Below are 55,952 nucleotides of genomic sequence, written 5' to 3'. Positions count from 1 at the left end.
AGGCCAGCACGATCAGCCAAACAACCCCCAGCGCCCCGGCCACGGCCATCCCCACCGCCGCCATGTCATGAGGTTTCGACGACCAGAACTGTTCCGCCTTCGTCGCACAGCTGCCGGTAATCCCCCCGGTCAGCCCGCAATCCTCCAGCGTGCCCATCCAGATCACCACCGCCAGCACCGCCACCGTCGCCCAGAACCCCCAGAACACCGGATGCCCCGCCGCCCGCAGCAGCGGAAACGGCTCCTCGAACCGTGGTCTCTCAGATGTCTCGCTCATGCCTCGTCCCTTTCGTAGGGTGGGTTTTCAACCCACCATCCCGACGCAACAGCCTACCCCTTACGTTTCGGTTTCTCGCCAAGCCTTGGCGAACGCCGCGCCCATACCGACCAGCAACCCCGCAACCAACGCCACAAAGCCAACCAACACTGCCCCCACGGCGGCACTGACCACCCCGTCTATATTTGAGCCTGAAGCCGCATCAAGGTTTTGAAAGATCAGATCATCGGCCAGCAGAACAGCTGTCAAGATAACAAACCCTCCGAGTATGGGTGTTGCTAGAACCGCCGCCAGCTTGCTTCGCGAGAAAAACCCAATCGCAAACCCGGCCGCGATAACGACCAAAAGCGCCGCAATCGCAAGGCCCACGTTGACCTCTATCGGCATGGGTTCCGTCACCCCTTGCTCTCCAAATACCGCCGCTTGGCCTCTTCGCTCCGGCCAAACTCCCGCACCATCTGCTCAATCGCCACCTCGTCGGATTTATCCGCATAGCGGAACTCGCTATCCGCGTAACGGTTGATCTCCTGGATCACCATTTCCACCGTAATCGGCTTCCTCAACTCCTCGATCATCCCACGCTTCTCATCATACCCCTTCAACAGGAACAGCGCCGGGTCCTCCATCCACTCATCCGGCAGCTCAAAGTCCATCGCCCGAACCTTGACGGCATCGGTGATGTTCTTGATCGAGCGACCGGTAAAGCGTTCGTCCGCCTCCTGAATCCCCTTGAGGTACGTCCCCAGCTTTGCAATCGTATCCAGCCGCCCAATGTCCTTTTCAACCCGCTCATAAACCCGCAGCAACCCATCCTCATGCGGCTGATTGTGCGATTCAAACGAACGGGCAACAGCCGTTTTAATCTCCTGCGCCGCATAAAGCTCATGCGCGCCCAGCGGGATGTCATGGTTCTTGCCCATCAACAGATGCAGGATGTCGATATAATCGTCCCGCGTCTGCGGCCCATCCACCAGGAACCGCGCCCCGGCGCGTTGACGCAAGGCATCGTCCACATTCTCCGGATAGTTCGAGAACATCCCGAAGGTGCAATTGCCGCGCACCACCGTATTCGCGCCCGCGAACGACTCCATCAGAACAGCCGTAATCTCCAACTGCCCCGCGCTCGACTGCCGATCACCACGCTTGCCCGCCAACTGGTCGATGTCATCAATCGTGCCAAACCCGATGACACTCGGATCAATCACGTTGTTGATAAACGCCTTGGCATTCTGCGCCGACTTGCCCTGATAGCTATCAATGCTTTCGGTCGACAGGTTCTGATACCGAAACGGATAGCCCGCATTGTCGCAATAGCCCTTGATCAGCCCCGCCATCATCTGGATCAGTGTTGTCTTACCGGTCCCCGGCATACCATCGCCCATGAAGGTAAAGATGAACCCGCCCAGTTCCGCAAACGGGTTCAAACGCAGCTCGAAGTCATAGGCCATCAGCATCTTGGAAAGCCGCAGCGCCTGGTACTTGGCGATATGGTTGCCCACCACTTCGTGCGGCTGCTTGAACGTCATGGTCAGGGTCGACCCCTTGGCCGAGCGCGCCGGCGTGAACCCGCGAATGGCGAAATCATCCGCCTCGACCTTCCAGCTCGCACCCGTAAACGGCCCCAACCGCCCGGCGTTCTGGGCCCGTAACGTCACCTTCTCCATCAACTGCTCAGCGTAAGCAGACACCGTCGCCACGAGCCGCGCATCATCGCCAGCAAAGGCGGCGATATCCTGGTCCAATTCCCACAGCGCACCATGCAAGGCCAACTGCCCATTATCGGTCAGAACCTCCTGCACCTCACCCACTTCGACCGACACCTCGGTCAAATGCGGCCCCAGCAGAAACGCGCTGGCATTGCCGAACACATGCAGCGTGATCAGCGCCTCGGCGGTCAACAGCTCTGAAAATTCGTTCTTCCGGTCCGCCGCCAGCGCCCCCTCAAGGTTGGCCCGCTTCAGATCGGCAAGCCCCGTCGCGTCACCGTAATTCTCGGCCACCGCCAGCGCGATCGCCACCGCGCGCCGCACGGACGCCATCACCGTCGCCTGCGCCGGGGACACCAGTGGGTCCTCGCCATCCGCCGCCTCGATCGTCGCCAGCAATTGCACACCCTCCGGCCTTGCCGTCGAGCGTGTCACCAGCCCGGGCGTCGTGGCCCTGAACCGCCGCCGTGTGCCAATCCCTGCGGACTTCTCTTCCGCCGGTTTCTCCTTGCCCTTGCCAATCCGCGGCGTGTGGTCAAACCCCTCCAACATCGCGGCGGCCGCATCGTAGTGCTTGCGAATATCCTCCTCGCGGAGCTCCATCTGATCCGAGGTTAAACTCATGTCTCAAATCCCATTTCTATTTGTCAAAACCACTCATCGCGCCAATCGTGCATCATGCCACCTAAACCAAATGCACCATCACCGCTTCTACCGGCGCATCGCCCAACACACGCGCGCTGTGGCCTTTACCGGTCGTATCCTCCATCAACACGACATCACCCGGATACAAATCATAGGTCGTCCCATCGCTCAGACCGCCTTGAAAAACCCCAGACAACATCATGAACATCTGCTTGCGCGGAGACGGGTGCAGTTCGCTGTCCCACCCGTTTTCGAACTGAACAAAAACCAGACCCGCTGCAGGGCTCACATCGGACATCCCAAGAGCCGGGGCCGGTGGAGCATAAACAAGCGGCTCGTAAGACATCGGCATGGTCTCAAGCCGGCTTTCACCGCTCTCATCCGCATACATTCTCAGATAGGCCATTCGGGCTCCCTTCGGTTTCGTTTCAACGATAACTCAACACCCGCCCCTCAGGACTCACGACAAACTTGCGCACGTTCGAAAATCCCGCAGGCTGGCGCTCTTCCAACACCTGATAAGGCCGCTGCGGCAAGATGATCGCACGTTCGGTCCGCGTTGCCCCGGTCTCCACCCCGCGCCCCGAAAACGGGTCCAGCGCAAACACCTGCCGCTCGACGGTCGAGAACCAGCCCGAGCGTACCTCGGTCACCCGCTCGCTCTCCAGCTCTTCCAACGTCCAGGCCAGCGCCCAGTCCTGCCCCTCGGGCGCCCGCGCATCGCGCAGCACCTCGCGCAAGGGACCGGATTGCGAGGTAAAGGCAGAAGAATACATCGGCCCCAGGTGATAGCGCTTTAATCGCTTGGGATGCAGGTCATCGAAATCCTCGTCAAATCCGCGCGCGATGGTCACCAGTTTCAGATCGCCCGCCGATTGCGCCATCAGATGCGCCTGCACCTCGGGCCAGCGCCGCTCGTCCAGCGGCAAGGCATTCCGGCCAGTATCTTCGACTTCCATCATATAGACCGTCGGCAGGTTGATCTGGCTGTCATAAACTGCCCAGTGGATCAGGAACCGTGTCCTCGGCTTTTCCCCGGCCAGCCAGATGATATCCGGATCGTTGCGCGCCCAGAACAGCTCACCTTTCATCAGCTCCTGGTAATACAGCCGCTGGCTTAGCGCATATTGCAGCTTGGTCGGCAATTCCCGGTCGCCCAGAATCTTGCGTACCATCTGGTCCTTCAGCGCGCTTTCGCTCGGCATGCGCTCCAGATGCTTAGCCGCCTGCGCCGCGTCATTGGCCATGACCAGCAATTCGGTGAAGACCGGAAACCCACTCTCGACCACGTCCATTTCCAGCGTGCCCAGCCGCCGCCCGGCATCACGGCCCGCCAGCAGGTATTTCATGCTCAGCGCCTTGAAGGTATAGCCGATGGCGATCACATAGCGTGTCAGCACCTCGGTCTCGCGCTCGCTCATTTCGCCTTCGGCCTGCATCTGCGCCGCCACGCGGGTCAGATGCCCAGTGATCGCCTCGAACTTCTTGAAGTAACGACGGCTGGCAAAGGTATCCTTCAGCCCCACATGATCGCGGTCCATGGTGATATCATCGCGGCGGTCGGTGATGTCAGTCACGGTTCCAGACTCCAACGGTTCTGGCAAGTCGATCAGGGCAGTGCCTGCCTGGGCGGGCGCTGAAAGCGCCTGCCGGGGGGCAGGCAGGCGCTGCCCGGCGTTTCACACCGGGAGGAACCTCAAATCCGTGCCGCATCACGACCCATACAGGTTCTTGTCATGCTTCTCGACGATCTGGGCGAACCGCCGGGCAAAGCGTTCATCCGCCTTGGCCTTGGCCTCCAGCACGTCACGGGCAAACACCATGTGTTCTTCGTGGGCTTCCATCATGTCGGCCATCTTCTGGTTGGTCGCCGTGCCAATCGCGGCCATCGCCGATTGCGCCTCCTGATCCGTCTGCACCCCAATCTCGTTGATCTGGTGCGCCACGTCCTGCTGTTGCGCCGTTTTTAACGACTTCGACAGCGCGTCATACAGCACAACCCGCTGCTTCGTATCCGTCTGCAGCTTGTTGATCAGAACCATCTGCGTCGCCGCCTGGTTCTGCAATGAATCGATCCAGGTCTTGCCCTTCTCGATATAGCGCTCCAGCGTCTGCGACTTGGCCAGCTTGACCTGCTCTTGCTGGACCAACTCGTTATATTTCGCATTCAACTCGGCCAGCTCGGTTTCCAGCTTGGTGCGCGCCGCCGCGTCCTGTTCGACCGAAATCTTGTTTTCAAGCTCGATGATCTTCGGGTCCATACCCTGAATCTCGGCCTTGGTGCTTTCCAACTCGCCCACCGTCAACTCGCGCTCATCCAGCGTCTCGCTCAGATTGCCCTCCACTTGGGTCTTCTGGGTGCTCAGCACATCCAACTGCCCCTGCAGCAGCTTGGTGATCACGTCCGATTTCGAAATCAGATCCTGCAGCTTGTCATCAATGCTGGCCGTGCGCATCCGCTCTTGGCGCATGCTGTCGGACTTGCCCTTCGAGAAAACCCCGACAAACGTCTCCCACCCGGTCTTGGTCCGCATCTCGTCAAAATCACGGCTGAACCCGGCGGTCACATCATCCAGCCCCATGATCAGCTCGGCAATATTGGCATTCATCAGCTCGGTATGCGCGTGCACCTCATCGAGCGTGGCATTCTCGATGTCGATGGCGATATCATCCCCCGATTTCATCTTTTGCCGCGCGGTCTCGATCCGGCTGGTCAGCTCGGCAATCTTGGCCTGCGCATCGGCCACCTGTTTCTGCGATTCCTGCATCTGAGCTTCGAAATTTGCCATCAGGGCTCCCTCTTTCATCAATCACTTGAGGTCGATATGGGCAGTGTTAATCCCATTTACATCGACCCACCATTCCATTTGTCGAAAGTGTTGCAAATGCGCACGATAAAGGGAAGGGGAAAGGGTCAAATGGTCCGGAAATCCGGACCTAAGAGATTGGCCGTGCATCGTCGACCCGCGGGGTTGCGACCCAGCCTTTCAACATGGCGCTTTATCCCTGCCAAACCCGAATACCCTCCCTGTTCCGCATGACCTCACCAAATCGCCGCCCCAGGGAGCGGGTCCCCTCCCGGCAGATTTTGCCAAGACAAAATCGCCTGCCGGGTCAATGCAGCGATGCACGGCGCGCTACGCGCTTGAATCCGTGCGGTGCGTTTCGCTTAAGTGTTTCACGCGGCCAGAAGATTTTGCACTTCCGCCCCATGAGGAACGCGTCTAGCCTTTACGCATGGTCGAAGAACACCAGTTCCCCCCTTTTCCAAGTTCGGCGTTGCGCGCCCGCTGGCTCAAAAAGTCCCTCACCCTGTGGATCGCGCTTTCCCTGATTGGCGCATTCTACCTCGCACCAACTATAGCCACCGCGCGACCCGCCTACTTTCTGACACCAACAGCAGGTTGGATGCCGTTCTTGATGGTACTACCCGCCGCCACCATCGGGCTGCTTGCCGCGATCTATTCACTCAGCTCCCTTCCCAATCGAGTACTCTTTCAGCCGACCCGGTGTCGGGTTCTGACGACACTTTTTCTTTGGCCACTTCTTCCCGCCTATGCTGTGTTGGGCTTTGTGCTCCCGGCGTTCTGGGTTGCAATAGGTGCCGTCTTCAATGGCATTGACGCGGAAACCGCGCTTGCCACCATTTTCGCGGCATTGCTCTTGCCCATGACCTACATTGTATCCTGCCTGTTTTGCTCTGCGTTCCCCAATTCAAAACGCCGTGCTTTCTTGCTGGTTATGTATTGGTTTGCCTGCCTCTCGACGATGATCGCGCTCGGCTTGGCGCAAACTGAGATTTGACCGGTCCCTCGCAACATACTCAGCCTAAAACCATCTTCCCCGACCCAACCCGCAATGCTATATCCCCCGCAGGCACACGGGCGATGGCGTCGCCGGGGTCACTCCCTGCCCACCGATCTGCTCCTGTACGCCGGGACTTTCAATCGAGAGGTTGGAGGCCCCCGCCCCGCCTCCCCCGTAAAACTGGAGGCATCCCATGGCCTGGTCACCGAACAAAACCCAAGTCAAAAGCTGGAACGAGTGGGACACCCTGCGCCACGTCATCGTCGGGCGCGCCGATGATTGCCACATCCCGCCCGAAGAACCCGCATTGGACGCCAAGGTGCCCGAAGACAGCGACATGCGCGGCCAATGGGGCAAGCGCCCGCAGGAAACGATTGATCGCGCCAACGAACTGCTGGACACTTTCGCCAACCAGCTCGCCAAACGCGGCATCCGCGTCGACCGTCCCAATTCGATCGACCATAGCCAGCCCGTCACCACCCCGGATTTCCATACCGACAGCCAATTCGGCTGCATGCCGCCCCGCGACGTGCTGCTCACCGTCGGCCATGAAATCCTCGAGGCGACGATGTCCTATCGCTGCCGCTGGTTCGAATACCTCAACTACCGCCCGCTGATGCAGCAGTATTGGGAAGAAGACCCCAATTTCCGCCACGAGGCCGCCCCGAAACCCCGCCTGACGGATGCCGATTACCACCCCGACTACCTCAGCGAGAAAATCGGCGACGCCAAGCGGCTGGAATGGGCCGCCAAGAAGTTCTTTGTCACCACCGAGGAAGAACCCCTGTTCGACGCCGCCGACGTTCTGCGGTTTGGCAAGGATCTGGTGGTGCAACACGGCTTCACCACCAACCTCAAGGGCATCGAATGGCTGCGCCGGCACTTCCCTGATCACCGGGTGCACACGGTCAACTTCCCCGGCGATCCCTACCCGATCCATATCGACGCCACCTTCACGCCGCTGCGCCCGGGGTTGATCCTCAACAACCCGCAACGCCGCCTGCCCGATGAACAACGCGGTATGTTCGAGAAGAACGGCTGGGAGATTGTCGACGCCGTGCGCCCGGCCCACAACACCCCGCCACCGCTCTGCTATTCCTCGACCTGGCTCAGCATGAACGTCCTCGTCCTCGACCCGAAAACCGTCTGCGTCGAGAAATCCGAGGTCTACCAGGCTGAACAGATGGACAAACTCGGCATGGAAGTGGTCGAGGTCGACCTGCGCGACGCCTACGCCTTCGGCGGCGGTCTGCACTGCTGCACCGCGGACGTCTACCGCGATGGCGACTGCGAGGATTACTTCCCTAACCAGTAAGGCGGTCCGCGAAAAGGTCAAAGCCCACCCGCGCTCTTCCTTTTGCAATAAATATCCCGGGGGGTCCGGGGGGCCGGCCCCCCGGCCGGTCGGATTGTGCAAGCAATCCGAAACCCGAAAAGCAACCCCAACCTGCGCCCGAATCACGACCTGTGCTACCCTCCCCGGACTAAAACAACCAATAGGGAGCAAACCAATGTGTGATATCTGCGTCATGAACGCCGTGAAAACCAAGATGCTGTCGCGGCGTGACCTGTTCAAGGGCGCCGCTATGGCCGGGGCCGCCGCCGCCCTCGGCACCACCGCCGCCACCCCGGCCAGCGCTGGCAGCCACGGCGGCGGGCCCGTCGATATGAGCCACACGCTCAGCGCCGATTTCCCCACCTATTTCGGCGAACCAGGCTACAGCCAGGAGCAACTGTTCAAATTCGCCGACAGCGGCTTCAACCTGTTCAAGCAGACCATCAATGAACATACCGGCACCCATATCGACGCGCCTTTGCACTTCTCTGCCGATGGCGCTTCGGTTGATGAGATTCCGATCGAACAACTCGTCGCACCGCTTTGCGTGATCGACATCGCCGCTCGTGCCGCCGAAGACCCGGATGCCCAGGTCACACCCGACGACATCAAAGCCTGGATGGCCGCCCATGGCGACATTCCACAGAACGCCTGCGTCGCGATGCATTCCGGTTGGGGTGGCAAAACCGACACCGACGCGTTCCGCGGCTTCGACGGCAAAGGCATGCATTTCCCCGGCTTCCATCTCGAGGCCACAAAGATGCTGATGGAAGAAACCGGCGCCACCTCGATGGCGGTCGACACCCTGTCGCTCGATCACGGTCCCTCGGGTGATTTCGCCACGCATTATGCCTGGCTGCCCACCGGCCGCTTCGGGATCGAGAACATGGCAAATCTCGACAAGGTTCCCGCGGCTGGCGCCACCCTCGTCATCGGCGCCCCCAAACACAAAGGTGGCTCTGGCGGCCCAGCCCGGATCATCGCGCTGGTCTGAGACGCCGTAGGCCGGGCTTCAGCCCGGCCTACCTCCTACAAGACTTGCATTGCCGCCATCACCCGCCCGATCACGACCATGTCGGTATCGTTCAGATCTACAAGGATCGGTGGGTATTCCGCATTGGCACTGACCAGCTGCACATGCGCCTGTGGTAGCATTTGAACCTGCTTGACGTTCATCTCGTCTCCGAACCGCAGCACGAAAACCAATCCATCCTTCAACTCACACTCGGCACAGTTGACCAGCACCTGATTGCCGTCCGACAGTTTCGGCTCCATGCTGTTGCCGACAACTGTCACGATCAGCAGATCGTCTTCCGAAACACCCTGCTCTGCCAGAAATCCGCGGCTGACCCCGAACCAGTCCCTGTCGCCCGCTTCGCTCCGGTCGATCGGTGCCCAATCTCTACCTGCCCGAACCGTTCCAAACCCGGGCTTGTCGGGCTCGGCAAACCCGAGCTGTTCCGACAAAAGCCAGTTTGCATCGACCCCAAGGACGCGCACGATGCTCATCAGGAATTCATGGTCCGCCCGTTGCTTGCCGATCTCGACCGCCTGCACCTTGGCCTCGGGCACGCCGGTCCGTTCCCCGAATGCCTTGCGGGACAACCCCCGATCCTCGCGCAGCGATCTGATTTTTCCGCCGATCTCTGACATTTTTCTAAGTTTAGGCCCAGTTTGAAAACGTTTGGTTAACTAGTAATATTGCATAAATTCCATCAGTCCACGCCGCTTAACGAGGGAAGAGAGAGTATTATGACTGAAAAAAGTAACATAATTCACCTGTTTGAACAAACTGGTCAGACCCGCCCGCCGCATTGGTCACGACCCGCGCGCCGGACCGAAATACCCCCCCGTTTCAGGACCCGCGACACCGGCCTTGTCCCGCTTCTCAGCCGCAACCGCGCCCACATGCGGGCCGCGCGCATGCTCACGCCTCTTCCGCCACGCGACCGCGCCTTGATCGGGTTGCGACTCATCCTCGACAATGCAAATTCACCCGAGATGGCGGCGCTGTTGCGCTTTGCCGAACAACGTCTGGCGCAGGCCCGCAGCGCCCTGCCCGCTCCGCCCCGCGTGCCCTCCGACGAAAGGTAGCAAGGGCAAATGCCGGTGCGCATTCATTGCACACCTTGCCCACGTCACACGTTCCTCTAAACTCGCCCCTATGTCCGAGTTCCCCCCGTTTCCACGTCACAGGCTGCGCCGCCGCTGGCTCATCATGTCCCTGATCTTCTGGGTGGCTGCGTCGCTGCTCTATGGCCTTGCCCTCGGCCCTTGGATCGAAACCTTGCCGCAGGCGCGCAACGCAGTCTTCCTTCCTACCGGCTGGCGCGCCCCGCTCGGCATGGTCTTGCCCAGCTTTGCGCTTGGACTTCTCACAGCCATCTGGTCGCTCTCACCCCTGCCCGCCCGTGTCCTGTTTCACCCGACCCGCGCCCGTGTTCTCGGCGCGTTGGGCTTTTGGCTGATTTTTCCTATCGGCGTGTTTTTCTACGATGCTCCCATCCATTTTCTACTACCGATGATAACGGCACTACCCGTCAGTGCCGGGTTTTGGTTTTTCTTTGAATTCGGTGATTTTGGCTTCCTGCAATGGAACCTTGTACTTCTTGCCCCATGCCACCTCGCGGCATGCCTGCTGTCCTCGGCCATTCCCAACTGGAAGCCGCGCACATTCGCCTATCTTATGGTGTGGTGCGGTTGCCTCGCCTCCGCCTTCGGTGCCGCAACCGCCCAGTGGTTTGTTGTCTGACCTGACACTTCTGACATTCCCAGTAGGGTTCGCATTTTACGCACCTTAACCACCCCGAAACCATCCTTAACGCCACAAACCCCGCCGTTCGCGGGACGGATACCCGACGGGTGCCAGACGGAAACCAGACATCGGGTTCGGGGCCAAAGGTTAATCCCTAACGCCCCGAACTATTCCATTTCCTCATAGCTGTGGGCGATCACCCCACCACGTTGAACCCCGGCCCGTAAGGGTAGCCGGTAATGTTCTCGTTGCCATCCTCGGTGATCACCAGGATATCATGCTCGCGATACCCCCCGGCGCCCGGCTGCCCCTCGCCAATGGTCAGCATCGGCTCCATCGAGATCACCATCCCCGGCTGCAACACCGTGTCGACATCCTCGCGCAGCTCCAGCCCCGCTTCGCGCCCGTAATAATGGCTCAGCACCCCGAAGGAGTGCCCATAGCCAAAGGTCCGGAATTGCAGCAGGTCGCGCTCCTCGAAAAACCCGTTGATCGCGTGGGTCACCTCGGCGCAACTTGCCCCTGGCTTCAGCAGGCCCATCCCGTATTCATGGGCCGCCACATTGGCCTCCCATACGCGCAGCGAGGCATCGTCGACCTCGCCCACGAACATGGTCCGCTCCAGCGCCGTGTAGTAACCGCTGATCATCGGGAAAGTGTTGAGCGACAGGATATCCCCCCGCTCCAGAACCCGCCCCGTCACCGGGTTATGCGCCCCATCGGTATTGATGCCGCTCTGGAACCACACCCAGGTGTCGCGGTACTCGGCATCCGGGAACGATTTGGCGATCTCCAGCTCCATCGCATCGCGCCCGGCCATGGCCACGTCGATCTCGCGCACCCCTGCCTTGACAGCGTCCCGAATGGCAAAGCCGCCCACATCGGCCACCCGTGCCCCTTCACGGATCAGGGCAATCTCGGCCGGCGATTTCATCATCCGCTGCCGCATGCTCGCAGGCGCAATGTCCACCATCGCAGCCGGTTTCAAAAACCCCTCCAGCTTGTCCCGCAAGGCCAGCGTCAGGTGATCCGCCTCGTATCCGATCACCATGCCCTCACCAGCGACGGACACCACAGCCCGCCAGAAATTGTCGCGCTGCCAGTCGGTATAGGTGATGTTGTCGCCATAGCACCGCCGCCACGGCTGCCCGGCATCGATCCCGGCACTGATCGTGACACATTCCTCCGCCGTCACCACAAGGCCGTAAGTCCGGCCAAAGGCGCAATAGGTGAACCCAGAGTAGTAAGAAATGCAGTGCATCGAGGTAAAGACAGCGGCATGAACCCCCAACTCCTCCATGCTCTGCCTAAGAAGTTTGATCCGTTCGGCATACTCGGCCTCTGCGAATTGCAGCTTGGCCTTTTCGCCATTGTGGAAACGATACATTTCTGGACGTGCAGTCATATTGACCTCCTTCGTCAAAAGAAGATCCCGGCGTTCAGGACTGTTTGGAAAGCCCGCTATTCGGGTCGACGCCATCGACCGCGGGCATGGCGTATCTCTTGCCGATCCTGCACATTCTGGCAAGATAATTTTCATCACTTCAGGGGAATATCATGACACAAGCCAAACCGGGCCGCCGAAATCTCATAACCGACGTCGCCGGGTTAACCGTCGGCAACGCACAAGACGATGCCATCAAAACCGGCTGCACCGTACTTTTGGGCAACGAACCGTTTACCTGTGGCGTCTCGGTCATGGGCGGTGCCCCTGGTACCCGCGAAACTGATCTTTTGGCCCCGGACAAGACGGTCGAACAGGTCGATGCGCTGGTCCTCTCAGGTGGCTCCGCCTTCGGCCTCGATGCCGCCTCCGGCGTGGCTGACGCCCTGCGCACCCAGGGCCGCGGCTTCCCGGTCGGCGACCAACTCGTCCCCATCGTTCCCGGTGCCATTCTATTCGACCTCCTGAATGGCGGCGATAAACGCTGGAGCGATAACCCCTACAAAGCCCTCGGCACCAAAGCCCTCGAAAACGCCGCCGCGGGCTTCGCTCTCGGCACCACCGGTGCCGGCACGGGTGCGACCAGCGGCAATCTCAAGGGCGGCCTCGGCTCGGCCTCAGTCACCTTGCCCTCTGGCCACACAGTTGGCGCCCTTGTCGCTGTTAACGCGCTGGGCACTGCCACCGTTGCCGACAGCCCTCACTTTTGGGCCGCCCCGTTTGAACAAGACGACGAGTTCGGCGGCCTCGGCCCGGCAGGCGCCTACCCCGGCGACCCCCACCTGCCCGAAACCAAGCTCAGCCAGCACGCCAACACCACCATCGGCGTCGTCGCCACCGACGCGCAGCTGACACAGGCGCAATGCACCCGCCTCGCCACTGCGGCGCATGACGGCTTTGCGCGCGCGCTGTTCCCGTCTCACACCCCAATGGACGGCGACCTGATCTTCGCCGCCGCCACCGGTGCGAAACCGATGGAAAACCCAATCGCCGACACGTTCTATCTCGGCCATGCCGCCGCCACCGCCATGGCCCGCGCCATCGCCCGCGCCGTGTTCCATGCCACGCCCGCCAAGAACGACCAACTCCCCTGCTGGTCGTCTCTCTAGCTGCTCTTTCTTGGTGAAAACACTCCGGGGGTGTGGGGGCTGGCCCCCACTCCTGCCCTATCCGATCAAAGCCTCAACCAGACCACTATCGCCAATCTCCAGCGGCTCGATGACATCGAAATGATGCCGCCCTTCGGCTTCCACGTGGCCCGCTTCCCAGGCCTCGGCCAGCCACCGTGCCTGGTCCAGGAATGCAGGCCGTTCATCTGCACCCACCCAGACCGTCACAGGCACCTCGAGCCGCGCCGCCATCAACACAGGACTGTCCACCACAGCTGACTCTTCGCTCAACCGCAAGTCATCTCGCATCGAGGTCCGCATCAGCGGCCGCAGATCCGTCACCGGTGAAATCGGCACAACCTTGCGCAGCCGTGCCGCCACATCCTTGTCCAGCAGCCCCGGTTCCAGCATCCGCGACACCAGATGCCCTCCTGCCGAGTGGCCGGCCAGGACCAGAGGCCCGTCGACTACTCCCGCCGCCACGTCTATGGCCCGGGCGATCTGCGCCGTGATCTCGCCGATCGTCACTCTCGGGCACAAATCATAGCTCGGCATCGCCACGGCCCAGCCGCGCGCCACTGGCCCTGCGGCCAGATGCGACCAGTAGGATCGGTCGAACTTCATCCAGTATCCGCCGTGTACGAACACCACCAATCCTTCCGGTGCCCCTTCGGGCAAGAACAGGTCGAACCGTTCACGCTCCCCTTGCCCATACGGTAGATCCAGCCGCGCATGATCGTCATGCGCCTCGCGCGTGCGCCACATCTGTGCCGCCTGCGCCCAGCGATCAGGGTAGTCGTCACCGCCCGGAATATAGGCCGCGTTGGTATAGGCATCGTCCAGTTCCGTGATCAGCTCCATGACTTTCCTCCCTTGCGACACCTAAAACGACTCGGATCGAGCCGTTCCAACATCGTGCCGAAAACCAGCGCAATTTGAAAGCCTTCCACTGGACAGCTATGCCCCGGTCCAACTGCGCGCTGGAAATTTGATCAAAAACTGTTTTGACATTCTTTCGCGCGGGTGCTTTGGCTATTGCAACCATAGATTCCAATCGCGAGGGCCGTCCCATGCTCGATACCGTTACAAACCTGAAATCCCTGCTCAAGGATCCAACCCTTCTGTGCGAGAAAGCCTATATCGCCGGGGCATGGGTCGATGGCGACAACGGCACCTTCGACGTCACCAACCCCGCCCGCGGCGACGTGATCGCCAACGTGGCCGATCTGTCCCGCGCGCAGGTTGCCGGGGCCATCGCCCGCGCCGAAGCCGCGCAAAAGGACTGGGCCACATGGACCGGCAAGGAACGCGCTATTGTTCTGCGCCGCTGGTTCGACCTGATGATGGAACATCAGGAAGACCTGGCCACCATCCTCACCGCAGAGATGGGCAAACCCATGGCCGAAAGCCGCGGCGAGATCGCCTATGGCGCGTCATTCATCGAGTTCTTCGCCGAAGAGGCCAAGCGGATGTATGGCGACATCATCCCCGGCCATCAACGTGACAAGCGCATCATGGTGATGAAACAGCCCATCGGCGTTGTCGCCTCGATCACGCCGTGGAACTTCCCCAATGCGATGATCACCCGCAAAGTCGGTCCGGCGCTGGCTGCTGGTTGTGCCGTTGTCGCCCGCCCGGCCAAGGAAACGCCGCTTTCCGCACTGGTGCTGGGTGAATTGGCTACCCGCGCCGGTATCCCCGAAGGCGTCTTGTCGATCGTCACCTCCTCCTCCGCCTCGCAGATCGGTCAGGAGTTCTGCGAAAACCCTGCGATCCGCAAGCTGACCTTCACCGGCTCGACCGAGGTTGGCCGCATCCTTCTGCGTCAGGCCGCCGACCAAGTTCTGAAATGCTCGATGGAACTGGGCGGTAACGCGCCGTTCATCGTATTCGACGACGCTGATCTTGATGACGCCGTCGAAGGCGCGATCATGTGCAAATTCCGCAACAACGGCCAAACCTGCGTATGCGCCAACCGCATCTATGTGCAGGCCAGGGTTTACGACGCCTTCGCAGAAAAACTCGGTACCCGTCTGGCGGCGATGAAAGTCGGAGACGGCTTGGAAGACGACACCGCCTTCGGCCCGTTGATCAACGATGATGCGGTCGAAAAGGTGCGTGAGCACATCGAAGACGCCGTTTCAAAGGGCGGTGAGGTTGCCTTTGGCGGCAGCCAGCACAATCTTGGTGGCACCTTCTTCCAGCCCACCATCGTCACTAACGTGACCCAGGACATGGCCGTTGCCACCGAAGAGACCTTCGGCCCCATGGCCCCGCTCTTCAAATTCGAGGACGAGGACGAGGTCATCGCAATGGCCAATGACACCATTTTCGGCCTGGCCAGCTATTTCTATGCCAAGGACCTAAGCCGCGTCTACAAGGTGGCCGAGGCGCTGGAATATGGTATCGTCGGCGTCAACACCGGCATCATCTCGACCGAGGTCGCGCCCTTCGGCGGCGTCAAGCAATCGGGCCTAGGCCGCGAAGGCAGCCACTATGGTCTCGATGAATTCTGCGAGCTGAAATACGTTTGCATGTCGGTCTGATCCGACCGCCACAAAAGCATGAAAAGGCCCCCGCATCCGGGGGCTTTTTCTATTCTACTGGCGTCAGTCGCGTGATCGCTGCCGCCTCGGCGCGAAGGGTCTCCACGTCCATCACCATCGGCAGGTATTTCCCTTCCAGCCACAAGCCTGCCTGATCGCGGTAATGCCGCGACATCGGGTGCCCCGACTGCCCCGTCGACACCACGAAGACCGACGTCTCGGGCGCGGCCATGTCATAGACCCCACGATAGAGCGCCCCGTGCAGATTGCGCAGCGGGGCCTCGCCCTTGCCATGGGTCAGACCGCGCAACAGGGTCGCATCACCGCCGCTCGTCTCTTGCCGGATATTCACCAGCGCACCGATGACGGGCAAACCGCCCAGCACCTGGTGATCATGGGTGGCCACATGAATCTCGCCCCAACGGATCGTGGTCAGGTCATCGCCGAACCGCGCCTGCAACCCGTCAAGCGCCTGATCCAGCGCCCGGCCAACGGTTACCGCGCAGCTTTCCAGCGCCGCGCTCTGCACGTCATCGCACCAAACCCCGGCACCATTGGTATTGCGCAGCACACGCCCGATGAACACCGCGTCGGGATAGCGGAACCCGCTCACGACGTCGCCCAATTCGTCCTCGGACAGTGCCACCTGAAGCGCCCGCATCAGAGCGGCATAGAACGCAGGCTCGGGTCGGTTCGCGTCCATCGCCCCGTCCCAGTCCAACAGCATCGCCACAGCCTCAGCCCGGCGCCCCTCCTGCGCGCCAAGTACCTCGGCCACCAGCGGCACGATCACCTGTGCCGGATGGCTGACCGGGTCCATTTGCATCGCCTGGAACCCCTGAAGGCTATGCTTGTCCGTGGTCGCTAGAAGCGACTGCAGCCGCATGATCCGCTGGCTGTCACCCCACTCGAATGAAACATGTCTTGGGAACACTCCATCCGCCGTCTTGTTGTTCGTATTCCCCAACACGCCCACCCCGGGGTCAACGAATCTCGGGTTGTCCGCATAGGGCAAATACCCATACCAACGGTTCCCGGCGATCCACCCGCGTGACGGCAGGCGCGCCTTGGTTTCATGCTCCGTCGTCCGCTTCGGCATCTTGCCAATCATCTGCAAAGCAATGCTGTCCGCATCGACGACTGACAGGTTCTGCGCAGGGGTCACGAACCCCTCCATCGCCGCCAGCGCCTCGCCGACATTGCGGGCCTTCAGCATTTCCAGCGCCGCGCTCATCGAAGTGTCGGCCGGATTAAACAGCGTCCGGGCAATCGCGATGACATGACCTTCGGGCCTGATCTGATCGAAATTGTAGTATTTCGCCGGGATCACCGGACCGTTTTCCGACCAGCGCAGGGTGATCTCGATGGCATCCTGCCCCCGCACCGGGATTGTTGCCTGGCGCGTGACCAACGGCGTGTAGCCCTCTGGAGTCAGCACCTCACCGGCATTTTCGGGGTTCAGTTTTTCGACAAAGACATCCTGGTCGTCCATGTTCGCCGCCGTCAGTCCCCAAGCCAGCACATCGCTGCGCCCCGACAGGACCATCGGAATCCCCGGGATCGTCCCGCCGATCACACCCCCGGCCTCCAGTTCGATCCGCGCCAGGTACCAGATCGACGGCGCGGCAAAGTTCAGATGCGGATCGTTGGCCAGAATCGAGGCCCCGGTCACGCTGCGGGCCGGCCCTGCCGCCCATGCATTCGACGACAGCTCGCCATTCCAGAACGACGCGGGATAAAGCACCGCTTGCTCGACCGGCTCATCACCACCGCCGGTGATGGCAGCATCAAATGTCGCAAATCCCGGCACATCGGGCAGAATATCCACCAACCGCTCCGGCGGAACCAGCTGCGCCACCCGTGCACGGGTTACTTCCTTGTCGATCTGCGATGCCAACTGCAATGCGATCAGCTTGAGAATGGCAAGGCTGTCGGTTGGCGTCCACGGCTCAATCTCAACCGGGAACAACAAGAACTCGGGCGCCAGCGCGCCCGGCCCCGAAACCTCGTCAATGCGGGTATTGATCCCGTTGGCATAGGCCTCGAGAACTTTCCGCGCATAGGGCGTCTGCACCTCCAGAGACGATTGCGCCGCCGTGTAAAGATCAAGCCGCAACAACAGCTCATCCGTCGCAATGGTCGGCGTGCCCACAAGCTCGGACAACCGACCCCGCGCGGTACGTCGCAACATTTCCATCTGCCAGAACCGATCCTGCGCATGAGCATAGCCAAGACCAAAGAACACATCCTGATCGGTGCCGCCCAGAACATGCGGAACAGCATGATCGGTCCGGATGATCTCGACCGGGCCGTCCAGACCGGTGACCTCAAGGCTCTGACCATAATCCGGGACCGAGCGGTTCAACACGGCCCAGGATGCCACTGCGGTCACCACGACAACCAGTGCCAAACTAATTGCAATTCGTCTTATCCAACGCATGGCACCCTCCCGCGGTTTCAACCCGAAACGATGGGACTTCGCGCGCCTCCGAACTGTCTTGTGATTAATCGCCATTGTCGCACCTCGGCGCATGGTCGCGCCATGACGTGCCTCAACTTCCCACTTTCCCGGAATCCGGCAAGCAGGGTAGAGCCTAGCAATGGGAATGCACGCGATCGCCATCAACCTTGGCCTAGGCCGCATAACCCGCCACCATAACACTGTTGAACGTACCGAGTCGTAAAGGACCCGCTCCATGACTAGCCAGGCAGACCACGCCAACACCTTTCGCGCCCTGCACATCAAGGGCGATCCGGTCACCCTCTACAATGTCTGGGACGCCGGAAGCGCCAAGGCCGTCGGCGATGCCGGGGCAAAGGCCATCGCCACGGGCAGCGCCCCTGTCGCAATGGCCAACGGCGCAGCGGACGGACAGCAGTTCCCACTCGATCTGGCGCTCGCTAACATTGGGCGAATTTCTTCCGCCGTCGACCTGCCCGTCACCATGGACCTTGAAGGCGGCTACAGCACCGACCCCATCGAGGCGGGTGAAAACTTTGCCCGAGGCATCGCCGCAGGACCCATCGGCTTCAACTTCGAGGATCAGGTGGTCGGCGGCGAAGGTCTGCACGACATCGCCACGCAATCCACGCGCATCAAGGCCGCCCGCGCCGCCTGTGATTCCACTGGCGTGCCCGCTTTCATCAACGCCCGCTCGGATATCTTCCTCAAGGCGCTGAAAGCCCAGATCGCCCCAACGCCAGCTATGCTGGACGAGGCCGTGACCCGCGCGCGGGCTTATGCCGAGGCCGGGGCCGATGGCTTCTTTGCCGTGGGCCTGATGGACATCGCCATGATTGCCGAACAGGCCAAATCCGCCCTGAACTGGCGTGACTAGGCAACCTCCGAAAAAAACTCGTTCCGCCGCCAAGGATTGACCCCCGGCCCGCGTCATACAATCGTGATGCGCATGGAAGTCAGTGACGAAACCTTGGCCCAAGCTGCCGCCGATGGCGATGCGGCAGCCTTTTCGCTGTTGCTTGAACGCCATTACGACACGCTCTTCCGGCTGGCCTTTCGTCTGACCGGTGCGCGTGATCAGGCTGAGGATCTGACCCAGGACATCTGCGCCGCGCTTCCGGCCAAGCTGGCGTCCTTCCGCGGCACCGCGCGCTTTACCACATGGCTCTGGCGCGTGGTGGTCAACGCCAACCATGACCGCCGCCGCCGTCAGGCCACACGCTCCCGCCACGCCGACGGCTGGGGCGATTGGGAGAAAAACCGCCGCGCCGCCAATGACGAGCAGGCCGAGGCGGTCGATTGGCTCACCCAGGCGATGCGCGCCCTGCCGGACGATCTGCGCGACACGCTGGCGCTGGTGCTGGATGATGCCACCCATGCCCAGGCCGCCGACATATTGAACATCTCCGAGGGCACCGTCAGCTGGCGCATCTCGGAAGCCAAGAAACACCTACGCACCCTGCACGCGCAGGAGGATCAGATATGACCGACGATCTTGACGACCTGAAGGCCCTGATGGAACAGGCCACCCCTTCGCCCGATCCGGCGAAAAAGGCCGCGCATATCACGCTGGCCCGGGAAAATTTCGCGCGCCACCAAGAAACGGCGGCCAAGGCGCGTCAAACCTCTGAACGCCCCAAACCGGGGCTCATCAGAGGAGCTAAAACAATGTTCGCCCATCTCACCTCCCGCGCCGCCCTGACCGCCTCGACCGCACTGGTCGCGGTCGGCCTCGTGGTGGCCCTGCCGCAATTGACCAAAGCACCCCTGCCCGATCTTCTGCCCGCTGCCGTTGGCACAGAACCCGAACCCACACAATCGGGGCTCGAGTATTCCGAGACTGCGCGCAGCGGGGCCATGTCACCACAACAGGCGAGCAAACCGGCAGAACCTCAGACCGAAACAACTGCGCCACCGCTCCCACCGGTCGCAGATCAAGCCATGCCAGCGCCCAGTTCAATCACGCCCAACCTGGCGTTCTCGGAAGCCGAAGGCGATGTCTTCTCCGACGATGCCCCATTGGGCCGTATCGCCCCGGCACAGGCCAAGCCGAAATCCCTGCCCAATCGCGAACGCCGCGCCATGTCCGACGGCGTGATCAGCGGCTTTGGCGGCATGCTGGCCGAGCAGGTCGCGCCGGGAGCCGTCCCCATGCCCGCGCCCGACGCACGCATCATGCCCCCGCTGGAACCCAACACCGAAGCCTTCCCCGAGGCCGAGAAAAACCCACTTAAAGTCACCGCCGAAGAGCCGGTCTCAACCTTCTCGATCGACGTCGACACCGCATCCTACGCCGTGGTCCGCTCATCGATCACCCGGGGTCAGCTTCCGCCGCAAAGCGCCGTGCGGATCGAGGAAATGATCAACTATTTCCCCTATGACTACCCCGCCCCGGATGCGGGCGAGGCCCCGTTCAAACCCACTGTTACCGTTACCCCGACCCCGTGGAACGACGGCACGAACCTCGTCCATATCGCCATCCAGGGCCGCGAAGCCGCAACCGAAAACCGCCCGCCGCTGAACCTCGTCTTCCTGATCGACACCTCGGGGTCGATGAACCAGCCCAACAAGCTGCCGCTCCTCAAGCAAAGCCTGTCGCTGATGCTGCCGCAGCTTGACGAGCAGGATCAGATTTCCATCGTCACCTATGCCGGGTCCGCCGGGCAGGTTCTTTCCCCCACCCCGGCCACCGATCGCGCCACCATCATGGCCGCGCTCGACAACCTGCGTGCCGGTGGCTCCACCGCCGGGCAAGCCGGGCTGCAACAGGCCTATTCCGTTGCCGAAACCATGGCCACCGAAGGCGAAGTCACCCGCGTGATCCTTGCCACCGATGGTGATTTCAACGTCGGTCTAAGCGACCCGGACCAACTCAAGGATTTCATCGCCGACAAGCGCGAAACCGGAACCTACCTCTCGGTCATGGGCTTTGGTCGTGGCAATCTCGACGACGCCACGATGCAGGCGCTGGCCCAGAACGGCAACGGACAGGCGTCCTACATCGACACGCTCTCCGAAGCGCAGAAAGTACTGGTTGATCAATTCACCGGTGCCCTCTTTCCCATCGCCAATGACGTCAAGATCCAGGTCGAGTTCAACCCCGCCCAGATCGCCGAATACCGGCTGATCGGCTATGAAACACGGGCGTTGAAACGCGAGGATTTCAACAATGACAAGGTCGATGCCGGCGACATCGGCGCGGGCCATTCGGTCACCGCTATATACGAGGTAACGCCAGTCGGTTCTCCCGCCCGCCTGTCAGACCCATTGCGCTATGGAGCAACCGAACCGTCGACCAACATCACCACCGAGCTGGGCTTCCTGAAACTGCGCTACAAACAGCCGGGCGCCGCCACCAGCCAGCTGATCGAGATCCCGATCCGCCCTGACATGGGCCAGCCCACCGACGATATCCGTTTCGCCACCGCCATCGCCGGGTTTGGCGAGCTGCTCAAAGGGTCGAAATTCACCTCCGACTGGCAGTTTTCCGACGCCATCGCCCTGGCCACGGCAGCGCGCGGCAATGACCCATTCGGTTACCGCGCCGAAGCAATCAAACTGATGCGTCTGGCCGACAGCCTCACCCCGTAGGGTGCGCATTCTGCGCACCGCCCAACAAAAAAGGCCCGGGCAAAACACCCGGGCCTTTCGCATGACTGTCACGAGGGATCAGTTGACGGCTTCGGCCTCAACCACATCCTTTTCAACCGCTTCACCGGTCGCAATCGCAATCCGGCGCGGTTTCAGCGCCTCGGGAATTTCCTTCACAAGGTCGATGTGAAGCATCCCGTCGAAATGGGCCGCGCCGGTGACACGCACGTGATCGGCCAGCTGGAAGCGGCGTTCGAATGCGCGGGTGGCGATGCCACGATGCAGGAAGGTCCGGCCCTCATCTTCTTCGGCCTTGCGGGCCGACACGATCAGAGCGCCTTCCTTCACTTCGACGGCCAGATCAACCTCGGAAAATCCGGCAACCGCGATCGAGATACGATAGGCGTCATCGGCGGTTTTCTCGATGTTGTAAGGGGGGTAGCTGTTGTGCGTGTTGTCGCCGGTCAGAACCCGGTCGAACATGTCGGCGATCTGGTCAAAACCGACGGTGGCACGGTGCAGCGGTGCAAAATCAAAATTACGCATGGGTCATCCTCCATTGAGCGATGTTGATGGGTGCCTTCCCTTCGGGACAGGCAAAAACGGTGTCAGGGCCCTTTCAGGCACCCCGACACAGAGAGATGTGGGAATGGTCGCGCCGGGTTTCAAGGATTTCCGAAAATCCTTGCTCCGCAACTCGGGCAATCTCGCCCAGCCATCAATTCTTGATGAATTTCGCACCTGCTGTGCTGCGCTTGCCGACCGTAATGCGGTTCGCGCGCGGGGCCGGATTGCTGCCAAAGACACCGCGGCCCGCCGCCAGTTCCGCTTTGAGCAGCGCCAGCGGCCCTTCAAGCTGGGTACCCAGCGACACGCGACGTTCCCCGAAGGCCGCCATCGCCGACACCACGGATACGATCCGCGGCTCTCCACTATCAAAGCTGAACACCGGTGCACCGCTGGATCCGAAATTGACATCGCAACTCATCACCAGCATCCCTTCCTGCCGCGCCTGGACAAGACAGACCTCTTGCAGCGACGGTGCCTCGGAGCGATCACGGGCATAGGACACAACGCCGACCCGGTCACTTTTGACCGGGCGCCGACCAGTCTTAAACGGGAAGATGGTGGTGTTGCGGATCGGGTGATGCAGCTGCAACAGGGCCACGTCATTGCGCACGCGTTTTGCCGTCAGCCGTTCGCCATAATCGTATTCGGGATGAATGACCGCCCGCTTGACCCAGCGATCCGCCGAGGCCCGGCCATTGCGCCAGCCGGCCAGGAATTTGATCTTCTGGTGCTCGATCTCGGCACCGCTATGCTTGTCAAAAAGACAATGTGCCGCCGTCAGCACCAGGTCCGGCGCAATCAGCGCCCCGGTGCAAAACCCCTTGCCGTTGATATCCAGCCGCCCCACAGCCTCCCAGCCGCGGCTGTCATCGCCTGTGTCCATGCGCTGCAACCGCGTGTCTTCGGCCAGGGCCGGTACGGTGAACAAAGCGACCAAAAGAACAACAAAAGAACGCAGCATAGGGGCTCCACTAAAGCGTTTCGAGAAAAACCTGAATCAAGGGGTTTCTCGAAACGCGCGAAACCTCTCGACGTCGTGGGCGCTTCGAAACAAAATTGTATCTCAAGTTTATTCCGAAACGCTTTAACTTGGCTCGCTTCGCGAGTAGCGCAGAGTTTTGTCAAAAATAGGGCAGCTCCGCAGATCACCCCTAGCCATGATCGCGCAGCTTGGCCGGCTTCGGCCCACCCGTCGCCCAGTCGAGCAGTTCCACCGTATGCACCACCGGCACCTCCGTGCCCGATCCGATTTGGACCATGCAGCCGATATTACCCGCCGCGATGATGTCCGGCGTCTTGGCCTCAAGGGTGCGCACCTTGCGCTCCTTCAACTGCGCTGAGATCTCAGGTTGCATCAGGTTGTAGGTCCCGGCAGACCCACAGCACAAATGGCTGTCGGCGGGCTCGACCACCTCGAACCCAACCCGTTTCAACAGGGTCTTGGGATGGGACGTAATCTTCTGGCCGTGTTGCAGCGAACAAGCCGCGTGATAGGCAACGCATTGGCTCTTTGCCGCCCCTTCTGGCAGATCCAGCTTCACCAGAAGTTCGCTGACGTCCATGGCAATTTCGCTGACCTTCGCCGCCTTCTCGGCCAGCGGCCCACCGCGGAACATATAGCCGTAATCCTTCACAGTCGTGCCGCAGCCCGACGTGTTGATTACGATCGCGTCCAGCCCCTCGCCATTGATCTCGTTGCACCACGCCTCGACGTTCTTTGCCGCCGTCGCGTGGCTCTCGCCTTCCTTGCCCATGTGATGTGTCAGTGCCCCGCAACACCCCGCGCCCTTGGCCACGACAACCTCGCATCCCAACCGCCGCAACAGACGGATCGTGGCATCGTTGATATCGGTGTCCAGCGCCTTTTGCGCGCAGCCCGTCATTAGCGCCACCCGCATCCTGCGGTCCCCTTTGGGGGCAAAACTCTGCGGATCATCATTACGGCTCACCGGCGGAATATGCTTCGGCGCCATCTTCAGCATCGCCTTCAGCCGCTTGTCCGGCATGGCAAAGGCAAACGGCCGCCCGATCTTCGCCCCCAGAAGCGCCAGCCGGAACCGCCCCGGGTAGGGCAGGATACGCGCCAATACCCAGCGCAGCATCCGGTCCATCAAGGGCCGTTTGTAATTCTTCTCGATATAGGTCCGCGCGTGATCAACCAAGTGCATGTAATGCACGCCCGACGGGCAGGTCGTCATGCAGGCCAGGCAGCTCAGGCAGCGATCCACATGCAGCACAGTCTTGGCATCCGGCACCCGCTCGTTTTCCAGCATGTCCTTGATCTGGTAAATCCGCCCCCTCGGGCTATCCAACTCGTCGCCCAACACCTGGTAGGTCGGACAGGTGGCGGTACAGAAGCCGCAGTGCACACAAGCGCGCAGGATTTCATTGGCGCGCTGCGTGCCTGCATCCTTTAGCTGCTCTTCGGTAAATGTCGTCTGCATCTCTTCCCCCGCGGCTCCCGCCGCTTATGCGCTATCCCGCGCTCATTGCCAGCGACAGCCCGAACCACGGCAGCACTGTTGCCGCCGCGCCCAGGGTCGCACCCCATTTCCTTGGCCGCCCCCGCCCCAGTTTCAGGGTCACCGCCTGAACCACCATCGCCAGTGTCACGATCCAGCCCAGCCACATCGCCGCCAGCCAGCCAAAGGCGGCCACGGGCAGATGTCCCAGCGTCGCGCGCATGACCTGGGCCGACGCGATCAGGGCCAGTGCCGAGAACACACCCATGACAAACCGCTGCCGGGTCGGCCTGTGCCGAATAAGCCCGATGAAAATCACCGGCCCCACCAGCATGAAAACCACATATGCAATCCCAACAGTCACGGGCATGACTTTTGACCTCAGCTCATCAACCCGGGGTTCAGAATACCCCTGGGATCGAACTTATCGCGCAAACCTTGCGAAATCTTTTGGATCGGGGCCGGGTCCGGATGGAACACCGCCACCCTTGCCTTGGTGTTGGCGCTTGCCCGGATCAGCGTCGCATGCCCTTTCATCCCCGCGGGTCGCATATCGGCACCCTCTGGTGTCAGGACCCAAACCAGCCCGCCACCCCAATCGTAAAGCAACTCTTTCGCGCCCATGCCACGCAGCACTTCGCCCAGAACCGGACCATCCCCTGGCGCCACCGAGTAGCGCCAGACATCGCCGTCCGACCCATGAAACGCCTCAACATCGCGCACCCAACGCCACCCGGCGGCGGTCTGCTCTGCATCGGTTTCCACCTGCGCCGCTCCAAACCCGGCCAACAGCGCCTTCAACTGATCCGCGCGATAGGCCACGCTGTCGGAAAAACCTTCGATCCGTATCATTGTCACCGGCGCGCCATCCACGCCCTTTGGTACATGCGCCGCGCCGCTTACTTCAAAAGGCGACGTCAACGCCCGAGTCAACGCCTCCACACCCTCGGCATCACTTAACCCTTCGATCAGCAAAACGGCCCGTGCAGGCGGCTCGGGCAGCACCTTGAAACTCACCTCGCTCAGAACCCCCAGCGTGCCCCGGCTCCCGGCCATCAGCTTCACCAGGTCATAGCCGGTGACATTCTTCATCACCCGTCCGCCGTTTTTCAACACGCGCCCCATGCCGTCGACAAACCTAACGCCCAACAGGAAATCCCGGCACGCCCCCACCGCAATCCGCCGCGGCCCGCTGACATTGCCGGCCACCACACCGCCAATCGTCGGTGCGCCTTTTGTCCCCATCAACCCGCGATAATCCATCGGCTCGAACGCAAGCCTCTGCCCCTCGGCGGCCAAGACCTTCTCGATCTCCGCCACCGGCGTGCCCGCCTTGACCACCAGCGTCAGCGCCCCCGGCTCATACTCCACCACACCGCTCAGCCCGGCAGTCGACAGCACATCCCCCTCAACCGTCCCGCCAACACCCTGCGTTCCACCACCAACGATCCGCAAGGGCCCTTCCGCCCCGGCAATCATCCCGCTCAGCTCGTTCTCGCTCTCAGGATCCATGTTCTTCCTCTTGCCCAAAATATCCCAGGGGGTCCGGGGGGCTGGCCCCCCGGCGCTCTCAAGCCACGCGCCGCGCCTCGGAGGCCGCCAAAGGAAACACCTTCGCAGGGTTCAACAACCATTTCGGGTCAAACACATCCTTCACCGCCATCTGCATATCCAGGTCCTCCGGCGCAAACTGATCCACCATCAAATCACGCTTCTCGATCCCGACCCCATGCTCCCCGGTCAGGCACCCACCCACCTCGACACAGAGCTTCAGAATATCCGCCCCGAAGGCCTCGCACAGCTCCAGGTCGCCCGGCTTGTTGGCATCAAACAGAATGAGCGGATGCATATTGCCATCACCCGCGTGAAATACGTTGCCCACATCCAGGCCATACTCGCGGCTCATCTCGCCAATCCGGCGCAGCACGTAAGGGAGCTGCGACACTGGAATCGTCCCATCCAGGCACATGTAGTCGTTAATCTGCCCCATCGCCCCAAAGGCCGATTTCCGGCCCAGCCAGATTTTTGCGCTTTCCTCTTCAGACCCGCTCTCGCGCAGTTCCACCGGGTTGTGCTTGCGGGCAATCTGCAGGATCACACCCAACTGCTCGTCGATCTCGGCCTCCGACCCCTCGACCTCGACAATCAACAACGCCTCGCAATCGGGATAGCCCGCCCCGGCAAAGGCCTCGGTCGCGCGGATACAGGGCCGATCCATGAACTCAATCGCCACCGGCAGCACACCGGCCTTGATGATGTCGCTCACCACCTGCCCGGCGACCTCGTTACTGTCATAGCCCATCAGCACCGGTCGCGCGCCCTCGGGCTTGCGCAAAATCCGCAGCGTCGCCTCGGTCACAACGCCCAGCTGGCCTTCGGAGCCACAGATCAGCCCCAACAGGTCATACCCGCGGGCATCCAGATGCGCCCCGCCGACCTCGACAATCTCGCCTTCCATGGTCACCATTGTGACCCCCAGCAGGTTGTTCGTCGTCACCCCGTATTTCAGGCAATGCGCCCCGCCCGAGTTCATCGCGATATTGCCAGCGATGGCGCAGGCCAATTGCGACGACGGATCCGGCGCGTAAAAGAATTCCTCTTCCTCCACCGCGCCCGACACGCTCAGGTTGGTCCGCCCGGTCTGCACCCGGATGAAGCGGTTGTCGTAGTCGGTCTCCAACACCGCGTTCATCCGCGCCACGCCCAGGATCACACTGTCGGCTGTCGGCAACGCGCCACCGGCCAGCGACGTCCCCGCCCCTCTCGGGACGACCGGCACATCCATCTCGTGACAAATGCGCAGCACGGCGGCCACTTCCTCGGTGCTCGATGGCAGCACCGCTACCATCGGCGGGCAGCGATACGCCGTCAGCGCATCGCACTCGTAGGCTCGTGTCTCGGCTTCCTCGTGAATCACCGCATCGCGGGGCAGCACGCCCAACAGGCGCTCGACCAGGATCGGCTTTTTCGCCAGCAACGCGGCGTCGGGTTTCGGCATTTCCATCGCGACCTCCCGGCACCAGACTCAGGCACCCCTAGAATTGGTAAAAAAATATAACCAATTTACCCACAAGGCAAGTCACGATCGAATCTGATGCGAATTTGCCTCACCTCACGGGTAGCCACGAAGAGTTGAATAGGCCTCTCGCGCCGCCGCTTGCTATAGCTGAACCATGACCCGCGCATTTCTCTCCATTGCCCTGACGCTCACCCTTTTGACCACCGCACGCGCCGATATGCCGACGATTGTCGAGGCCTCGGCTCACCGCGTCGGCATGGGTTGGCGCATCGACGTAACCCTGCAGCACCCCGACACCGGCTGGGAGCATTATGCCGACGGCTGGGAAATCCTCGACAAATCCGGAAAGCAACTGGGCTATCGCAAGCTGATGCACCCTCATGTCGAGGAACAGCCCTTTACCCGCTCGCTGGTAAACGTCATGCTGCCCGACGGCACGCGCGAGGTTTTCATCCGCGCCAACTGTTCCAAGGCCGGCATGTCCACCGACAGCGTTGCCATCGACCTGCGCAACTGACCTTCACACCGCGTCCCGGGTTTCCGACAAGCCCTCGAAAACCATTCAGCGCCGCATTCCCGGATTGACAGAATACCCCTAAATCGAGATATTTCGATATATGGATACAGAAAAATCAATTGCCGCCCTGAACAACCCGATTCGCCGTCAGATTCTCGAATGGCTCAAGGACCGGTCCAACTTTCCGCCTGCCTTGCCGGAACATGCGGACCTTGAAGGCGTCTGCGTGGGATATATCCGGGACAAAGCACAATTGTCGCAATCCACGATCTCGAACTACATGGGGCTACTGAAACAGGCTGGGTTCGTGACCGCCGAACGCCACGGCCAATGGACGTTCTATCGCCGTGACGAAGACAACATCCGCGCCTTCCTCGACGCCATGCAGAACGAACTTGTCAAATCATGACAACGATGGGTGTGACATGACCAAACAGCAAAACGATACCGCAACGCTTTTGGGACGCCCTCTGGCATTACCCTGTGGTGCCCAACTCAAGAACCGCCTGATCAAGGCCGCCATGTCCGACAGCCTCGGCGATGGCGAAGGCAACGCCACGGATGCACAGGCGCGGCTCTACGAACGCTGGGCCCAAGGCGGTGCGGCCCTGTCCATCATCGGCGAGGTGCAGATCAGCCCGCATTTCCCGGAAAAGCCCGGTAACCTTGTCCTTGGCCCCGATGCGGACATGAACGCCTTGAAATCGCTCACCAGGCGTGGAGCCGTGAACGGCGCACAAATCTGGCCGCAACTGGGGCATGCCGGTGCGCTTTCACACCAGCCAATCAGCCATCCCAAGGGCCCCTCCCCCCTGAACGTCGACGGCCTGACATGCGAGGGGATGACACGCGCCGACATTGATGCCTTGCCTGCCGCCTATGCCCGTGCGGCAACAATGGCCAAGGATGCCGGATTCGGCGGGGTTCAAATCCATGCCGGTCACGGCTTCCTGTTCAGCCAGTTCCTGTCGCCGCTGTTCAATCACCGCTCCGATGCCTATGGCGGCACCGTTGCCGGACGTTTCCGGGTGATCGGTGCGACCATCGACGCCGTGCGCCGCGCCGGCGGCCCCGCCTTCCCCATCGGTATCCGGATCAACGCCACAGACAAACTGGTCGGCGGCCTGACCGAAGAAGATGCGCTCGAGGTGGTGCACCTGCTGAACAAGACTTCGGTTGATCTGATCGACATCAGCGGCGGCACCTACTTCCCCGGCGCAGCATCCAGTTCCGATGGCGCTGCCTCCGGCCCCTATTTCCTCGACTTCGCCAAACGCGCCAAGGCGATCACCTCGATCCCGATCATGCTGACCGGTGGGTTCAAGACGCGGGATCAGGCCGCATCAGCCATCAGGAATGGCGGCGCCGATGCCATCGGCCTTGCCCGACCGATGGTGCTTAACCCGTCGCTTGCGATTACTTGGCTGGGCGATTCCGGTGGTGACCCGGTCTTTCCCCGGTTCTCAGAAACACCGCCTGGCGGGGTTACGGCATGGTACTCCATGCGCCTCACGGCACTTGGCCACGACACAGAGGACACTTTCGATCTTTCCCTTGCCGACGCACTGGCCGCCTACGACTCGCGGGATGCGGAACGTTGCATCAGGTGGCAAAAACGATTCACTTGATCCACTCTTTACAAGTCCGCGCAGCACAATACCGGGTTTCAATCCTTCAACCCTTTCCCAACCGGGTAATTTGCGCGATATGAGGGCCATGAGCAGCAACGCCCAACCTCGCGGCTTCAAGGACCGCCTGCAATTCGGCTTCATCCGGGCCGTACTGTGGCTCATGCGCCGCCTGCCCTACAAGCGCCGCGTGGCGTTCTCCGGTTGGGTCCTCAGCCGCGTCGTGGCCCCACTGGTCGGTTGGCGCAAACGCATCGCCGCCAACATCCAGCTTGTCGCGCCGGAAACCACGGACGCAGAAATCCACCGCATCCAGCGCGCCGTGCCCGACAATTTCGGCCGCACGCTCGCGGAGCTTTTTTCGCCGGAAGAATTCGTCGCCCGCGCCCGTCAAGTCACGCTCGAAGGCCCCGGCCTCGCTGCACTGGAACAGGCCCGCGCCGAAGGCCGCCCCTCGATCCTCGTCTCGGGCCATTTCGGCAATTACGACGTGGTCCGCGCCGGGGTCATCGCCCACGGGTTCGAGGTCGGCGGTATCTACCGCCCAATGAACATCCCGCAATTCAACGAAATTTACGTCGACAGCATCAGCCGCGTCGGCAAGCCGCTATTCTCCCGCGGCCGCCGCGGCATGGCCGAGATGATGCGGTTCCTGAAAGGCGGCGGCACCCTCGCGGTGCTGATCGACCAGCGACTCAACAACGGCGTCCCGCTCCGGTTCTTTGGCCATACCGCCTATACCGCCCTTTCCTTCGCCGAGCTCGCCATGAAATACAACGCCACCGTCGTGCCCTGCTATGGCATCCGCCAGGAGGACGGGATCAGCTTCCGCGCCGTGCTCGAAGCGCCGGTGCCCCATACCACCCCCGAGGACATGACCCAGGCGCTCAACGATTCACTCGAAGCCATGGTCCGCCAGCACATGGGCCAATGGTTCTGGATCCACAATCGCTGGAAAGACATCCCCCAAATTCAGGAGGCCACTTCATGAAAATCGCCAACCGCGAGATCGGCCCCGCCCATCCGCCCCTCGTCATTGCCGAAATCGGCATCAACCATGGCGGCGATTTGAACGTCGCCAAGGACATGGTCCGGCTCGCCGCCGCATCGGGTTGCGAGATGATCAAGCACCAGACTCACATCGTCGAAGACGAGATGACCGACGAGGCCAAGGAAATCTTCCCGCCTAATGCCGATGTCTCGATCTGGGAGGTGATGAAGCAATGCGCCCTGTCGCTCGAAGACGAGGCCGAGCTGAAACGTTATTCCGAAGAACTGGGGATGATCTGGATTTCGACGCCGTTTTCGCGCGCCGCTGCCGATTTCCTCGAAACCCTCGACGTCCCTGCCTACAAGATCGGCAGCGGAGAGGCCGATAACCTGCCCCTGATCCGCCACATCGCGCGCAAGCGCAAACCGGTGATCCTGTCGACCGGGATGCAGACCATCGACACCATGCGCGCCAGCGTCGCCATCCTGGACGAAGCGGGCTGCGACTATGCCCTGCTGGAATGCACCAACCTCTACCCCTCACCTGCGGAAATCGTCTCGCTCAAAGGTGTCACGGAACTGAAAGAGGCCTTCCCCAACGCCGTCGTCGGCTTCTCGGATCACTCGATCGGCCCGGAAATGGCGCTGGCTTCCGTGGCCTTGGGTGCAAGCATTCTTGAACGCCACTACACCGACACCCGCTATCGCAAGGGGCCGGACATCTCCTGTTCGATGGACCCAGCCGAACTGCGCCTGCTGATCGACCGGAGCCGCGAGATCTGGATCGCCGCAAACAACGACAAGAAACGCACCGGGCCGGAAGAAGACGTCTACCGCTTCGCCCGGGCCTCAGTTGTCGCCGATGCCGACCTGCCCGCCGGGCATGTGATCGGTGAAGCCGACATCTGGGCCCGTCGCCCCGGCTCGGGTGAAATTCCCGGCTACGACTTTGACAAGGTTGTCGGCAAAACGCTCAAGGTGGCGGTGACGCGCAATCAACAACTCACCTGGGCTGATCTGGACTGACGCTTGCGGAACGCACCAAGCGCGTTCACACGCACTTGATACGCAAATTCGAATTTGCGTTTCCAAGGATTTTCGAAAACCCTTGGTCGCGTGCAAGTCTCAGCCACCATATCCCGGCGCGTCAATACTGCACAGCACCATCAAGTAGTTGCGCTTGTCCAACCGCCCAACTGGCACCAACCTGCCCGCCTTGTTCGCCCGCTTCCCGGTAAATATCGCATAAAGACTGCGCGCCGCCTTGCGCAGCACTTTTGGCAACTGGCTGATCGTGCCTGCCTCCACCGGCTCATGAAAATGTGCGTATCCCAGCTCGCGCAGCGCCTCGATCGACGCCGAGGTGCCATTCTCGATCTCGTCGGCCAGAATTTCCAGCATCACCACCGGGCGATGCCGTTTTATCGTCTCGGCCGCGCCCTTGATCGCCTCTGCCTCGTGCCCCTCGATATCGAACTTGATAAATGAAATTGCATCACAAGCCTGCACCTGTGGAACTTCGTCGATCCGCACCAGATCAAACTTGACCCAATTGCCATCGCGCCCCACAGACCGCTCCAAAGACGAGGCCGCAAGATTCATCTTGTCTTCGACAATTTCTGCCGACCCTCCCTCGGATGAGGCCCCGACATTCAGTGGTATGATCGCCTCCGACAGCCCCGCATTGATCGACAAAAGCGCGAAATTTCGCGGGTGCGGTTCGAACGAAATCACCTTGTCGAAATGCTGGGCGAAATGAACACTGTGATTACCGATGTTCGCTCCAACATCCAGACAGGTCGATGGATGCGACAGCTTGGGGAACACATCGCGCGCCAACAGCTCCAACTGATCGCGTTCATACTGCCCCTCAAGGTGGATGAACGTGGTGATCAAATCGAACGAATAACAGGCAAGCTGCGGATACCGGGCCATATGGTCCCGGTTAGCCTTGTTCAAAAACTTGCGCGCGAAATAGTAGGAAATCGCGTTCATGCTGCCTGCCCCTCGACACCGGGTAAATCGGCCACCCGCCACAGCCCCAGCATCTTGTTCGGCAGCTGACCGGGAACATCCTCCTGCCCCTCTTCCAACAGCTTGGCCGGTGCAGGCAGGTTGAACGGTGCGGCTTGCAGGTCTATCGAGCGCCATTGCCCGGTCGAAATCTCGTCATTGGTGCCGGTTCCAGGGTAGGTCGTCGTCAACAGCCACTCTGACCCGGATGCCTTGATGTTCGCCAGAGCCGCCTTCACATGTTCGGTGCTCAGATGGACTAGGCAATCACGCACAAAGACCAGGTCATGTTTCGGCACCGGCCCTTGGATCAGGTCGATCACCTCGAAGTTCACCCCCTCGCGCGCATGTTTCACCCGGTTATCCGCGATCAGCTCGGCCACGATATCGCCGCCGGTATAGTGCTGCACCCCCAGATCGACATGCTGCATCCAGAAATAGTCGCCGCACGGTAGGTCCAGGAAACTCTTCGCGTCAAGTTCGGCCACCAGCTCGGGCAGCCGCTGACGCAACACTTCGGTAGCCGTCAGGTTCGACCCCTTTCCCGAGCGGCTGTCCTCATCACCCCACTTATTTTTGTGGTAATAGGCACTGAACACCTCGCCCGGCGCCTTGCGACCCAGCTTCCATTTCCGAATGGCTTCCTTGATCCGCCCCATGGCCTCTTATCCTTCATCGAACGGCGGCAAACGCCCGCCATGTTCTACCCAGTAGTCACGCACCCATGAAACCTGCCCGTGGCCCATATGCGGGAACCGGTCCCAAAATCCGGCCCGTTCCCCGATCATGGCAATAGGCCGTGGATCGCCATGGAATGCAACGATCTTGGTGTCCTCGGGCGGGGCCTTCGGAGCCACGAACAGGTCCATGCCTATGGGCCGACGCAGCCAGCGCTTGAAGCTGATAACCCAACCATCCGGCCAGAACTCTAGCCCCTTGGCATGGGCCGCCACGAAATCCTGCTCATTATGGAACCGGTCCATCGACCCGCCCATATCGGCCTCGAAGGCCTCGAGAACCTGCGTCTGTCCCCCCAGATCAAAGGCAAACACCCCGGTGCCCAACTCGCGCAGCTTGCTGCCCTCGCGCCCCGGTCGCCAGCCTTCGCCCACGTCGATTCCGATGAACTGCGCCTCATGTTCAAACATCTCGTCCAATCCGCCCAGCACCACCATGTCGAGATCGACAAACAAACAGCGTCCTGTCAGCCCGTGCAGATCAGCCGCATACAGCGCCAGCTTGGGCCAAACGCCGGATGTATACCACTGCTCCGGGCGCAGCCCGATGTCCGGGATCGGCAAGGCCTCGACTCCGTCGACGAATCCTTCGCTGTCATCAGTCAGGCAGACAAAACGGAACGGCCCGCTGATCGCGTTGCGACACGCATTGAAAAGCACGTTCACATAGTCCGCCGGGAACAGCGTTCCCCATTTCATGCAGAGCACGATCCGTACGTCAGCCATCGAACCCACCTTTCGCCCCGGCCTTCGGATCATAGTCGTTCCTGACCCAATCCATGAAATCCTGGCCCTTGTCATAGGCGGGCTGGTACTGCTTGAACAAACTCCGCAAGACACCCTTTTTCGAAAACCACAGATGCGCGTGTTTCCAGGTCAGCTGTTTCGCCGCCTCTTCCGGGCTGACCCCTTTGAAGGCCATCAGATATATGCCCGAGGCCAGCCCGGTGCGGTCCGCCCCCGACTTGCAATGCATCATGACGGGACGCGGCAGCCGCTCCATCATCTCGATCAGTTTCAACACCGTGTCCCGGCTGGGCAGCTCCGTTGACGCCATGTGCATGCCGAAGTATTCCAGCCCCAAGTCGTCGCAAGCTTCGATTTCAAGAGCAACCGGCGCGAGGCGCCCGCCCCGCAGGTTCAGAACCGACACCCCGCCCCGCCGCTTGAATCGCCTGAGCCGCCAGATATTGGGCTGGTTCGACCGGAACACGCCAGCGTCGATTTCCTTCACATTGGTCCACAGATGGCGCAGAAAACCGTGATCGACAAACTCGGTGAACAGCACCGAGGCCAGCCGCGCCCTGGGCGTATCCACCCGATGCGAAATCATGTCGCGGAATTTTCGCATGTGTGGGCGGCCTCTTGCGCTTTGGTCGCCACTGCCTAGACATTGCGGCCTGTTCTGTCCATACCATCGGTGACCGCACAAGTTTGGGGCAACGATGCGAAAACACCTGCTCTTCGTGACCGGCACCCGTGCCGATTTCGGCAAGATCGAACCACTGGCGCTTGCCGCACGTGATGCCGGCCATGACGTGTCCTTCTTTGTCACCGGGATGCACATGCTTGACCGCTACGGCCTGACCAAGATCGAGGTCCACCGCACCGAGGGCGTCACCGTGCACGAGTTCCTCAACCAGCGGGTTGGCGACCCGCAGGACATGGTGTTGGCCAAAACCGTTCTGGGCTTTTCCGATTTCATCGCCGAGCACCGCCCCGACATGGTGGTGGTACATGGCGACCGGGTCGAGGCGCTGGCCTGTGCGCTGGTCTGCGCCACCAACTACGTGCGCTGCGCCCATATCGAGGGCGGTGAAGTCTCGGGCACGATCGACGAGCTTTTCCGCCACTGCAACACCAAGCTTGCCTATTGCCATTTCGTCAGCTCCGAGGCCGCCGCCAAGCGAGTGCGCGCCCTGGGTGAACCGGCCGATGCGATCTTTGCCATCGGCTCGCCCGAATTGGATTTTCACTCGCGTGCGTCGGGGGTCAGCATCGAAGAAGTCCGCAACCACTATGAAATCACCTTTGACGAATTCGGCATCTGCACTTTCCACCCGGTGACCTCCGAAGCCGCGAGCATGGGGAGGCAGGCCGCTGCCTTCTTTGGCGCGCTGGAGGCATCGGGACGTAATTTCGTGGTGATCCTGCCCAACAACGATCCAGGTTCTGAGGATATTTTGGCAGTTATCAACGCCCTTCCCAAAAACCGCTTCCGTGCGATCCCCTCGATGCGTTTCGCACATTTCTCCGAAGCGATGAAAAACGCCGCCTGCATCGTCGGCAATTCCAGTGCGGGTGTACGCGAGGCACCGTTCCTCGGCATCCCCTCACTCGATATCGGTTCGCGCCAGAACAACCGCTCGGACGGGGCATCGATCACTTCCTGTACGGCAGATGATGCCGACACGATCGCACGGTTCCTGCGCGAAGAATGGGGCGTGCGCCGAGATCGCGATGCCGCCTTCGGCGAAGGCAGTGCGGCCGAGCGGTTCGTGGACCTGCTGGCCGATCCGTCTTTCTGGGCCCGGTCGTTGCAGAAAGAATTTCATGATCACGCCTGACGGAGGTCTGATCCAGCGGAGCGCCTGCGCGCGCAGGTTTGATTGCGTTCAGGCCACGCAGGCCTTGGGGGTTCCACCCCAAAACCCCCGAGATATTATTAATCAGATGAAGTTTCAGGACCGGGACCATGCGTAGCCCGGAAATTGCTCTGCGCGCGTGGCTTGGCCTGACCTGGGTCTTGCAACCGATCCTGCCCTGGCACCTGAAACGTCGGATCAAACGCGGCAAGGAAGACGCCACCCGCTGGCGCGAGAAACTAGGGCATGCCAGCGCGGAGCGGCCAGAGGGGCGGCTGATCTGGATGCATGCCGTTGGCCTAGGGGAGGTGTTGGCCCTGCGTGGCTTGATAGCGCGCCTGTCTGAACAGGACCCGGACCTGAACTTCCTCGTTACCTCCGGCACACTGGCCTCGGCTCAGGTGTTCGCCCGCAACCTGCCACCACGCACCATCCACCAATTCGCGCCGCTCGATGCCCCCGGCCCCGCCCGTCGCTTTCTCGATCACTGGCGCCCCGACCTGTCGATCTGGGCCGAGCAGGAACTCTGGCCCGGCCTTGTCTTTCGCACAGACCGCGCGAACATCCCGCTGGCGCTCGTCAATGCCCGAATGAACACGACCGCATTTGAACGGCGGCGACGTGGCGGCGCAATCTATCGCGATATCCTGCCCCGCTTTGCCCTGATCTCGGCCCAGGACGACCTGACCGCCGAGCATCTTGCCGCTTTGGGCGCACCGCTTGTCTCGACCGACGGCTCGCTTAAACCCGTCACGCCGCCCTTGGCCGATGCCCCCAAAGAACGCGCGGATTTGCAGGCTGCGATCAAAGGCCGGTTCTGCTGGCTGGCCGCCTCAAGCCATGACCCCGATGAGAGTCTGGCTTTGGCCACCCATGAGGCCCTGCTGAAAGCAAACCCGGACGCCCTTCTGATCCTCGCTCCACGCCTGCCTGATCGGGCGCCAGAGATCATGACCAGGCTTGCGGAACTAGGCCTTGAAACCGCTCAACGCAGCAAAGGCCAGGACATCCCCCAGGACACCCAAGTCTACCTCGCCGACACATTTGGCGACCTCGGCCTGCTCTATCGCCTGGCCCAAGCCGCCTTCATCGGTGGCACCACCAGCGACATCGAAGGCCACAACCCGTGGGAGGCGGCGCAGCTTGGTTGCACGATTCTGCACGGCCCCCGCACCGCCAATTTCGCCGCAGACTATGCCGCCCTGACCGTCGCTGATGCCGCGCGGCTGGCGGGCACGCCGGACAAGCTCGTGACGGCCCTGCAAGACCCCTCCTTGGCCGACACCGCTACCCGCGCCAGCACACTGGTCGCGGCCAATATGGACCGGCTCGATCATTTGTGCCAAAAGCTGCGCGAGCTTCTCTGATCGGGCAGACCCTTGACCAACATCCCCCCCTGGAACAAACCTCTCCGCCTGCGCGTTTTCCTCGTGCTGTGGCGCATCGCGTGGTTTGTGCTGATGCCCGGACTGCTGTTCTACCTGTGGAACCGTGGCCGCCACGACCCGCTTTATCGCCAACGGCTGGGGCAGCGTTTCGGCTTTCACGCCAAGCGCGACAAACCACATGTCTGGATCCATGCGGTGTCTATCGGTGAACTCCGCTCGGTCGTCCCGTTGATCCGTGCCTTGTTGGAACGGGGCGAACACGTGGTCACCACGCATTTCACCCCTGCCGGCCTGCGCGAAGCCGAAAAAATCTTCACCGACGAAATCGTCACCGGTCAGCTCTCGGCGGTCTATGTCCCCTTCGATTATGGTCTCGCCTTTCGACGTTTCTTCCGCGCCTTCCGCCCTAAATACGGCCTGGTGATGGAGGTCGAGTTCTGGCCCGGCATGATCACCGCTTCGCGCCGCACCGATATCCCGCTGTTCCTGTGCAACGGCCAATACCCGGCCAAAAGCTTTGAACGCGACAAGGACAAATCTCTCTCGCCCGCCCTTCTTGTGCCCGGTTTCGCAGGTGTCATGGTGAAATCAGACCTCCAAGCCAGCCGCTTCCAGAGTCTGGGCCAAAACCGCATCGCCATCACCGGCGAAATGCGTTTCGAACAACCGGTCCCCCCCGCCCATCTGGCCCGCGCCGCCGACCTACGCGCCATGCCTGCCCTGGCAGATCGCCCGATCATCACTTTGGCCAGCGTGGTTGAATGGGAAGAGGACCTGTTCCTCTCGGCCACCCAAGCCCTTCTGGATCGACCACAATCAACCCGCCCGCTGATTGTTTACGTCCCCCGCGCACCCGAGCGCTTCGATGCCGTTGCCGACAAACTCGCAGATGCCGGGCTGTCCTTCGCCTGCCGCAGCACGGCATTGAACCCAGACCTGTCCCCAGTCGGCGATATCCAGGACCTCGACATCCTGCTCGGCGATTCCCTGGGCGAGATGTTCTTCTACCTCGCGCTTTGCGACTTTGCAGTGACGGGCGGCGGCTTCAACCCGCGCGGCTCACACAACATCATTGAACCGCTGGCACTTGGCAAACCGGTGATCGTCGGTCCCGAGATCTGGACCATCGAATACCCAGCTGTCGAGGCCATCGCCGCCGGCGTAGCGCAACAAGTTGACGGTGGTGAACTGCCGCAAACCCTTCTGAACCCGCAAATGCCCGATCAGGCACAGATCGACACCTTCTTGGCCGATCACGCCGGCGCGGTTAAGAAAACTCTGATAGCGTTGGAAACCTGGTTCTCACCCGAAACCTGACCGCATCCGATTGCGCCCGGGCAACGCGGGCGGGTGGGCGGGGCGTTGGCCGGGCGCAGCCACTTACCAGGCCGAGAACCCACCGTCGACATTGACAAGCTGCCCGGTCATGTAACCTGACTGCTCGCTCGCCAAAAACAACATCACATCGGCAATCTCGTCGGGCTGGCACATCCGCCCCGCCATGATCAACTCGCCAACCCGACGCTGGAATTCTTCAGAATGGTTGTTGAACACCGCCCCCGGCGCAATCGTGTTCACCGTCGCCTGCCGCTGCGCCCAATACCCGGCCAGCCACACGGTCAGCCCGTGAATACCCGCCTTGGTCACGCCATAGGCGCTGAAATTCTTGAACGGCATCCCTTCGTAAATCGGGTGATGCGCGCCGTTGAGGGCATACATCGACGCCACGTTGATCAGCGTGCTGGGATACTTGCCGACAATATCGCGATCCATCTGCCGCGCCACCATGAAGGCGCCGGTCAGGTTGGTGCGTAGGGTCTTCTCGAAATCCTCGACCGTGGTGTCGGCAAAATCCGGGAACCCCTTTCCCTTGCCCATCAGCAACTCACCGGTGATGGCGGCGTTGTTCAGCACCACGTTGGGCTCCCATCCGTCGCCCATGATCCGCTTGAAGATTGCTTCGGCCCCGGCCTCGTCACCAACATCCAGATCATAGAAGCGGAAGTTCTCGTTTCCGCAATGGGCCTCTTTCAACACCTCGGCCCTCTCGCCCTCCAAATCGCTCGCCACAACCCGCGCGCCCTGCGCCAGCATGCGTCGCACATAGGTCGAGCCCAGAACCCCCCCCGACCCGGTGATGAATACCGTCCGGCCCTTCAGTTGATCACCCATTGATACGCTCCTTCATCAGGCATTCGACGATCTTGAAATCCAGCTCGCTGTCGATATCCAGACACCGCTCGGGCAGCATCAGGTACGGCAGAACCCGCCCTTCGAACAACGCCTGTGATCGGCGCAAATAGGCCGGGGAGACCACGTAAGTGCTGGCCGCATGTTCCCACACCACCGGCGCCTGCTGACGCGCCACGACTCCTCCTGGCAGCGGCTTGGATATCCGCAAACTCCCGGCTTCGTCCGGTTCCACAAGATTGAAATAGGGGTTCTTGCGCGCCTCGGTGCAGGACATGATCATGTCCGGCTTTTCCTCGAAAAACGCATCCAGCGCCCCATCGATATCTTCCATCTCACGCAGCGGCGAGGTGCAGTCGAGATCGACAAAAGCCTCGACCTCGCCCATCAGTTCCACCGCCTTTTCAAGGCTATGCTGCCACACGCCCCACTTACCGGCACCGTCCGTCGCCAGCTCATCCGGCCGCAGCCCCATCTCAAGACAGCCCTTGGCGACGGAATGGTTGTAGATCCGTTCATCATCGGTGCTGACGATCACCGCATCGATCCGCGGATGCTCCAACAACTGCTCTAATGACCAGTCGATCAGCGGCTTGCCCAAAAGGTCGCGAAAGTTCTTCCCCGGCACGCCCTTCGAGCCCTTACGCACCCCGATATGCCCGACGATCATTCGAAACCTCCTTCGATCTGCCCATGGAACCTGCGTGTTTCCCAGGCTTCGGCGATCAATGCACAGCTTTCCCGAACCCTGTCAAACCGCGGTATCAAAGGATTGCCCGATGTCTCACGCTCCTCAGCCAGCGCCATGAAATCCCCCATGATGCCTAGAAACATGTCATTGCGATCAAACCGCCAGTCACGCAACACGTCACCCTTTTCGTCCGAGCGTACCCAACTTGGCACCAGCCAGTCCAAATCAAGCACCTCGTCGCGCCCGCGCAACTGCATCCGTCGTAGACTTTTCGGCGACAGGTAATCCATCGCCACGCTGCCCACCGGTCCACCATCTTTTGCCAATGTCACCCGCGTGGAGAAATCGACCCCGTGGAAATCAGCGTGACCTACACAGTCCACCGCCTGCAATTCTGCTTTCGGGAACAAGCAATACGCCATGTCCAGTTCGTGACACAGGTCCAGCAGAACACCACCACCCTCGGCGCTGGCCGCGTAACTGTCGGCAAACCGCCAGTTCTGCCGCCATTGCCGCACGTCGTGGCCGATCTCGAAGGTGAATCCATAGGCCTCGACCGGGTCCTCTACCAACGCCCTGAGCGCCGGGTGATAGCGCATCATGAACCCGACCATCGACCGCTCCGCCACTGGTTCGGCAGCCTGATAAATCCGCTCCAACTCCCCCATCTGAAAGGCCAGCGGCTTTTCAACGTAGAACGGCACATCCAACCGCCCGCACATCTCGATCAGATCAAGTCGGATTTGCGTTGCTGTGGCAATCACCACCGCAGCATTTTCGGCCCCCGCCACCATCGCCTCAAGCGTGACCATATCCAGCCCGCGCCAGCCGATCAGGTGGCTATCAGCCCCCAGGGCCTGCAGGTTGTCATGATGCCGCCGCCCGATCGATCCAGCGCCGACCACGAAATACTGAATACTCATGTCGCCCTCATGTTTCCTATGGGGCTATCATCCACGCCCGGACAGGGCAATCTAAGCTCGGTTGCTTTGTCCGGTTATGGCCTGATCCAGACCTTCAAACGCCCCCGACCCATCCTTCCTCTTGCCGGAAATATCCCGGGGGTCCGGGGGGCTGGCCCCCCGGCCGGTCGGATTGCGATAGCAATTCGAAACCCTGCTTCAGACCTGAATCCAAGCTTATGGCGGCCCCGGCGCGGTTTCCTGCATGAACGGGCAGCCTGCCCGCGCTCTGGCCCAACCAACCACGCCCGGCGCAACACCGGCCCATTTATTGTCCATCTGACGCCTCAAACCGATATCAATGGCACAGGCCAACGTCAGGGCGGTGAAATCCCAACGCCCCTCACCCTGCCAACGCGGTTCCAGCCATTCCAAAACCCGGCGCGCCCGGGCCACCTCGTACGCCATGACAGGCGCTGATTTCTGCCCCTCGGGACGCACGTTTTCCCGCAGCCAGACGGCCACACCATCCAGAAACCCCGTCACCACATGTCGCAGGAACCGCGCGTCGTCATCTTCCGGCGGCAACCACCGGTCACGCCCTTCCAACACGTCAAAATGGGCGCAGATATCGCGGCTATTGCTGAACCGCGCAGCCCCGTCTTTCAGGTAAGGCACCTTTGCCAATGGGGTCACGTCGAAATAGCCGCTGCCGGCATCGCGCGTTGTGGCCTCGAACTCGTCAACCCGCGACCGAAGCCCGCTTTCCCGCAGGGCCACCCGCGCGATCCGCGCATAGGGCGAGTTCGGCGTGTAGTAGAGCTTCACAGTTTCAAATCACCGGGCCACGGCGCGCTTGAACGCCTCGCGCCCGCGCATCCGCTTGGCGTAATCCGTCAGGACCTGTTCTTCATGCAGGAACTTGGCCGAGAACGCCCAGTTCAGACAATGGGTCAGGATGATATCCGGCACCGTGATCTCATCACCCATCAGGAACGGCCCTTCGAACCGGTCGGCCATGCGCTTGACGTTGCGGGCAAACTCCCAGCGCAACGACTCTTTCACTTCGGGCACCCGCTTGTCTTCGGGCAGGATGAAGGAATGCCGCGCGCCTGTCCAAAGCACCGCATCAATTTCATCCAGGATCTGGTGAATCAGCCCTTCCTGCCGCGCCCGTGCAATCGTGCCACAGGGATGGGTCATCGTTCCATGCTTGTCCGCCAGGTAGGAAATGATCGCCGTCGAATCGGTCAGCACGTCGTCACCGTCCTTGAATACCGGCACCTTGCCCGACGGGTTCAGCGCCGTCACAAGTTCCGAGCGCGGCTTTTCGGCGGTATGGACATAGTCCTGCCCCAGCTCTTCCAACATCCACATCACCCGAAATGCGCGGCTTGTGGTGGATCCGATCACTTCATACATCGCGGTTCTCCTCATTTGGTCCTGTAGCGCACCCCATCGAGGCGCGGCATGTCCGTTGCCGAAGGTTTGCCCATGGTTTTTGCGAACGCCAGAACAATCGCCCTGACGTTACGTTGCGACTCCGATGTGCCCTGCCCGCTCATATCCCGGTGGGTAGCCCCGTCCAGCACGGCCAACCACTTGCCCCCCGCAGGCAGGCCATCAAACGCCGCCAGCCGGTGCCGCCAGCGGCCATCCAGCCCATGATCCCGCGTCCCTGTGACCATCAGCGTCGGCTTTCCGACGCTACGCCATGCCCCCTGTGGGAACCTCGGTCCGACTCCCTGTGGGGACAGGGCCACATAGGCATCAAACCGGTCTCTGCCTTTCACAGCCATCACATTTTGCGCCCCTGCCTCGATCATGGTCAGCTGCGCACCCATCGAATGCCCGGCTAGAACGGTAAAGGGCGGCTGACAGATACGGTGCGCGTAAGCCCACGCGGCATCAAGGTCCGCCATCCGTGCCACATTGGCCGCCTTGTCGATAACCGCCCGGGCCAGCGCCGCACGCCGGTTCGGACTTGCCAGAACCTGTCGCAACTGCACCCGCCCGCTTTCCCGGTGGCCAATCGTAATGGCACGAAACCCCTCAGCCGCGGCTGCACGGGCAAGCTGTTTCAACCCGTGCTCGTCACCACCAAACCCATGCGACAGAATTAGAAGCGGCGCACAGCCGGCCCCATCGCCACCAAACACCTGCATTGGAACCTGCGCGCCATCACCGCGCGCCACGATCAACCTCTCCTGGGCCGACCCAACCGTCGCGGACAGGCACAGCACCGCGGCGATCAAACCACGTTTCACCGCATCCGCCCCAGCATCGCCAACCGAATAAGCGCGCGTTCCACCAAAGCCATTGCCGGGGCCCTCTGCTCCGCTGATCTCAGCTGCAAATCGGTGTCGGTCAAAATGCCCAGCGCGGTTTCCAGCTTGCGCGCGCCCCAGCCCTGCGCCTGCCGCAGCATCCGGTCCCGACGTGGCCCAAAAATCGGTGGGCGCATCCGCGCTATCCCTTGCGCCGCGCCGCCCGGATCGCTCGCCGCCGTGTAAAGCGCCCGGAAATGCCGGGTGGCCCCAATGCACAGCGCCACCGGTTGCACCCCTTGGGAATTCAGCCGCTGCATCACCGGCCCGATCTCGCCCGACTTGCCCTCGGCGACGATGTTCAAGACATCATCCAGCGCCGCCTCGGTCGAGGTCGGCGCAACGGCGGCCACATCCTCGGAACTGGCCGGACTGTCATCATTCAGCTTGTAAAGCCCCAGCTTTTCAATCACTTGCCGAAGATCCCCCGGCCCAAGCTCTCGGCTGAGCGCCACAAGATCGGTCATCGCGTCATTCGATACCTGTGCCACCCCAGCCGCCTTCAGCTGATCCTCGATCTCGCCCCGGCTGGGCGGGTCATCATAGATGCCGGTGGCATAGGCATTCTTGTGCCCTTCAAACAGCTTGCGCAGTTTCGAGCTGGCTTTCAGCGCCCCTGCCGTGACGACTACCTGCGCATCCCCCGGTGCCCAGTCTTCCAGCGCGGCGGTGATGATCGGGGTCACAACGTCGGTCGCATCCTCGACAAAAGCGACGCGCGGGCCGGGAAAGAACCCCTGCGCCTTGATCGCATCCAAAAGCATCGCTTTATCCTTGCGCAGCTCGCCCGCCGGAATGCGGGTCAGGCGCATCTCGTCATCGCCATTGGGACCGATCAGCGCCGCGATCACCTCCTGACGACGCAGCGCCACCCGCATCGCGTCCGAGCCATAGATCAAAAGCCCCGTCCGGTCCGGATCTGGCCGTTTGAAATAGCCCACCGCGTCGCGGGTGCTCAGCTTCATGCCGGCAACTCGTCGGCCGTTGCGATCAATCGGTTCACAATCTGATCGGCCAGGATCGTCACAAGCCGCTCATACGCATCGCGCTTGGCCGCAAGGGTCGCAGCAGTAGAACCGGTCGCGGAATAGCCGGTGAAACTGTTAACCGAACCGCTGGTAATCACCTTGCCATCACGCAGGTCGCGCAGGGCAAAGGTCGATTTGCCGATCACATTGAACCGCGTGGTGATGTTGCTGGCGTCAATCGCCATGCGCTCCTGTTTGACATCAAGGCCAAGCGACAGCCCGTAAACCGGTGCGTTGCCCCGACCCAGCCGCGTCTCCAACTGCCGCACCAATAGATAGCTATCGCGGTCGGCTGGCTCGTCTACGGCAACACGATTCTGCAACAGGTTTGCCGCCCCGCCGGGGCCGTACACCGGCGCAAAACCACAGCCGGTCAGCGCCAGCAAGCTTCCCAGAAATACACGTCGGTCAGACAACCACATTCACGATCCGCCCCGGCACTACGATCACCTTCTTCGGGCTCCCACCATCAAGAGCCTTCTGAACAGCATCGGTCGCCAGCGCGATCTTTTCAACCTCGTCCTTGGGCATATCCTTGGGCACGCTGATTTCCGCGCGCCGCTTGCCGTTGATCTGGATCGGCAGGGTGACTGTATCATCGACCAGCATCGAGTCGTCCGCCTTGGGCCAGGGTGCCGTGGCAATCAGCCCCCCGCCGCCCAGCATCGACCAGATCGCCTCGGAAAGGTGCGGCGTCATCGGGCTCATCAGCTGCGCCAGAACCTTCAGCGCCTGCCGCTTGGCCTCGGCCCCCGCATCCGCCTTCTGAATCGTGTTGGTAAAGCCATAAAGCTTGGCAATCGCCGCGTTGAACCCAAAACTTTCAACGCCCATGGTCACGTCATGGATTGCCTTGTGCATCTCGCGGATCAACGCCTCGTCGCCCGCTCGCGCCGGCGCCTCGGAGTTAACGGCCTCGTCCGCGATCCGATAGACCCGGCTCAGATGCTTGTGCGCGGCCTCGGCCCCGGAGGCGGTCCATTCCACGTCCCGTTCGGGAGGCGAATCGCTCAGCACGAACCAGCGCGCTGTATCGGCCCCATAGTTTGAGATGATGTTCAACGGATCGACCACGTTGTTCTTGGATTTCGACATCTTGGCCGAGGGAACAATCTCAATCTCCGTTCGTCCAATCACATGAACATAGTCTTGTCGATGCTGTTCATTTTCCGGATCGACATTGTCCGCTTCCATTTCAGCCCTGAGAATCGCGACTGGTTTTCCGTCTTGCTGAGCAAAGACAATGTCTTCGGGATAGTAATAGCGTTTTTGGGACAGATGCATGAGTGCACCTTCCGCATCCGTTTTTTGAACTCCATCATCGTCAAAAACAGGAGTCATTTCAGTAGACTGATAAATCGCGTGCGTCACCATGCCTTGGGTAAAGAGCGCATCAAACGGTTCTTTGGCACTCTCGGGCAGATGGCCACAGATATGCATCGCCCGGGCAAAGAACCGCGAATACAGCAGGTGGAGGATCGCATGCTCGATCCCGCCGATATACTGATCGACATTCATCCAGTACTTGGCGTCGTCCATATTCGTCGGCGTTTCGGCCCGTGGCGCGGTAAAGCGCGCGAAGTACCATGACGAATCGACAAAGGTGTCCATCGTGTCGGTTTCACGCTGGGCGGCTCCGCCACAGCTCGGGCACTCGCATTCGCGCCATGTCGGGTGCCGGTCCAGCGGGTTGCCGGGCACGTCAAAGCTGACATCTTCGGGCAATTGCACCGGCAGGTTCTCTTTCTTCTCGGGCACCACACCGCAATCGGCACAATGCACCACCGGGATCGGACAGCCCCAATAGCGTTGACGGCTCAACCCCCAGTCGCGCAGCCGGAACTGGGTCTTGCCCTCGCCCCAACCACCCTTCTCGGCAAAGTCGATGGTGGCGTCGACAGCTTCCTGCCCCGTCGCCTCGTCCAGCCCAGCGAAATGATCAACCCATTTCACGTTGTCGGTCTTGGGCGGCACGAAGGCCTCGTTCTCCACCGGCTTGGGATCATCCAGCGCAAAGAACGTGTCGATCACCGGCAGGTCATATTTGCGGCAGAAATCCAAATCCCGCTGGTCATGCGCCGGACATGCAAAAATCGCCCCGGTGCCGTAATCCATCAAGATGAAATTGGCGATCCACACCGGCAGTTCCCAATCAGGGTTCAACGGGTGGCGCACCTTCAGCCCGGTGTCATAGCCTAGCTTAGGCGCGGTCTCGATGGCCTCTTCGGTGGTGCCACCCTTGCGCGCCTCGATATTGAACGCCGCCATCTCGGCATTGTCCTTCTCCAGCTCTTTGGCCAGCGGATGATCCGGCGAAATGCCGACAAACGACGCCCCCATCAGCGTGTCGGGCCGCGTGGTGTAAACCTCGATCGCCTCGCCACCATCGGTGCGCTCAAAGGCAAACTGCAGACCACGCGATTTGCCGATCCAATTCTCCTGCATCAGCCGCACCTTGGCCGGCCAGTTTTCCAGACCGCCCAGCGCGTCCAGAAGTTCCTCGCTGAAATCGCTGATCTTGAAAAACCATTGCGTCAGCTCGCGCCGCTCGACCTCGGCGCCCGAGCGCCAGCCCTTGCCGTCGATCACCTGCTCGTTGGCCAGAACGGTCATATCGACCGGGTCCCAATTCACGATCGCGTTCTTGCGATACACCAGACCCTTTTCCATGAAGTCGATGAACATCGACTGTTGCTGGCCGTAATACTCCGGATCACAGGTGGCGAACTCACGCGACCAGTCAATCGACAGACCCAAGGGGCGCATCTGATCCTTCATCACCGCGATATTCTGGTAGGTCCAGGCCCCCGGATGACCGCCCGATGCCATTGCCGCATTCTCAGCCGGCATCCCGAAAGCATCCCACCCCATCGGATGCAACACATTGAATCCGTTGGATAATTTATACCGCGCGATCACATCGCCCATGGTGTAATTGCGCACGTGACCCATGTGGATGCGCCCCGATGGATAGGGGAACATCTCAAGCACGTAATACTTCGGCTTGCTCTCGTCGCGCTCGGCTTTGAAAATCCCGGCCTTCGACCAGGCCTCCTGCCATCTGGCTTCGATATCGGCGGCGCTATAGCGGCTCATCTGTCCCTCGGTCATTTAGGATCGGGCGCCCCTGCGCCACAGTGATTTTGCCGAGGTGATAAAGGGTTTTGCGCCGGATTGGAAACGGCAAAATCCTGCCTCTCGCAACCTACCGCGTCGGCGCCAAATCCCGGTATTTCACATTCTCGCTACACTGTGGTCATGGCAATGATCATTTCCTCCCCTAGGCACAGACCAATCCCGGCATTAACCTGACCGGCAAAAGCAAGAGCAGTGGATTAAATGAAGTTCCTCTTTATCCATCAGAATTTCCCGGGGCAGTTCAAACACCTCGCCCCAGCGCTGGCCGCCCAGGGGCACCAGACCGTGGCGTTGACCCTACGCGTCGACAAGGCCACCACATGGCAGGGTGTGCGTGTCCTGCCCTACATGATCGCCCGAAAAACCGGCCAATCGGTACACCCGTGGCTGGTGGATTTCGACACCAAGGTCACCCGCGCCGAAGCCTGCTTTCACGCTGCCGTCAAACTGCGCGATGCCGGTTTTACGCCGGATGTGATCATCACCCATCCCGGCTGGGGCGAATCGTTGTTTCTCAAAGATGTCTGGCCCGACGCCCGCATCGGGCTTTATTGCGAACTGTACCACCAGCCGGATTATCCCCATACCGGCTTCGACCCCGAGTTCCACAACGGTACCACCAACACCGAACCGCTGCGTCTGCGGATGAAGAACATCAATAACCATTTCAGCTTTGCCATGGCCGATGCCGGGATTTCGCCGACAAAGTTCCAGGCCGATACTTTCCCGGCCAGTTTCCGTGACCGCATCTCGGTCTGTTTCGATGGGATCAACACGGATAAACTGGTACCGAACGAAACGGCCAGCTTCGCCGTTGAAGACGGCCCCACCCTGACCCGCGATGACGAGATCATCACATTCGTCAATCGCAACCTCGAACCCTATCGCGGATATCACATCTTCATGCGCGCCCTGCCACGGCTGCTCAAAGAGCGGCCCAATGCCCGCGTGCTGATCGTCGGTGGTGATGAAACCAGCTATGGTGCCCGCCCGCCCAAGGGCAAAACCTGGAAACAGATTTTTATCGACGAGGTCCGCGGCCAGATCCCCGATGCCGACTGGGCGCGCGTGCATTACGTCGGGCGTATCCCCTATGACCGATTCGTCTCGCTGCTGCAGATCAGCCGGGTGCATGTCTACCTGACCTACCCCTTCGTGCTCAGCTGGTCGCTGTTTGAGACCATGAGCGTCGAAGGTGCCATCGTCGCCTCAGACACCGCCCCGGTAAAAGAGCTGATCACCCATGATGAAACCGGCCGCCTTGTCGATTTCTTCGACCGCGATGCCCTGGTGGACGAGGTTTGCATGCTTCTCGATGACCCCGACCTGCGTGCCCGATTGGGCCGCGCGGCCCGCGAACATGTGGTAAGTCGTTACGATCTCGCGAAAACCTGCCTGCCACAGCAGTTGAAATGGGTCAGCGACCTGGCCGCAATGCCGCCGTCGAAAATGACCTCACCCTGCATCTGATTCTGATTCTGAAAAGCCGCAACGCGCGCATTCCCTGCGCACCGTTCCACGTTCGAAACGTAGGGTGGGAGCCAACCCACCACTCGACCTATCAGTATTTCTTGTCCTGAATGCGCAACTGACGCGCCCGGGCCAGAATCGCATCCTCTACCGCGCGCTGCGTGCCTGCCGCCACCGGACCACCGCGGGTCGCAATGGCCACATTGAGCGAACGTGCATCCAGCGCCGGATCCTTGATATAGACCGTTGCCCGATAGGCCCGACCACCACCCGGAGGGCGGCCATAGCCGGTAACGATCACGCCGGTGAACGGATCAACCGACTGGATCGGCAGGAAGTTCAGGACATCCAGCGATGCATTCCACAGGTAACGGTTCACCTTGACGGTGGTCCCGGTGTCCTTGCGCTTGAACAGATCGAAGATCGAGGTCTGGCCAACCTGGCTCATACCGCCGCTGCCCTCGATGATGGGCTCGATTTCATCATCTTCCGTATCGACACCATCCTTGGCGCCGCCGAATCCGACATTGCCAAGGGACCCGACACCGCCGCACGACGCCAGTGAAAACGCAACCAGCGCGGCTGCCAGGAATTTGAATGCGCTTGTGGCTCGCATTGTGACCTACCCGATCCTGCTCTCTCTCACCTCTCCTACCCAAGCACCGCCCGCTGAGCAAGGTTTTTGGGCAATGTTTTATGACGCAGGCCTCCGTTTCGCCCCGATCCCTCCCGAGACCGGCGAAAATCCACGAAAAAACCCGCCAAACGGCGTATAAGGAGATTCCGTGCGATTCTGCCCCGCAACGACGACGGCCCGCGGTGAAACTGTGACATTGGTGCACCAATCCTCACCCCAATGAACGCCCCTTGTCAGCCATGCTTGCAATACCCCCCCATTTGGAGCGAGAGAGTGCCATATACCCATGGCGGATTCACCGCTTTGGGCGCATGACTGGAAAACCGAGGGAAAACTCATGAAAAAGATTCTCTTTGCAACGACCGCTCTCATCGCTACCGCTAGCGTTGCAGCAGCAGAAGTGTCGTTCAGCGGCTACGGCCGTTTTGGCGCATTGAACCGCGACGCGGGTCTCGCCCCGGCGCTGGACGCAACCGGTGTCTACTCGCGTATTCGCCTGCAAATCGACATGACCACCGAAGCCGACAACGGCATCGAGTTTGGTGCACGTCTGCGCTACCAAGCCACGTCGTTCAACGGCGGCGGCACCATCAACGCCTTCAACGCAGCTCGCTTCCACGCGAAAGCTGGCGGTTTTGAAGTTGGCGTTGGCAACATCCAAGGCGCAATCGAATGGATGCCCGGCCTGTACATGGGCACTCAGTCGGCAGGTATCGGCCTCTCGGGCCACACCTTCGCCAACCTCGTGACCAACACCAACGGTGCCGGCTACTGGGGCTGGGACGCCTACTCGTCGGGCGGTGCTGGCGCAGCAGCAGCTAACGGTGTTGAAATCAAGTACTCGGCTGGCGACTTCGGTGGTCATCTGTCGTACTCGAACAACCCTGTTTCCGGTGTTACCCGCACCGGCGCGCACATTTCGTACAGCTTCAACGACTGGACTGTTGCTCTGGGTTACCAAGACTCGAACGCAGCAGCTTGTGGCTTCATCCCGGTATACGGCGGCGCAGCAGCGTTCTCCGGCCCGAACTGTGAAGACAAAGTTGTCGTGACTGTTGGCGGCAAAATCGGCCCGGCAAACGTTGGTCTGGCATATGCTGACAACAACGGCACCGGCAAATTCGCTCTGACCGCGAACGTCGATGTTGGCGCAGCAACCCGCGTTGACGTGTTCGTGGCATCGGAAGATGGCGTGTTCGGCGGCGAATCCTACGGTCTGGGCGTTTCGCACAGCCTCGGCGGTGGCGCATCGCTCGAAGCCGGTATCTCGAAAGACGGCACCATCCTGGACATCACCACGATGGACCTGGGTATCCGCTTCAACTTCTAATTCGGAAGTTCAAGCTACCTAACGGGAAGGGCAGGTCATTTGACCTGCCCTTTTCCTTTGCCCCCTTCCCTTTCGCGCACGCTTGTAGTTCTCTCCGCCCACCATCAATGTCGGAGCCTTCATGTCGCTTGAAGAAATCAAATCCCGTATCACCAAGGCCGAAGCTGCAGCCGGACGACGCCCCGGTGAGGTTCAGCTCATTGCCGTCTCCAAGGTCCAACCGATTGACCGTGTAACGGGCGTTCTGGAGCAGGGTCATCGCCTGTTTGGCGAGAACCGGGTACAAGAGGCCGCCGGAAAATGGCCTGACCTGCGCCAAGACTTCCCAGACACCAAGGTCCACCTGATCGGCCCGCTGCAAACCAACAAAACCCGACAGGCGTTCGGCCTGTTCGACGCCATCCATTCGGTCGACCGGCCAAAACTGGCGAAAACCATTGCCCGCATCGCCCAGGAGGAAGGCCACTGCCCGCCGCTCTTCATCCAGGTCAACACCGGGGAAGAGCCGCAAAAGGCCGGCATTCTGCCCGCCGAAGCCGATACCTTCGTCGCAGACTGCCAATCCATGGGCCTGCCGGTCCGGGGCCTGATGTGCATCCCCCCGGTCGAAGAAGAACCCAGCCTGCATTTCGCCCTGCTGGCCAAACTTGCCGCCCGCAACGGCCTGACCGGCCTTTCCATGGGCATGAGCAGCGATTTCGAACGCGCCATCGCCCTTGGCGCTACCCATGTCCGGGTCGGCTCGGCCATTTTCGGCGAACGCGTCAAACCGGGCTGAAATGCCATATTGATCGGTACGCGATACCGCGCAACAATTGGCGTGCATTTCATTCGGGAGGAATTGTTATGAAATCCCTTACCATCGCACTCACCGCACTTGCCCTGACGGCGACATCCGCAACCGCCGAGATGTCACTCAGCTTCAAGAATTGGGGCGGTATCCCGCTTTGCACCAGCGGTAACCCCAACAAGGTGGGCAACCCCGCTTTCGTGCTCAAAGGTGTGCCAGCTGGCACCAACAAACTGGTCTTCAAACTGACTGACCTGGATGTGCGCAGCTACAATCACGGCGGCGGCACCGTCAAAATCAAGCAGGGTGGCAACATGAAGATTCCCGCCGGCGTCTTCAAATACAAGAGCCCCTGCCCGCCCTCGGGCAAACACACCTATGAATGGTCCGTGACGGCCAAACAGGGTGGCAAAACGCTGGCCAAAGCCAAGGCGGCCAAGAAATACCCGTGATCCTGCGTAGGGCGGGCTTCAGCCCGCCATGCCTTCCGGTACAACCAACCGCGCCCCCGGCGTGATCCGTTCGGCAATCCAGCCCAGATGCGCCCTTGAAAAGGCCACACAGCCTTCGGTCGGATAGCCCGGTCTCCGCCACTGGTGCAGAAAAATGGCCGATCCCTTGCCGGGTTCGGCCACCGGCCAGTTCCAATCGGTAATTAGAACGATGTCATAAATCGGATCGGCCCGGCGCATTGCTTCATGACCATGCCGATACGGTGCCCGAACCAATTGGTTGTACTCCGCATCCCCGCTTTCATCCGACCACAGATCTCCGGGCCAGATCGGCTTCGCCCATCCATTCGGCGGTGCCATCCGGTCCGGCCGATAGAGCATCCCAGCAATCCGATGCACTCCAACGGGTGTAGCACCATCACCCTCGCGCTTGTCCGAACGAACACCGCCCTTACCCACCGAACAGGGAAAATACCGTCGTGCGAACCGAACACCCCTACGGGTCAGTATCAGGTCTGACGCCCGGTAGGGTGCACATACTGCGCACCGTCCACAGCTCACAACAAATGCCCCGACTTCGCCGCCTTAGTCGCAAGATAACCCCGGTTGTGCTCGGTCTCGCCCACTTTCAGCGGCACCCGTTCACGCACCTTGATGCCATGCTCTTCCATCATTGCGATCTTGCGCGGGTTGTTGGTCAGCAACCTGACCTCGGAAAAACCCATGCTTTTCAATATCTGCGCCCCGATCCGGAAATCCCTCTCATCGTCCTCGAAGCCCAGCCGGTGATTGGCCTCAACCGTATCGAACCCCTGGTCCTGCAACGAATAAGCCCGCATTTTGTTGGCAAGCCCGATGCCGCGCCCTTCCTGGTTCAGATACAGAAGAACCCCGACTCCTTCTTCGCCCATCTGCGCGAGCGCCCCGCGCAGCTGCGGCCCACAATCGCATTTGAGCGATCCCAGTACATCACCGGTGAAACACGCCGAATGCAGCCGCGCCAGAACCGGCACCTCGCGCGACGGGCGACCCACCTCGATGGCATAATGCTCCTCACCACCATCCTCGGGCCGAAAAATGTGCAATCGTCCGGCTTCGGCCGCGACCATCGGCAATCGCGCGGCAACAACCGGGTGCAAATCGCTTGAGGCCACCAGCACCGGCCCCGCCAACGCCGCATGCACCACCGTCAGGTTATGCTCGGAGGAAAACCCAATCGGATCCACCACACCCAGAACCAGCGCCGCCGGCAGTAATTGTGCCGTCTTCGCCAGTTGGATCGCCAGCCGATGCAGCGCCGCATCCCCATCGCGCGCCGCAATCAACGGTCCTTTCATCGGCGTCTTCAAATCGTCCGCCGGGTCCGCCACCCCCAAGACCCAGGGCAACCCTGCGTCTCCGGGCAACGCCACCCGCGCCAAATCACCATCATAGGCCCGCGCCTTCAGCGTCTCGGCACGGCGTGCGGTAATCGCCAGAACCGGCGCGCCGCCCAACGCCCGTAAATCCGCCAACCGCTGCGCCTCCAGGGTCTCGGCCGCCAGCATCAGCGCCGCCTCACCATGCCCGCCAATCAACACCACGGGCACCCCCATGCGCAGATCGGCGCGGGCGCGGGCCAACACTTCTGTAATATCTGGTGCGAAACTCATGGACCAAACCTAGGGTTAGCGTGCGGATTTTGAAACATTTCCCTGCCCCTTTACACGAGGGCGTGAGAGAATTGCAGCATATCTTGCGCAAATTCGCCCACTGCCACATCTCATGGACAACAAAGCCCAAGGAGGTCCCGATGGCCCAGCTCAAGAAAATCCTTCTCGTTGATGACGATGACGATCTACGTGAGGCGCTCAGCGAACAACTGATCATGACCGAGGATTTCGACGTGTTCGAGGCCGACAACGGTGCCAACGCCATGGTCCGTGCCAAGGAAGCGATCTATGATCTCGTCATCCTCGATGTTGGCCTGCCCGACACGGACGGGCGCGAGCTGTGCCGGCTGATGCGCAAACAGGGTGTCAAGTCGCCGATCCTGATGCTCACGGGCCATGACAGCGACGCCGATACCATCCTGGGCCTCGATGCCGGGGCCAATGACTATGTCACCAAGCCCTTCAAGTTCCCGGTCCTGCTGGCCCGCATCCGCGCCCAACTGCGCCAGCATGAGCAATCCGAAGACGCCGTCTTCTCGCTTGGGCCCTACACATTCAAGCCGGCGATGAAGATGCTGATCACCGAGGACGAACGCAAGATCCGCCTGACCGAGAAGGAAACCAATATCCTCAAATTCCTCTACCGCTCGTCCGAAGGCGTGGTCCAGCGCGATGTGCTCTTGCACGAGGTCTGGGGCTATAACGCCGGTGTTACCACCCACACGCTCGAAACTCATATTTACCGCCTGCGCCAGAAAATTGAGCCCGATCCCTCGAACGCCCGCCTGCTGGTCACGGAAAGCGGCGGCTACCGGCTCATGGCATAAATGCCACAGTTACACACCCGGTAAGGAATACCCGCCTTATTTGCGCCAGATCAAAGTTGTATCCTGAAAGCGGAAATATGGTTTTCCTATCCCGTTGCATGTGCGGGTTATCACATGCACCTCCCTGTTGGACTTGGCCCGGGTTCTTACCCGGGTCTTTTTTTCCCGGGTTATTCAGGACCTGCCACTGCACCCATTCCTTAACTACAACCCGGCGTTGCCGCGACACTGGAACCTCATGCCCATCGCTCAACGCCAGAAACTGCGCACTCTTTTGCCGGTTCATCCCGACAACCGCCTCGGCTGTCACCCAATAGGATCGGTGTGACTGTACCCCCAGGTCGGGATGCAGCATCTCGATCAGGTTGCGCAGGCTGGCCCAGACCAGTTCGCTAGTGTCGTGCAACACGACGTCCACATAATGCTCGACCGACTTGAGATAGAGAATCTGGGACTCGTCGAACCGCCGTCCGTCAATCCCCAGAAAAGCCCCAAAATATTAACCGCAAACCAATAGTTGAACGTGGTCGTCACCGTGGTCGATAAAACCATCATCACCACCGACGGGATTACAAAATCACGCCTCACGCAAAACGGCTGAAAGCAAGCAGCCGGGAAAACCCGTACCACAAGGCAACAATAGCCAGCGAATTCGCCAACCAAAAAACAATCCTCAAAAAAAGGTTCGCAGGCAGGGTAAAAACATTTGGGTCGACGATTGTCAGCAAAACGCTGAACAGCAACAGCGACCAGACAAAGTTCCGATGCAGAATAAATGCACTGACCTCTACAGCCTTAAGGCGAAAACCGCGGCCACTCGCGGATAGAAGCCGCAGTTTGTGACAATCCGGTCGGTTTTCGCGGTAATTCATCCAGAGATAACTCTGTCGAGTGATGTCGGTATTACCTTTAGCCAGTGACGCATGCCGAAA

At 60.8% G+C, this 55,952-nt stretch carries 57 protein-coding genes (2 of these 57 cut by a window edge); 23 read left to right on the top strand and 34 right to left on the bottom strand.

Annotated features, from left to right (window positions below; genetic code table 11):
- The 6 genes from RXV86_RS18185 to RXV86_RS18160 all read right to left on the bottom strand — a co-directional run.
- On the bottom strand, positions 1 to 277 hold the 5' portion of the coding sequence (locus RXV86_RS18185; RefSeq protein WP_316301736.1) for a hypothetical protein. Its footprint begins 59 nt before the window's first position; 277 of the gene's 336 nt are visible here — the first part of the coding sequence; it begins with the start codon at positions 275 to 277; its stop codon lies off the left edge, out of view.
- 60 nt (positions 278 to 337) lie between these two features.
- Complete coding sequence (locus RXV86_RS18180; RefSeq protein ID WP_316301735.1) at positions 338 to 676, bottom strand: hypothetical protein; 339 nt, start codon at positions 674 to 676, stop codon at positions 338 to 340.
- Positions 673 to 2,607: an ATP-binding protein gene (locus RXV86_RS18175; protein ID WP_316301733.1), complete on the bottom strand. Its 1,935-nt coding sequence runs from the start codon at positions 2,605 to 2,607 to the stop codon at positions 673 to 675. Before RXV86_RS18175 ends, RXV86_RS18180 begins: the two co-directional genes overlap by 4 nt.
- Positions 2,608 to 2,668: 61 nt before the next feature.
- Complete coding sequence (locus tag RXV86_RS18170) at positions 2,669 to 3,034, bottom strand: hypothetical protein (RefSeq protein ID WP_316301731.1); 366 nt, start codon at positions 3,032 to 3,034, stop codon at positions 2,669 to 2,671.
- A gap of 22 nt (positions 3,035 to 3,056) precedes the next feature.
- A complete protein-coding gene (locus RXV86_RS18165) occupies positions 3,057 to 4,169 on the bottom strand; it encodes a hypothetical protein (RefSeq protein ID WP_316302296.1) in 1,113 nt (370 codons plus the stop codon).
- Positions 4,170 to 4,340: 171 nt separating this feature from the next.
- Positions 4,341 to 5,417 carry a hypothetical protein gene (locus tag RXV86_RS18160; protein ID WP_316301729.1) on the bottom strand — a complete coding sequence of 359 codons (1,077 nt, stop codon included), beginning with the start codon at positions 5,415 to 5,417 and terminating at the stop codon, positions 4,341 to 4,343.
- A gap of 448 nt (positions 5,418 to 5,865) precedes the next feature.
- Here RXV86_RS18160 and RXV86_RS18155 point away from each other — a divergent pair, with 448 nt between their 5' ends.
- The 3 genes from RXV86_RS18155 to RXV86_RS18145 all read left to right on the top strand — a co-directional run bounded on the left by RXV86_RS18155 (position 5,866) and on the right by RXV86_RS18145 (position 8,765).
- Positions 5,866 to 6,432 carry a hypothetical protein gene (locus RXV86_RS18155; RefSeq protein WP_316301727.1) on the top strand — a complete coding sequence of 189 codons (567 nt, stop codon included), beginning with the start codon at positions 5,866 to 5,868 and terminating at the stop codon, positions 6,430 to 6,432.
- 196 nt (positions 6,433 to 6,628) lie between these two features.
- A complete protein-coding gene (locus tag RXV86_RS18150; protein WP_316301725.1) occupies positions 6,629 to 7,750 on the top strand; it encodes a serine/threonine protein kinase in 1,122 nt (373 codons plus the stop codon).
- Positions 7,751 to 7,946: 196 nt separating this feature from the next.
- Positions 7,947 to 8,765: a cyclase family protein gene (locus RXV86_RS18145; RefSeq protein WP_316301722.1), complete on the top strand. Its 819-nt coding sequence runs from the start codon at positions 7,947 to 7,949 to the stop codon at positions 8,763 to 8,765.
- Positions 8,766 to 8,800: 35 nt separating this feature from the next.
- Here the strand turns inward: RXV86_RS18145 and RXV86_RS18140 are convergent, their stop codons facing one another.
- A complete protein-coding gene (locus tag RXV86_RS18140; protein WP_316301720.1) occupies positions 8,801 to 9,424 on the bottom strand; it encodes a S24 family peptidase in 624 nt (207 codons plus the stop codon).
- A gap of 270 nt (positions 9,425 to 9,694) precedes the next feature.
- Here RXV86_RS18140 and RXV86_RS18135 point away from each other — a divergent pair, with 270 nt between their 5' ends.
- Together RXV86_RS18135 and RXV86_RS18130 are read left to right on the top strand one after the other, a co-directional pair.
- Entirely contained in the window at positions 9,695 to 9,865 is a 171-nt protein-coding gene (locus tag RXV86_RS18135) for a hypothetical protein (RefSeq protein ID WP_316301719.1), read from the top strand.
- 70 nt (positions 9,866 to 9,935) lie between these two features.
- Entirely contained in the window at positions 9,936 to 10,523 is a 588-nt protein-coding gene (locus RXV86_RS18130) for a hypothetical protein (RefSeq protein WP_316301718.1), read from the top strand.
- 199 nt (positions 10,524 to 10,722) lie between these two features.
- Here RXV86_RS18130 and RXV86_RS18125 read toward each other — a convergent pair whose 3' ends face one another.
- Entirely contained in the window at positions 10,723 to 11,931 is a 1,209-nt protein-coding gene (locus tag RXV86_RS18125) for an aminopeptidase P family protein (protein WP_316301716.1), read from the bottom strand.
- 152 nt (positions 11,932 to 12,083) lie between these two features.
- Between RXV86_RS18125 and RXV86_RS18120 the strand changes: the two genes are divergently transcribed.
- On the top strand, positions 12,084 to 13,079 hold the full coding sequence (locus tag RXV86_RS18120) for a P1 family peptidase (RefSeq protein ID WP_316301715.1): 996 nt from the start codon (positions 12,084 to 12,086) through the stop codon (positions 13,077 to 13,079).
- Between the two features lie 57 nt (positions 13,080 to 13,136).
- Here RXV86_RS18120 and RXV86_RS18115 read toward each other — a convergent pair whose 3' ends face one another.
- On the bottom strand, positions 13,137 to 13,940 hold the full coding sequence (locus tag RXV86_RS18115) for an alpha/beta hydrolase (RefSeq protein WP_316301713.1): 804 nt from the start codon (positions 13,938 to 13,940) through the stop codon (positions 13,137 to 13,139).
- A gap of 209 nt (positions 13,941 to 14,149) precedes the next feature.
- Between RXV86_RS18115 and RXV86_RS18110 the strand changes: the two genes are divergently transcribed.
- A complete protein-coding gene (locus tag RXV86_RS18110) occupies positions 14,150 to 15,625 on the top strand; it encodes an NAD-dependent succinate-semialdehyde dehydrogenase (RefSeq protein ID WP_316301710.1) in 1,476 nt (491 codons plus the stop codon).
- A gap of 49 nt (positions 15,626 to 15,674) precedes the next feature.
- Here the strand turns inward: RXV86_RS18110 and RXV86_RS18105 are convergent, their stop codons facing one another.
- Positions 15,675 to 18,065: a penicillin acylase family protein gene (locus tag RXV86_RS18105; protein WP_316301709.1), complete on the bottom strand. Its 2,391-nt coding sequence runs from the start codon at positions 18,063 to 18,065 to the stop codon at positions 15,675 to 15,677.
- Between the two features lie 256 nt (positions 18,066 to 18,321).
- Between RXV86_RS18105 and RXV86_RS18100 the strand changes: the two genes are divergently transcribed.
- The 3 genes from RXV86_RS18100 to RXV86_RS18090 all read left to right on the top strand — a co-directional run bounded on the left by RXV86_RS18100 (position 18,322) and on the right by RXV86_RS18090 (position 21,677).
- A complete protein-coding gene (locus tag RXV86_RS18100; protein ID WP_316301707.1) occupies positions 18,322 to 18,963 on the top strand; it encodes an isocitrate lyase/phosphoenolpyruvate mutase family protein in 642 nt (213 codons plus the stop codon).
- Between the two features lie 72 nt (positions 18,964 to 19,035).
- Positions 19,036 to 19,572: an RNA polymerase sigma factor gene (locus tag RXV86_RS18095; protein WP_316301705.1), complete on the top strand. Its 537-nt coding sequence runs from the start codon at positions 19,036 to 19,038 to the stop codon at positions 19,570 to 19,572.
- Positions 19,569 to 21,677, top strand: a complete 2,109-nt coding sequence (locus RXV86_RS18090; protein ID WP_316301704.1) for a von Willebrand factor type A domain-containing protein — start codon at positions 19,569 to 19,571, stop codon at positions 21,675 to 21,677. The genes RXV86_RS18095 and RXV86_RS18090 overlap by 4 nt, the downstream gene beginning before the upstream one ends.
- 78 nt (positions 21,678 to 21,755) lie before the next feature.
- Here the strand turns inward: RXV86_RS18090 and RXV86_RS18085 are convergent, their stop codons facing one another.
- From RXV86_RS18085 to RXV86_RS18060, 6 genes are all read right to left on the bottom strand, one after another.
- Positions 21,756 to 22,223, bottom strand: coding sequence for an Hsp20 family protein (locus tag RXV86_RS18085; RefSeq protein WP_316301702.1), 468 nt, complete (start codon positions 22,221 to 22,223; stop codon positions 21,756 to 21,758).
- Positions 22,224 to 22,395: 172 nt separating this feature from the next.
- Positions 22,396 to 23,208 carry a trypsin-like peptidase domain-containing protein gene (locus RXV86_RS18080; protein WP_316301700.1) on the bottom strand — a complete coding sequence of 271 codons (813 nt, stop codon included), beginning with the start codon at positions 23,206 to 23,208 and terminating at the stop codon, positions 22,396 to 22,398.
- A gap of 190 nt (positions 23,209 to 23,398) precedes the next feature.
- Entirely contained in the window at positions 23,399 to 24,691 is a 1,293-nt protein-coding gene (gene glcF / locus RXV86_RS18075) for a glycolate oxidase subunit GlcF (RefSeq protein ID WP_316301699.1), read from the bottom strand.
- Between the two features lie 31 nt (positions 24,692 to 24,722).
- The gene (locus tag RXV86_RS18070; RefSeq protein WP_316301698.1) at positions 24,723 to 25,079 is read right to left on the bottom strand and encodes a hypothetical protein; all 357 of its coding nucleotides are present in this window, start codon (positions 25,077 to 25,079) and stop codon (positions 24,723 to 24,725) included.
- An 11-nt stretch (positions 25,080 to 25,090) separates the two neighbouring features.
- Positions 25,091 to 26,221, bottom strand: coding sequence for an FAD-binding protein (locus tag RXV86_RS18065; protein ID WP_316301696.1), 1,131 nt, complete (start codon positions 26,219 to 26,221; stop codon positions 25,091 to 25,093).
- Positions 26,222 to 26,279: 58 nt separating this feature from the next.
- Entirely contained in the window at positions 26,280 to 27,713 is a 1,434-nt protein-coding gene (locus RXV86_RS18060; protein ID WP_316301694.1) for an FAD-linked oxidase C-terminal domain-containing protein, read from the bottom strand.
- Positions 27,714 to 27,882: 169 nt separating this feature from the next.
- Between RXV86_RS18060 and RXV86_RS18055 the strand changes: the two genes are divergently transcribed.
- The 5 genes from RXV86_RS18055 (at position 27,883) to RXV86_RS18035 (ending at position 31,889) form a co-directional block, all read left to right on the top strand.
- Positions 27,883 to 28,245, top strand: coding sequence for a hypothetical protein (locus RXV86_RS18055; protein ID WP_316301691.1), 363 nt, complete (start codon positions 27,883 to 27,885; stop codon positions 28,243 to 28,245).
- A 100-nt stretch (positions 28,246 to 28,345) separates the two neighbouring features.
- Positions 28,346 to 28,654, top strand: a complete 309-nt coding sequence (locus RXV86_RS18050; protein WP_316301690.1) for a metalloregulator ArsR/SmtB family transcription factor — start codon at positions 28,346 to 28,348, stop codon at positions 28,652 to 28,654.
- 16 nt (positions 28,655 to 28,670) lie between these two features.
- Positions 28,671 to 29,873, top strand: a complete 1,203-nt coding sequence (locus tag RXV86_RS18045) for an oxidoreductase (protein ID WP_316301688.1) — start codon at positions 28,671 to 28,673, stop codon at positions 29,871 to 29,873.
- A gap of 88 nt (positions 29,874 to 29,961) precedes the next feature.
- Positions 29,962 to 30,864, top strand: a complete 903-nt coding sequence (locus RXV86_RS18040) for a lysophospholipid acyltransferase family protein (protein ID WP_316301686.1) — start codon at positions 29,962 to 29,964, stop codon at positions 30,862 to 30,864.
- Positions 30,861 to 31,889 (top strand): N-acetylneuraminate synthase family protein, encoded by a 1,029-nt coding sequence (locus tag RXV86_RS18035; RefSeq protein WP_316301684.1) that lies wholly within the window; start codon positions 30,861 to 30,863, stop codon positions 31,887 to 31,889. Before RXV86_RS18040 ends, RXV86_RS18035 begins: the two co-directional genes overlap by 4 nt.
- 99 nt (positions 31,890 to 31,988) lie before the next feature.
- Here RXV86_RS18035 and RXV86_RS18030 read toward each other — a convergent pair whose 3' ends face one another.
- Genes RXV86_RS18030 through RXV86_RS18015 form a run of 4 tightly spaced genes read right to left on the bottom strand, consistent with a single transcriptional unit; the run spans position 31,989 to position 34,964 of the window.
- Positions 31,989 to 32,858, bottom strand: coding sequence for an FkbM family methyltransferase (locus RXV86_RS18030; RefSeq protein ID WP_316301683.1), 870 nt, complete (start codon positions 32,856 to 32,858; stop codon positions 31,989 to 31,991).
- Positions 32,855 to 33,535 (bottom strand): class I SAM-dependent methyltransferase, encoded by a 681-nt coding sequence (locus RXV86_RS18025; protein WP_316301682.1) that lies wholly within the window; start codon positions 33,533 to 33,535, stop codon positions 32,855 to 32,857. The genes RXV86_RS18030 and RXV86_RS18025 overlap by 4 nt, the downstream gene beginning before the upstream one ends.
- A gap of 6 nt (positions 33,536 to 33,541) precedes the next feature.
- Positions 33,542 to 34,339, bottom strand: coding sequence for a hypothetical protein (locus RXV86_RS18020; protein ID WP_316301680.1), 798 nt, complete (start codon positions 34,337 to 34,339; stop codon positions 33,542 to 33,544).
- Positions 34,332 to 34,964 (bottom strand): tyrosine-protein phosphatase, encoded by a 633-nt coding sequence (locus tag RXV86_RS18015; protein WP_316301679.1) that lies wholly within the window; start codon positions 34,962 to 34,964, stop codon positions 34,332 to 34,334. Before RXV86_RS18015 ends, RXV86_RS18020 begins: the two co-directional genes overlap by 8 nt.
- A 94-nt stretch (positions 34,965 to 35,058) precedes the next feature.
- On the opposite strand from RXV86_RS18015, the gene neuC reads away from it, so the two are divergent.
- The 3 genes from neuC (at position 35,059) to RXV86_RS18000 (ending at position 38,903) form a co-directional block, all read left to right on the top strand.
- Positions 35,059 to 36,180, top strand: coding sequence for a UDP-N-acetylglucosamine 2-epimerase (gene neuC / locus RXV86_RS18010; RefSeq protein ID WP_316301677.1), 1,122 nt, complete (start codon positions 35,059 to 35,061; stop codon positions 36,178 to 36,180).
- 128 nt (positions 36,181 to 36,308) lie between these two features.
- Complete coding sequence (locus tag RXV86_RS18005; RefSeq protein ID WP_316301675.1) at positions 36,309 to 37,565, top strand: glycosyltransferase N-terminal domain-containing protein; 1,257 nt, start codon at positions 36,309 to 36,311, stop codon at positions 37,563 to 37,565.
- Positions 37,566 to 37,577: 12 nt separating this feature from the next.
- Positions 37,578 to 38,903, top strand: a complete 1,326-nt coding sequence (locus RXV86_RS18000; RefSeq protein WP_316301673.1) for a glycosyltransferase N-terminal domain-containing protein — start codon at positions 37,578 to 37,580, stop codon at positions 38,901 to 38,903.
- Between the two features lie 63 nt (positions 38,904 to 38,966).
- On the opposite strand, the gene RXV86_RS17995 is transcribed toward RXV86_RS18000, so the two are convergent.
- From RXV86_RS17995 to leuS, 9 genes are all read right to left on the bottom strand, one after another.
- The gene (locus RXV86_RS17995) at positions 38,967 to 39,758 is read right to left on the bottom strand and encodes an SDR family oxidoreductase (protein WP_316301671.1); all 792 of its coding nucleotides are present in this window, start codon (positions 39,756 to 39,758) and stop codon (positions 38,967 to 38,969) included.
- The gene (locus RXV86_RS17990) at positions 39,751 to 40,446 is read right to left on the bottom strand and encodes an acylneuraminate cytidylyltransferase family protein (RefSeq protein ID WP_316301670.1); all 696 of its coding nucleotides are present in this window, start codon (positions 40,444 to 40,446) and stop codon (positions 39,751 to 39,753) included. The genes RXV86_RS17995 and RXV86_RS17990 overlap by 8 nt, the downstream gene beginning before the upstream one ends.
- Entirely contained in the window at positions 40,443 to 41,390 is a 948-nt protein-coding gene (locus RXV86_RS17985; protein WP_316301667.1) for a hypothetical protein, read from the bottom strand. Before RXV86_RS17985 ends, RXV86_RS17990 begins: the two co-directional genes overlap by 4 nt.
- 216 nt (positions 41,391 to 41,606) lie before the next feature.
- On the bottom strand, positions 41,607 to 42,197 hold the full coding sequence (locus RXV86_RS17980) for a glutathione S-transferase family protein (protein ID WP_316301666.1): 591 nt from the start codon (positions 42,195 to 42,197) through the stop codon (positions 41,607 to 41,609).
- Between the two features lie 9 nt (positions 42,198 to 42,206).
- Positions 42,207 to 42,791 (bottom strand): glutathione S-transferase family protein, encoded by a 585-nt coding sequence (locus tag RXV86_RS17975; protein ID WP_316301665.1) that lies wholly within the window; start codon positions 42,789 to 42,791, stop codon positions 42,207 to 42,209.
- An 11-nt stretch (positions 42,792 to 42,802) separates the two neighbouring features.
- Positions 42,803 to 43,636, bottom strand: a complete 834-nt coding sequence (locus tag RXV86_RS17970; protein ID WP_316301663.1) for a hypothetical protein — start codon at positions 43,634 to 43,636, stop codon at positions 42,803 to 42,805.
- Positions 43,633 to 44,661: a DNA polymerase III subunit delta gene (gene holA, locus RXV86_RS17965; protein ID WP_316301661.1), complete on the bottom strand. Its 1,029-nt coding sequence runs from the start codon at positions 44,659 to 44,661 to the stop codon at positions 43,633 to 43,635. Before holA ends, RXV86_RS17970 begins: the two co-directional genes overlap by 4 nt.
- Positions 44,658 to 45,146, bottom strand: a complete 489-nt coding sequence (lptE, locus tag RXV86_RS17960) for an LPS assembly lipoprotein LptE (RefSeq protein WP_316301659.1) — start codon at positions 45,144 to 45,146, stop codon at positions 44,658 to 44,660. The genes holA and lptE overlap by 4 nt, the downstream gene beginning before the upstream one ends.
- A complete protein-coding gene (gene leuS, locus RXV86_RS17955) occupies positions 45,133 to 47,820 on the bottom strand; it encodes a leucine--tRNA ligase (RefSeq protein WP_316302295.1) in 2,688 nt (895 codons plus the stop codon). Before leuS ends, lptE begins: the two co-directional genes overlap by 14 nt.
- Before the next feature lie 243 nt (positions 47,821 to 48,063).
- Here leuS and RXV86_RS17950 point away from each other — a divergent pair, with 243 nt between their 5' ends.
- On the top strand, positions 48,064 to 49,332 hold the full coding sequence (locus RXV86_RS17950) for a glycosyltransferase family 4 protein (RefSeq protein ID WP_316301658.1): 1,269 nt from the start codon (positions 48,064 to 48,066) through the stop codon (positions 49,330 to 49,332).
- A 91-nt stretch (positions 49,333 to 49,423) separates the two neighbouring features.
- Here RXV86_RS17950 and RXV86_RS17945 read toward each other — a convergent pair whose 3' ends face one another.
- Positions 49,424 to 49,948, bottom strand: a complete 525-nt coding sequence (locus RXV86_RS17945; protein WP_316301656.1) for a DUF3576 domain-containing protein — start codon at positions 49,946 to 49,948, stop codon at positions 49,424 to 49,426.
- 358 nt (positions 49,949 to 50,306) lie between these two features.
- On the opposite strand from RXV86_RS17945, the gene RXV86_RS17940 reads away from it, so the two are divergent.
- The 3 genes from RXV86_RS17940 (at position 50,307) to RXV86_RS17930 (ending at position 52,541) form a co-directional block, all read left to right on the top strand.
- Positions 50,307 to 51,299 (top strand): porin, encoded by a 993-nt coding sequence (locus RXV86_RS17940; protein WP_316301654.1) that lies wholly within the window; start codon positions 50,307 to 50,309, stop codon positions 51,297 to 51,299.
- A gap of 121 nt (positions 51,300 to 51,420) precedes the next feature.
- Positions 51,421 to 52,077: a YggS family pyridoxal phosphate-dependent enzyme gene (locus RXV86_RS17935; RefSeq protein ID WP_316301652.1), complete on the top strand. Its 657-nt coding sequence runs from the start codon at positions 51,421 to 51,423 to the stop codon at positions 52,075 to 52,077.
- Positions 52,078 to 52,145: 68 nt separating this feature from the next.
- On the top strand, positions 52,146 to 52,541 hold the full coding sequence (locus RXV86_RS17930) for a YbhB/YbcL family Raf kinase inhibitor-like protein (RefSeq protein ID WP_316301650.1): 396 nt from the start codon (positions 52,146 to 52,148) through the stop codon (positions 52,539 to 52,541).
- An 18-nt stretch (positions 52,542 to 52,559) separates the two neighbouring features.
- Here RXV86_RS17930 and RXV86_RS17925 read toward each other — a convergent pair whose 3' ends face one another.
- Both RXV86_RS17925 and ribA read right to left on the bottom strand, forming a co-directional pair.
- Positions 52,560 to 53,102 (bottom strand): L,D-transpeptidase family protein, encoded by a 543-nt coding sequence (locus RXV86_RS17925; RefSeq protein WP_316301649.1) that lies wholly within the window; start codon positions 53,100 to 53,102, stop codon positions 52,560 to 52,562.
- Positions 53,099 to 54,193, bottom strand: coding sequence for a GTP cyclohydrolase II (gene ribA, locus RXV86_RS17920; RefSeq protein WP_316301648.1), 1,095 nt, complete (start codon positions 54,191 to 54,193; stop codon positions 53,099 to 53,101). The genes RXV86_RS17925 and ribA overlap by 4 nt, the downstream gene beginning before the upstream one ends.
- Positions 54,194 to 54,333: 140 nt before the next feature.
- Between ribA and RXV86_RS17915 the strand changes: the two genes are divergently transcribed.
- Positions 54,334 to 55,020, top strand: a complete 687-nt coding sequence (locus RXV86_RS17915) for a response regulator transcription factor (protein WP_316301647.1) — start codon at positions 54,334 to 54,336, stop codon at positions 55,018 to 55,020.
- On the opposite strand, the gene RXV86_RS22085 is transcribed toward RXV86_RS17915, so the two are convergent.
- Both RXV86_RS22085 and RXV86_RS17910 read right to left on the bottom strand, forming a co-directional pair.
- Positions 55,010 to 55,468, bottom strand: coding sequence for a LytTR family DNA-binding domain-containing protein (locus tag RXV86_RS22085; RefSeq protein WP_367575567.1), 459 nt, complete (start codon positions 55,466 to 55,468; stop codon positions 55,010 to 55,012). The genes RXV86_RS17915 and RXV86_RS22085 overlap by 11 nt on opposite strands.
- A gap of 136 nt (positions 55,469 to 55,604) precedes the next feature.
- On the bottom strand, positions 55,605 to 55,952 hold the 3' portion of the coding sequence (locus RXV86_RS17910) for a hypothetical protein (RefSeq protein ID WP_316301646.1). 33 nt of this gene lie beyond the right edge of the window; 348 of the gene's 381 nt are visible here — the last part of the coding sequence; its start codon lies off the right edge, out of view; its stop codon occupies positions 55,605 to 55,607.

The sequence above is a fragment of the Aliisedimentitalea sp. MJ-SS2 genome (assembly GCF_032586155.1).
Taxonomy (GTDB): domain Bacteria; phylum Pseudomonadota; class Alphaproteobacteria; order Rhodobacterales; family Rhodobacteraceae; genus JAWHTC01.
The sequence above is the reverse complement of the archived record's forward strand: the minus strand, read 5'-3'. Positions and strand labels throughout refer to the sequence as shown.

Excerpts from the sequence above, each read along its gene's own strand:
- RXV86_RS18060 (WP_316301694.1), bottom strand. The coding sequence starts at position 27,713 with ATGGAAATGCCGAAACCCGACGCCGCGTTGCTGGCGAAAAAGCCGATC.
- RXV86_RS18110 (WP_316301710.1), top strand. The coding sequence starts at position 14,150 with ATGCTCGATACCGTTACAAACCTGAAATCCCTGCTCAAGGATCCAACC.
- RXV86_RS17945 (WP_316301656.1), bottom strand. The coding sequence starts at position 49,948 with ATGCGAGCCACAAGCGCATTCAAATTCCTGGCAGCCGCGCTGGTTGCG.
- RXV86_RS18090 (WP_316301704.1), top strand. The coding sequence starts at position 19,569 with ATGACCGACGATCTTGACGACCTGAAGGCCCTGATGGAACAGGCCACC.
- RXV86_RS18135 (WP_316301719.1), top strand. The coding sequence starts at position 9,695 with ATGCTCACGCCTCTTCCGCCACGCGACCGCGCCTTGATCGGGTTGCGA.
- RXV86_RS18130 (WP_316301718.1), top strand. The coding sequence starts at position 9,936 with ATGTCCGAGTTCCCCCCGTTTCCACGTCACAGGCTGCGCCGCCGCTGG.
- RXV86_RS18160 (WP_316301729.1), bottom strand. The coding sequence starts at position 5,417 with ATGGCAAATTTCGAAGCTCAGATGCAGGAATCGCAGAAACAGGTGGCC.
- neuC (WP_316301677.1), top strand. The coding sequence starts at position 35,059 with ATGCGAAAACACCTGCTCTTCGTGACCGGCACCCGTGCCGATTTCGGC.
- RXV86_RS18150 (WP_316301725.1), top strand. The coding sequence starts at position 6,629 with ATGGCCTGGTCACCGAACAAAACCCAAGTCAAAAGCTGGAACGAGTGG.
- RXV86_RS18165 (WP_316302296.1), bottom strand. The coding sequence starts at position 4,169 with ATGGACCGCGATCATGTGGGGCTGAAGGATACCTTTGCCAGCCGTCGT.
- RXV86_RS18015 (WP_316301679.1), bottom strand. The coding sequence starts at position 34,964 with ATGCGAAAATTCCGCGACATGATTTCGCATCGGGTGGATACGCCCAGG.
- RXV86_RS18065 (WP_316301696.1), bottom strand. The coding sequence starts at position 26,221 with ATGGATCCTGAGAGCGAGAACGAGCTGAGCGGGATGATTGCCGGGGCG.
- RXV86_RS17935 (WP_316301652.1), top strand. The coding sequence starts at position 51,421 with ATGTCGCTTGAAGAAATCAAATCCCGTATCACCAAGGCCGAAGCTGCA.
- RXV86_RS18055 (WP_316301691.1), top strand. The coding sequence starts at position 27,883 with ATGACCCGCGCATTTCTCTCCATTGCCCTGACGCTCACCCTTTTGACC.
- RXV86_RS17985 (WP_316301667.1), bottom strand. The coding sequence starts at position 41,390 with ATGAGTATTCAGTATTTCGTGGTCGGCGCTGGATCGATCGGGCGGCGG.
- RXV86_RS17990 (WP_316301670.1), bottom strand. The coding sequence starts at position 40,446 with ATGATCGTCGGGCATATCGGGGTGCGTAAGGGCTCGAAGGGCGTGCCG.
- RXV86_RS17915 (WP_316301647.1), top strand. The coding sequence starts at position 54,334 with ATGGCCCAGCTCAAGAAAATCCTTCTCGTTGATGACGATGACGATCTA.
- RXV86_RS18175 (WP_316301733.1), bottom strand. The coding sequence starts at position 2,607 with ATGAGTTTAACCTCGGATCAGATGGAGCTCCGCGAGGAGGATATTCGC.
- RXV86_RS18045 (WP_316301688.1), top strand. The coding sequence starts at position 28,671 with ATGACCAAACAGCAAAACGATACCGCAACGCTTTTGGGACGCCCTCTG.
- lptE (WP_316301659.1), bottom strand. The coding sequence starts at position 45,146 with ATGTGGTTGTCTGACCGACGTGTATTTCTGGGAAGCTTGCTGGCGCTG.
- RXV86_RS18145 (WP_316301722.1), top strand. The coding sequence starts at position 7,947 with ATGTGTGATATCTGCGTCATGAACGCCGTGAAAACCAAGATGCTGTCG.
- RXV86_RS17975 (WP_316301665.1), bottom strand. The coding sequence starts at position 42,791 with ATGTATGAAGTGATCGGATCCACCACAAGCCGCGCATTTCGGGTGATG.
- RXV86_RS17930 (WP_316301650.1), top strand. The coding sequence starts at position 52,146 with ATGAAATCCCTTACCATCGCACTCACCGCACTTGCCCTGACGGCGACA.
- RXV86_RS17950 (WP_316301658.1), top strand. The coding sequence starts at position 48,064 with ATGAAGTTCCTCTTTATCCATCAGAATTTCCCGGGGCAGTTCAAACAC.
- ribA (WP_316301648.1), bottom strand. The coding sequence starts at position 54,193 with ATGAGTTTCGCACCAGATATTACAGAAGTGTTGGCCCGCGCCCGCGCC.
- leuS (WP_316302295.1), bottom strand. The coding sequence starts at position 47,820 with ATGAGCCGCTATAGCGCCGCCGATATCGAAGCCAGATGGCAGGAGGCC.
- RXV86_RS18095 (WP_316301705.1), top strand. The coding sequence starts at position 19,036 with ATGGAAGTCAGTGACGAAACCTTGGCCCAAGCTGCCGCCGATGGCGAT.
- RXV86_RS18170 (WP_316301731.1), bottom strand. The coding sequence starts at position 3,034 with ATGGCCTATCTGAGAATGTATGCGGATGAGAGCGGTGAAAGCCGGCTT.
- RXV86_RS18100 (WP_316301707.1), top strand. The coding sequence starts at position 18,322 with ATGACTAGCCAGGCAGACCACGCCAACACCTTTCGCGCCCTGCACATC.
- RXV86_RS18040 (WP_316301686.1), top strand. The coding sequence starts at position 29,962 with ATGAGCAGCAACGCCCAACCTCGCGGCTTCAAGGACCGCCTGCAATTC.
- RXV86_RS17940 (WP_316301654.1), top strand. The coding sequence starts at position 50,307 with ATGAAAAAGATTCTCTTTGCAACGACCGCTCTCATCGCTACCGCTAGC.
- RXV86_RS18035 (WP_316301684.1), top strand. The coding sequence starts at position 30,861 with ATGAAAATCGCCAACCGCGAGATCGGCCCCGCCCATCCGCCCCTCGTC.
- RXV86_RS18125 (WP_316301716.1), bottom strand. The coding sequence starts at position 11,931 with ATGACTGCACGTCCAGAAATGTATCGTTTCCACAATGGCGAAAAGGCC.
- RXV86_RS18025 (WP_316301682.1), bottom strand. The coding sequence starts at position 33,535 with ATGGGGCGGATCAAGGAAGCCATTCGGAAATGGAAGCTGGGTCGCAAG.
- RXV86_RS18070 (WP_316301698.1), bottom strand. The coding sequence starts at position 25,079 with ATGCCCGTGACTGTTGGGATTGCATATGTGGTTTTCATGCTGGTGGGG.
- RXV86_RS18120 (WP_316301715.1), top strand. The coding sequence starts at position 12,084 with ATGACACAAGCCAAACCGGGCCGCCGAAATCTCATAACCGACGTCGCC.
- RXV86_RS18020 (WP_316301680.1), bottom strand. The coding sequence starts at position 34,339 with ATGGCTGACGTACGGATCGTGCTCTGCATGAAATGGGGAACGCTGTTC.
- RXV86_RS18005 (WP_316301675.1), top strand. The coding sequence starts at position 36,309 with ATGCGTAGCCCGGAAATTGCTCTGCGCGCGTGGCTTGGCCTGACCTGG.
- RXV86_RS18030 (WP_316301683.1), bottom strand. The coding sequence starts at position 32,858 with ATGAACGCGATTTCCTACTATTTCGCGCGCAAGTTTTTGAACAAGGCT.
- RXV86_RS18155 (WP_316301727.1), top strand. The coding sequence starts at position 5,866 with ATGGTCGAAGAACACCAGTTCCCCCCTTTTCCAAGTTCGGCGTTGCGC.
- RXV86_RS18080 (WP_316301700.1), bottom strand. The coding sequence starts at position 23,208 with ATGCTGCGTTCTTTTGTTGTTCTTTTGGTCGCTTTGTTCACCGTACCG.
- glcF (WP_316301699.1), bottom strand. The coding sequence starts at position 24,691 with ATGCAGACGACATTTACCGAAGAGCAGCTAAAGGATGCAGGCACGCAG.
- RXV86_RS18105 (WP_316301709.1), bottom strand. The coding sequence starts at position 18,065 with ATGCGTTGGATAAGACGAATTGCAATTAGTTTGGCACTGGTTGTCGTG.
- holA (WP_316301661.1), bottom strand. The coding sequence starts at position 44,661 with ATGAAGCTGAGCACCCGCGACGCGGTGGGCTATTTCAAACGGCCAGAT.
- RXV86_RS17995 (WP_316301671.1), bottom strand. The coding sequence starts at position 39,758 with ATGGGTGATCAACTGAAGGGCCGGACGGTATTCATCACCGGGTCGGGG.
- RXV86_RS18115 (WP_316301713.1), bottom strand. The coding sequence starts at position 13,940 with ATGGAGCTGATCACGGAACTGGACGATGCCTATACCAACGCGGCCTAT.
- RXV86_RS18085 (WP_316301702.1), bottom strand. The coding sequence starts at position 22,223 with ATGCGTAATTTTGATTTTGCACCGCTGCACCGTGCCACCGTCGGTTTT.
- RXV86_RS18050 (WP_316301690.1), top strand. The coding sequence starts at position 28,346 with ATGGATACAGAAAAATCAATTGCCGCCCTGAACAACCCGATTCGCCGT.
- RXV86_RS18140 (WP_316301720.1), bottom strand. The coding sequence starts at position 9,424 with ATGTCAGAGATCGGCGGAAAAATCAGATCGCTGCGCGAGGATCGGGGG.